We start from the raw sequence: 57,671 nt of genomic DNA on the forward strand, positions 1-57,671 counted from the left end.
ACGCCCGTCAAGCTCAAGATCTTCGTCGACTGGCTCACGAGCCTGTTCGCGCAGATTCCGACGCTGCAGGGCCAGCGCGGCTGAACGCCGCCACCGTCGGCCCTGCCCGGACCCCGCGTCCCGACCGTTTTCACGCCCCTGACACCGCGAGCGCTGCGCGCCTTTGCGCGGCACGCAATGCTCGATTGCGCGACGGACGTATTCCGTTGTCATCGCTCGATCAATAGTCTTGACGGCAATGCGGCGTGCATCGCTCGCCGCTTGCGAAATTGCACTGCGCCGCCCGGCAAACGGGCGTCCGACATCTCGTTCAAGGAGTCGACCATGTCAATGGAATCCCCCGCCCTCGCGGCCCCCGGGCAGGCGCCCAGGCTCACGCAGGGCCTCATCCTGCTGTTCGCGTTCAGTTGCGGCGCGATCGTCGCGAACCTGTACTACGCACAACCGATCACCGAGCTCATCGCGCCGGGGCTGCACATGTCCGGCGGGATGGCGAGCCTCATCGTGTCGCTGACGCAGATCGGCTACGCGCTCGGCCTGTTCTTCATCGTGCCGCTCGGCGACCTGCTCGAGAACCGCAAGCTGATGATCGTCACGGCCGTGATCTCGATCGCGAGCCTCGCCGCGGCCGCGGTCACGCGGACGCCCGGCCTGTTCCTCGCGATTTCGCTGCTGATCGGCTTCAGCTCGGTCGCCGTCCAGATCCTCGTCCCGCTCGCCGCGCACCTCGCGCCGGATCATTCGCGCGGCCGGGTGGTCGGCACGATCATGAGCGGGCTGCTGCTCGGCATCCTGCTCGCGCGCCCGCTGTCGAGCGTGGTGGCCGACGCGTTCGGCTGGCGCTTCGTGTTCGCCGCCGCCGCGGGGGTGATGACGCTCGTGACGGTCGTGCTCGCGCTGACGATTCCGTCGCGCCAGCCCGATCATCGCGCGACCTATTTCGACCTGATCGGCTCGCTGCTGCATCTGGTGCGCACGATGCCGGTGCTGCGCCATCGCGCGTTCTACCAGGGCCTGATGTTCGCGTCGTTCAGCCTGTTCTGGACTGCCGTGCCGGTCGAGCTGACGCGGCACTACGGGTTGTCGCAATCCGCCATCGGCCTGTTCGCGCTCGTCGGCGCGATCGGCGCGACGTCGGCGCCGGTCGCCGGCCGCCTCGCGGATGCCGGCCATACCGTGCGGGCGACGCTGATCGCGCTGGTCGCCGGCGCACTGTCGTATGCGGTCGCGCTGCTTCACGGCGTCGGCCTGTACGGCCTCGTCGTCACGGGCATCGTGCTCGATTTCGCGGTGCAGATGAACATGGTGCTCGGCCAGCGCGAGATCTATGCGCTGGATGCGACGAGCCGCAACCGTCTGAACGCGCTGTACATGACCAGCATCTTCGTCGGCGGCGCCATCGGCTCCGCGCTCGCGAGCCCGCTGTACGAGCACGGCGGCTGGCCGCTCGTCGCCGCGGTCGCCGGCGCCTTCCCGATCGTCGCGCTCGCGCACTACCTCGCGATCGGCCGGCCGTACGCGCAACGCCACGCACGCACCTGAACCGGCGCCGGCCGCGGGTCGCGCGCACGCATGCCGACCGGCACGTGCGCGCCGGAACGCCGCCGGCATGTCACTCCGACTTTCCACCGGGGCCGCTGTTTCGCCGTCCCACCGCTTGCGGCGGTGCGATGTGCGACGCCCCTGCTCAACGCACAAGGAGTCCACCATGTCTTCCCTGCTCAGCACCTACGATCTGCGCGGCCTGCCGCTGCCCAACCGAGTCGTGATGGGGCCGATGACGCGCTCGCGCGCACCCTCGCGCGGCCAGCCGACCGCGCTCATGGCCGAGTATTACGCGCAGCGCGCGTCCGCCGGCCTGATCGTCACCGAGGCGACCAACGTCAGCCATACGTCCGCCGCGTTCGAACTGACGCCCGGGCTCGTCACCGACGAGCAGGCGGCCGGCTGGAAGCAGGTCACAGACGCAGTCCATGCGAACGGCGGCCGCATCTTCGCGCAGTTGTGGCACGGCGGTCGCGTCAGCTCGCTGACGCTGCTCGGCGGCGACGCGCCGCTGTCGCCGTCCGGCGTCAACGACGATCTCGAGCAATTGCAGGTGTGGGCCCGGTTGCAGAACGGCTATTACACGAAGATTCATGCGACGCCGTCGCGCGCGATGACGACGGACGAAGTCGCCGCAACGGTCGATGACTTCGGCCGCGCGGCCGCCCGCGCGATGGCGGCCGGCTTCGACGGCGTCGAGATCCACGCGGCCAACGGCTACCTGCCGCACCAGTTCCTGTCGTCGACGCTGAACCGCCGCGACGACCGCTACGGCGGCTCGGTCGCGAACCGCGCGCGCTTTCTCGAGGAGATCGTCGACGCGATCGGCGGCGTGATGCCGCTCAGCCGCGTCGGCGTGCGCATCTCGCCGTACGCGCAATACAACAACGTGCGGGACGCGGATCCGGATGCGACGTACGCATACGTCGGCCGCATGCTCGACGAAGCGGGCGTCGCCTACCTGCACGCGGCCGATACCAACGGCTGGAGCGGCGAGCCCGACCTGCCGCGCATCATCGAGCACACGCGCAAGACCTTCGGCGGCACGCTGATCGTCAACGGCGGCATCACGCCGGACGCCGCGAATGCGCTGATCGATGCGGGCGACGCCGATCTCATCGCGTTCGCGCGTGCGTACATCGCGAACCCGGATCTCGTCGAACGCATCGCCACGCATGCGCCGCTCGCCGTGCCGAAGTCGATCGGCTGGTACGGCGGCGAGCGTGCGGGATACGTCGACTATGCGCGGCACGATGCGGCGGCGCCGACCGCCTGAGCCGCGTCACACGGCAGCGCCATGACCGGCGGGCCACGCGGCCCGTCGCTTTGAAAAGGTTCCGTCAGGCATCCTTCCAATGCGCACCCAGCACGCGCCCGCAGAAATTCGGCCGGTGAAAATCCGGATCGGCCCGCTCGAGCACGTCGGCGCTCCAGGTGCCGAACGTCGATGCCGGCCGGTGCGCGACCCCGTGGGCGACCGCGTCGAGGAACGCGTCGCCGAACCCGTCGCCGCGCGGATAAGCGGCGAGCAGCGCGCGGCGCTCGTCGGCCGAATACGCGTCGGCGTCGGTGGCCATCAGGTCCGTCGATACCGCGCTCGACAGCGCGCGCGCCAGCGGCGACACGCGGGCGGCCACGCCGGGCGTCGTATGCAGCGCGATCGCGCGCCATACGTCGTCGCATATCGGCTGGGGCGTGCGGTGCCGCGACAGGAATGCGTGCGCGGCATCGGCGCTGTCGAGCTCGTAGCGCGCGCTCGAGCGGCAATACGCGGCACTCAGGCCCATGTTCGCGTACAGGGCGGCCACGTACAGCGCGTCGGCATCGCACGTGTCGCCGGCGCGGCGCGCGGCGAGCGACGCGAGGACGAATACCCGGCAAGCGTGGTCGGTGATCACGCGCGGCAGCGACGCGCGCGCGGCCTCGGCGGCCTCGATCGCGATCGGCGTGCGCGGAATGCGAACGCCGGCGACTTCGTCATTCGCCGATGCGCACGTGTGCGCAGAATTCATGTCGTCTCCTTCTGCCCCGTGCCGGGGTCGAAAAATTGCTTGTTCTTCGCGGCGCGCGCGCCGGCTCCCGTCGCCTAAAACGCGGCGCCGAGGCAACCGAACGCGCTGCACGGCTCGGCGAGTTCCGTTGCGGCCGCATCCATGCGCTGCGCGAAACGACGTCCGTAGTCACGCGCGAACCCGGCATCGCGGCCGCCGTCGGCCGCGGCTCGCGGCTGCGCGGACGCGACCGGGCGCCACCGGCCCATGCCGCCGAACTCGGCCACGGGCGACCACGCGGGGCTCACCGGCAGCGGCGGCGGCGCCAGCGGCGCGAATTCGTCGTCCGCGTGCACGACCTTGCCGTCGACGATCGTCAGGACCGACGACAGGTGCTTGATGCGCGACTCGTCGATCGTGAAGTAGTCGTCGGTCAGCACCGCGAAATCGGCGTACCGGCCGGGCAACAGCGCGCCCTTGCGATCGTCTTCGTTCGAGAACCACGCGCTGCCGACCGTATAGCGGCGCAGCGCCTCCATCCGGCTGAGCCGGTTGCGCTCCGGATAGAGCACCGTGCCGCCGACCGTGCGCCCGGACACCATCCAGTACAGCGACACGAACGGGTTGTAGCTCGCGATGCGCGTCGCATCGGAGCCGGCGCCGACCGGCAGCCCGGCCGCCAGCATCGCGCGGATCGGCGGCGTGCGCGTGGCGGCTTGCGCGCCGTAGCGCGCAATGAAGTACTCGCCCTGAAACGCCATCCGGTGCTGCACCGTCACGCCACCGCCGAGCGCCGCGATGCGCGCGATGTTCGCATCCGAAATCGTCTCGCAATGATCGAAGAACCAGCGCAGGCCGTCGAACGGGACGTCACGATTCACGGCTTCGAGCACGTTCAGGAAGCGGCCGATCGATTCGTCGTACGTCGCGTGCAGCCTGAACGGCCAGCGCTGGCTGACCAGCAGCCGGACGACCGCGGTCAGTTCCGCCTCGAGCTCGTCGGGCAGGTCCGGGCGCGGTTCGAGGAAATTGCCGAAATCGGCCGCGGAATACACCAGCAGTTCGCCGACGCCATTCAGCCGCAGGAACGCGTCGCCGTCGCCGGGCTTGGCCAGCGTCATCCAGCGCGCGCAGTCGTCGATTTCGCGTCCCGCATGCTGGACGAACAGGCTGTACGCGATGCGCACCGTCATTTCGCCGCGCTTCGCGAGCGCCATGAGCGCGGCGTAATCGTCCGGATAGGCCTGAAAATCGCCGCCGGCGTCGATCGCGCTGGTCACGCCGAGGCGGTTCAGCTCGCGCATGAAGTGCCGCATCGAATTCATCTGGTCGTCGAAGCCGAGCCTGGGGCCCTTCTCCAGCGCCGCATGCAGCACGGCCACGTCCGGACGCGCGAGCAGCATCCCGGTCGGTCGGCCGGCGCGGTCGCGCTGGATCTCGCCGCCGGGCGGATCGCACGTGTCGCGGCCATAGCCGATCGCGCGCAGCGCGGCCGCGTTCAGGAGCGCGCTGTCGCCCAGGTGCATCACGAACACCGGCGTGTCGGGCGCGATCGCGTTGAGCTCGGCCACCGTCGGCCCGCGCTTTTCGGCGAACTGGAATTCGGTCCAGCCGCCGACCACGCGCACCCACTGCGGCGCGGGCGTGCGCAGCACCTGGCGACGCAGCATGCGCAGCGCCTCGGCCAGCGTCGACACGCCGTCCCAGCGCAGTTCCAGGTTGAAATTCAGGCCGCCGCGGATCACGTGCAGGTGCGAGTCGTTCAGCCCCGGGATCACGGTGCGGCCGTTCAGGTCGATATGAAGCGTGTCGCCGCGCGCATGGCGCATGACCTCGGCTGCGCTGCCGGCCGCGAGAATCCGGCCGTCCTTCACCGCGAGCGCGGTCACGAACGACTGCCTGTCGTCCTGCGTCGCGATCTTGCCGTTGAATACGATGAGATCCGCCGATTCCGCGGATTGCGTCGCCTTAAGCACCGTCAGCCTCCCCGCTTGCGCCGCAGGCCGGCAACCGGCCGCACGCGGCATGCCGGCGGTTTGACGTTACAAGCACCATCCACCCTCCGTTGAATATTGATCGACCGGACGGCCGGGCGCGTTGCGCGGGTGCGTCCTGAGCGTGCCACGCGCGCCATCACGCGGCCGATTGCATCGCATCGAGGGTCTCGTGGCGGAGGTGCGCATGACCGGTCGGCCGCGCCGTCTCCGAGCGGATGAAGCTCTGCACCCGCGCCAGGCGCCGCACGTCGACCGCGCGCGATTGCGGGTCGAAATGCCCCGACAGGTTCGCCACCAGCGACGATGCCTGCCCGATACGCCCGCGCTCGATCAGATGATCGGCGAGATCGAGCGTGCCGCGCAGCGCCCACATGGCCGCGCCCTGCCCGTCCGCCGCATGGATCGCCATCAGCAGATGCCGGTGCCCGTCCGCTTCGCAGGCGATCGCGCGCTCCGCGTCGGCGGTGCGGGCCTGTTCGAGCATCGCCAGACCTCGGGCACGCAGCAGCTCGGGCACGAACAGATGCTCGCCTTGCGCGCGGCAGCACGCGAGCGTCGCGTCGAGCTTCACGCGGGCCTCGGCCGCGCGGCCCGTGCGCGTGAGCCCTTCCGCATACGCGACCACCAGCGGCGCGAGCAGGCGCCGGAAGCCGCTCGCCTCGATGCGTCGCAGCGCGGGTTCGAGCCGCGCCAGCCCGGCGCCGGGATGGCCGGCCTGCATGTCGAACTGTCCCGCGAGACATTCCGCATGGTCGAGCCAGATATCGAAGCCGTTCGCCTCGGCGGCCGAGCGCAGCGTCGCGAGATAGTCGGAGATGATGTCGTGATCGCCATGGCGCAACGCGATCGGCACGGCCGCCGCGCCGAGCACGACGCACAACGCCAGCGCCGACCCGCTGCGGCGCGCGGATTCGACCGCCTGCGCGGCGAGCCGCATCGCATGGTCCACGTCGCCCTGCATCCAGACGAGCCGCGCCAGCACCGTGCGGCCGAGCGTCGCGACGTCGATGCCGAGCGCCGCTGCCGCGCAAGGCGGTTCGCCAGCCACGGCCAGCTCGGCCGTGGCCGCCTCCAGCCGCTCGCGCGCCTGCGCATGCTCGCCGAAGTAATGCAGCGACGTCGCGACCATCGCGTTCGCCAGCAGCCGTTGCGGCCGGTCGCCGCGCCGCTCGGCGGCCCGCTCGAAGCGCATCGCATAGCGCAGCGATTCGTGAATGTCGCCGTGCGACAGCGTCGCGTTCCAGAGCCCGACCATCGCGCTGGCGTCGAATGCGTCGTCGCCGACCCGCCCGGCGAGGCCGAGCGTGCGCTCCCACATCGCGGCGGCCGTCTGCGTATCGCCGTCCGTATATAGCAGCGCCGACGCATAGGCCGCGCGCAGCCGCATCTCGCTCGACGCGTCGACGGCCCCGAGCGCGCCGGCCTCGATCGCGTCGAGCGCGCGCCTCGCCGGGATCGAACAGTCGCGCATGCGCGCCGGCTCCCGCAATGCGAGCGCCAGCGCGTCGGCTTCCGCCACCGGCGGCTCGACCGCCGCGGGTTCGCGCTCGGCTTGCACGGGAGCCGGCAGCCGGGCCTCCGCCTGCGCGTGTTCATGGCGCGCATGACGCTCGGCGATGCGTTCGAACTCGCCCTCGTTATGCAGCTTCTCGAGCGCATACGCGCGCGTCGATTCGGTCAATCGGTAGCGTGCCTGCGCGCCGTTGAATTCGACGGTCACCAGCGACTTCGCGATCAGCTCGCCGAGCACGGCGATCATGTCGGCGGGCGACATGCCGGGATCCATTGCGACTTCGCGCGCCGCATCGAACGTGAACGGGCCGACGAAGCACGCCATCCGGCGAAACAGCGCACGCGCGGCCGCATCCAGCAGCACGTAGCTCCAGTCGAACGTCGCGCGCAGCGTCTGATGGCGCGGCAACGCGGAGCGCAGGCCGCCGGTGAGCAGGTTCAGCCGGTCGTCGAGACGCGACGCGACGACCTCCAGCCCGAGCGTCGCGACGCGCGCGGCAGCGAGTTCGATCGCGAGCGGAAGCCCGTCGAGCCGCCGGCAGATATCGCCGATCAGCCGGACACCGGCCGCGTCGATCACGCACTCGGGCGTGGCCGCGCGAACCCGCGCCAGAAACAACTCGACCGCCGAATGGCGCGCGATTTCGTCGACCGTTGCGGCGCCGTCGGGCACCGCCAGCGGACTCACGCGGAACACGGTTTCGACCGAGATATGAAGCGGTTCGCGACTCGTCACGAGCACCCGCAGCGGCGCGGCGCGCGCCGTCAGCGACTCGACGAGGTCGGCCACCAGATCGACGACGTGCTCCGCGTTGTCGAGCACGAGCAGGCTGCGCGACACGGCGAATGCGTCGCCGAGCCGGTCGACGGCCGGCACGCCATGCGTACCGAGCCCCAGTTCCGCGGCAATCGCGAGCAGCACGTCGTCGCGCGTCGTGGCTCGCGCCAGTTCGACGAACAGCGCGCGCTCGCCGACCCGGCCGCGCCACGTGTGCGCGACGCGGTCGGCCAGACTCGTCTTGCCGATGCCGCCCGCGCCGACGAGCGTGACGACCGGCGCACGGTCGATCATGTCGACGATCTGCTCGAGTTCGGCCCGGCGGCCGACGAGCGGGGCCTGATGGACGGCTTCGGCGCCTGGCGCCGCGGCAGCCGGGTGCGGCGCCACCGCGTGCAGGAGCGGCGGATTCGCGACCAGCAGGTAGCCGCGGCCCGGGACGGTCTTGATCAGGTCGCGGCTCGCGCCGAGCGCCTTGCGCAACGCCGCGACATGCACCTGCAGCCGGTTTTCCTCGACGATCAGGCCGGGCCAGACGGCATCCATGATGTCGTCCTTCGACACGACGGAACCGTTGGCGCGATGCAGTACTTCAAGTATGTCGAGCGCGCGCGCGCCAATACGCAGCGCCGCGCCGTGACGCCGAATGTCCCGCTGCTCGAAATCCACCGATAAAGCCCCGATCTGGATCATGGCCGCCTCCAGGTTCCCCACGATGACCGCCATGTGAACGGAGCAGGTCACGGGGGCGGGAGTCCGCACCCGGCCTGCCGTTCAGGGCGGGTTCAAAGTCTCGAAAATGTCGGGCCGAGTGTATACGCGGATTTCGTAAAAATCTTGAAGGAAAATGCGCTGATGCGCCGCGCCGGCGGCCGCCGCCCGGCGGGAATGCGGATCCGGCGATATCATTCGCCCCAGCGTGTTCGCGTGCTGGTCGCGCCCCGGCACCGCCCGAAACCGTCCGCGACAAGCATTTCGTCAAGCAGCGGACATTTGTTCAAGTTATCTTCGGCCTATCGGGCCCGCTGTATGTACCGGACGCCACGATGCTCGCCCGCCGTCCGACTCCGAAGGAATTTTCGCCATGGCAGATCCCCTCACCGCGCCCCCCGCGGCACCCCCGAAAGACACGCTCGGCTGCATCGCGAACCTGCTGTCCAAGGATATTGAAAGGTCCGCGGGCGGCCTGACGCTCCATCGCAAATGCATGCGCGACGAACAATTCGAGCGCATCGAGATGGCGGCCAGCGATCGCGGCTTCCTGATCGGCGTATCGCTGAACGCCGGCCACCGGCGCACGATCTACCGCGGGTCCGGCAAATCCGAGCGGCGGTTTCAGCACAACTCCATCTACATTCGCGACTTTTCGCGGAATTTCCGCGCCGACCTCTACGGCAAGTTCGACTTCGTCCTCGTCGAGCTGTCGCATCGCTATCTCGGCGACCTCGGCCGCGAGCACGACGGCCTGGAAATCGGCGGCCTGAGTTGCGCGCCCGACGTGCAGGACGCGGTGCTGGGCCACCTCGCGCAAGCGGTCGCCAACAGCCTCGACGGGTCCGGCGCGCTGAACGCGTTGTTCGTCGAGCAGATGGGGCTCGCGATCGGCACGCATCTGGCCTGCCGTTACGGCAATGCGCGGGCGCGCGATCTGGAGCGCAAGGGCACGCTGTCGCCGGTCAAGGTCGCGCTCGCCAAGGAGCTGCTGATGGAGAAGGCGGACCTCGGCGTGTCGATCGAGGAAGTCGCCAACGAATGCGATCTGTCGCGCGGCTATTTCATCCGCGCGTTCTCGCGGGCGACCGGACGCACACCGCATCAATGGCTGCTCGAACAGCGCGTGGTCCGCGCCCGGCACCTGATCGAGACGACCGACATGACGCTCGCGGAAATCGCGGCCGCCTGCGGCTTCGCGGACCAGAGCCATCTGAACCGCCTGTTCGCCCGCATCGTCGGCCATCCGCCCGGCGCATGGCGGCGCGGCATGGCGCGCTGAGCTGCCCCGTTCACGCCGGGCACGGGCTTGCGCCGGCCACCGGCCACGCCCGGCGCGACGAACGATTTTTTCCAACGGCGAAATCTGCGTGATTGGCGTGAACAGGCGCTATTTCAGCGGCGTCTCGTCGTAGTTCACCGGCACCCAGTCGTACCGCTCGCCGTCTTTCCGCAAATGCCCGAGCCCGGGAAACGCGATGTGCGCGGCACCGACCAGATAACGCTTGCCCGCCACGCGCGCGAGCGTGTCGCGCCGCGTGCGGCGAGCCGCATCGGCATCGGTGTCGTACTGGACAGTGGCGCCGGTGTCCTGCAACTGGATCGCCGCGACGTGCACGATGTCGCCCCACGCGAGCAACCCGGCGTTGCCGCTCTCGATCAGATAGGCCGTGTGGCCCGGCGTGTGGCCTGGCATCGGCACCGCGCGAATGCCGGGCGCGAGCGTCGCTTCGCCGCGAAACGTGCTGAAGCGCCCGGCCGCGACGTAAGGCGCGACGGATGCGGCCGCCGCATCGAAAAACGACGCGAGGAACGCCGGCGCCTGGGCCTTGCCGTCCGGATCGAGCCAGTATTTCGCGTCGATCTCGTTCACGCGGACGGTCGCATTCGGAAAGGTCATCCTGCCGTTCGAAACCAGACCGCCGACATGATCCTTGTGCAGATGCGTGAGCAGCACTTCGTCGATCTGCCCGGGCTCGTAGCCGGCCGCGCGCAGGTTGGCGAGCAGCTTGCCGCAGCAGTCGCCATAGAGCACGCCGGCGCCGGTGTCGACGAGGATCCGCTTCGACCCGGTGTCGATCAGGAACGCGTTGATCGACCCTTGAACCGGCGGCTCGAGAAATTCGCGATCGAGATCGCGCCGGATGGCCTCCTTCGACACATCGCGAAACACCGTGTCGATCGGAAACGGATGCGTCCCATCCGACAACGCGACGATCTGCAGGCTGCCGAGCTGCTGCCGATAGAATCCGGGCGGCTGGCGCCCGCCGCCCAGCTCGTCCGCGAACGCGGCCGACGCGACGATGCCGAGACACCCCACGACGAGCAGCATGCGGCCCGCGCGCGCCGCGCGTGTACACCAGTTCAGGTTCTTCTTCATGTGCGATCCAAGGTTTGCATACGGACGTGATGCCGTGACACCGAGCTTAACGGTCAGGACCGGGAATAATCCTGCGCGCCGCATGAATCGTTCTGAACGCGGGATGCGGCGCGATCCACGGCCGCCGGCCGGCGATAGAATGCGGACGGCATGCAACGCATCGTCGCGACAGCGACACGCACCCCGACGACGACATGGACAAATTCTCCGCGCTGCGCGCGTTCGTTGAAGTAGCGGAAGCCGGCGGCTTCTCCAGCGCAGGGCGCCGGCTCGATCTCGCCGCTTCGTCGGTGGTGCGCGCGGTGGACGCGCTCGAGGCATCGCTCGGCACCGTGCTGCTGAACCGCACCACGCGACAGGTCACGTTGTCCGATGCCGGCGCCGTCTACTATGCACGGGCGAAGCAGCTGCTCGAGGCGCTCGCGGAAGCCGATGCACTCGTCGCCGATCGCGGCGACGAACCGTCCGGACCGCTGCGGGTGTCCGTGCCGGTCGCATACGGCATGCACCGCATCGCACCGCACGTCGGCGCATTCCTCGCACGCTATCCCAGGCTCGATCTCGATCTGCAACTCACCGACGCACGCGTCGATCTCGTCACCAGCCGGATCGACGTCGCGATCCGGCTCGGCGAAGCCGCGCCGTCCGCGGAGGTCGTCGCGCGGCAGCTCGGCACGTTCCGGCGGTATGTCGTGGCGAGCCCCGACTATCTCGATGCGCACGGCACGCCATCGATGCCGGGTGAGCTGGTCGATCATGGATGCCTGCGCTTTCACTTCGGTGGCGATCAGCAAGCGTGGTCGTTCGTCGATGCGCACGGCGCGACGAAGGTGCTCGTCACGGGGCGACTGAAATCGAACCACAGCGAAGTGTTGCGCGCCGCCGCGCTCGATGGCGGCGGCATCGCGCTGCTGCCCGACTGGCTGGTCGATGCCGACGTCCGGGCGGGCCGCCTGCGCAGGCTCTTCGAACAGTACGACGTCGTGCCCGACGCGGCACGCTCGGTCGTCACCGCGCTCTACCTGCCGAATCAGCGCGGCTCGAAGCGCGTCACCGCGTTCATCGATTTTGTCGAGGCGCTGGCTCGCACGCCGTGCTGAATCGCACGGCATGCGGTGTTACCAGCCGAACTTCGCCTCCATGCCGACATAGTCGGCATTGCGCGCGCCGAGCGCGCGAATCGAATCGGCGACCTGGAAGTGCACGGCTTCGACGGCAAGCGCGACGTTTGCATTGACGAGCCAGTCCACGCGGGCCTGCGCATACATGCCGGTCCACGCACTGCCCTTGCCGGCCGTGCCGGGCACCGCCGACATCCCTTGCCCGTAGATCGCGTCGGCCGTCGTCGCGCGCCACTGGAAGCCGACCGCGGTCATGACCGTCACGTTGCTGGCCGGCTTGAACGTCAGCGACGGCTTCACGTGAATCAGGTTGCTGTAGCCGGTGTAGCCGGCGAGCGTGAAGTAATAGCCGTTCGGGAACAGCGGGTTGAAGGTGCCCATGCGCCCGTCGCCCGGATGCCTGTCGCCCGATGCGCCGTCGAATTGAATGCCGATGCGCGGCGTGCCGGCCGTTTTGAACGTGTAGCCTGCGAGCGTGCCGAAGGCCCACGCGCCGATCGTGTCAGGTCCGATGTGCCCCGTCTGGAGCATCGCCTCGGCGTCCCAGTCGAATTGCCCCGATTTGCCCGCGTAGCGCATGTCGAACACGTCGCGCCGTTCGGTGCCGGCGCCGGCGAGATAGCGCGCATTGTCGCGCGTATAGCGCGACCAGTACGCGGACAGGTCGCCCGGACCGGTGCCGCTGCGCTCGACGCGCACGCCGTCGAATCTCAGGTGCCGGTTTGACACGTCGTCGAACACCGCGTCGTTGCGGTATTGCACCGGGCGCGTCACGTAGCCGATCAGCCGCCATTTACCGATTTCGTAATTGGCCCACAGCGCGTCGAACGCCTGACGCACGTTCGGCCCGTCGCGCACCGACACGAACCGCTGCAAGTCGAATGCCATCTCCTGCCGGCCGATGCGCGTCTTGAAGGTGCCGCCGCCCAGCTGATCGACATACGCGACGAACGCCTGTTCGATGTCGAGCTGATCGCGATCGACCACCCCGACCGTATCCTTGCCGAACGGCCGGGAATCGACGAGCTGGAAGAACGCCTGGAAATGCCCGGCATAGCGCAGATCCGCGTGCACGTTCGCACGCTGGATCACGTAATTGTCGTCATGCGCGGCGCCCAGCCCGAACAGCGGCGCATTGTTCAGCTCGAAGCGCTCGCGCAGGTTCGCGCCGAGCGACAGGTAGGTCGACGGATCGCCGCCCAGCGGGATGTACTTCAACGCGTCGAGCGGCTTGCGCGGCACGCACGGATTCGCGAGTACCGACCAGTCTTCCTGCCAGCGATTGAACAGCACCGTGGGCCGCTTCGCGGTGCACGACGTGCCGGCGGCGGGGGCCGCGGCCGTGGCGGGGGCCGGGTCCGACGATGCGTCGGCCCCGGCCGCCGTACCGGCGTACGTCGCGGCGCCCGCCGCCAGCATGGCGGTCGGCAGGACGCCCCGCCACGCACGTTGCGTCGACCGATGTCCCATTACTTCGACCGCGCGTGGATCTCGGCGACATAGCCGCCGGGGAACTGCACGAGCGCCGCGTCGCGGCCGTCCGACGTAAATGTCGGCACCAGCACGGTCACGCCGGCCGCCTGCGCCTGCTTCAGCGTGGCGGCGAGATCGGTCACTTCGTAGCCCGTCATCTCGCGGCCGAACGGGTAAGGCAGGCGGCCATCCGTCGCGAGCACCGTCATCTTGCCGAAGCCCGATTCGATGCGGATGCGGCGGTACGTATCGTTCGGCCGGCCGATCTCGACGCCCGGCGCATGGCGCACGTCCGACACGACCTTGCCGCGCGAGAACGCGACGAAATCGCGCACCAGCTTGTTCGCGCTTTCCGGCGACACGTACACGCGGTTTTCCGGCACCGTCTGCAGCGCATCGTAATGCGGCGCTTCGGTATGCCAGTACAGTTGCATGTTCACACCGCCCGGCCAGCGGATGATCGCATCGCGGCCGATCGGGTCCGGGAACGTGTCGACGATCACGTCCGCGCCGTGCGCGCGCGCCGACTTCACCGCGACGTCCATGTCGGTGACGAGATAACCGGTGCGTTCCTCGCAGAACGGATACGGAATCGGCGTCTTGAAGCCGAACACCGACACCGTGCCGACCGGCGTGAGCACGAGCTGCGACATCGTCTGGCTCGGCGTCGGCGTGACCTGGAACACACCCTGCTTCGACTTCTTGCCGCCGAACGTCGCGACGAAGCTGTCGGTAAAGCGGTCGAAATCTTCCGGCGCGACGCACACGTGCGTGGTGTCGTACTGCGGGCCGACCGTGACGGCCGGTACACGCCCGGATGCGGACTCGACCAGACGGGTCGTATCGGCGTGGGCCGGCGCGTTCGCCAGCAAGGCGCCGAATACGGCCGTCGTCAGCAATACCTGTCGCAACTTCAGTGCAATCATCGAGTTCTCCTTGAGCTTGCCGACAGGCATGCTGCCCGTGTGGCGGTTCGAAACAGACTAGTGAAGGCGGGCCTGAATGTCATGGCGGCATCCTGAATTGTTCTGAATAGGCCGCGCGGGCTGCGCAACCTCCTCGATAACGCCCGCCGTCACGCCGGAACCGGCAAACCCAGCCGCCAGCTCAGATTGCCGCGCGCACGCGCCTCGCAGCGCGTGTAGAAGAAATCGGTCAGATAAATGCGCGGGCGTTCGAGCAGCCCGCGCAGGATCGCACGTTCAAGACGGTCGTAAGCGCGGTCGTCGAGATCCGGGCGCTCGGCGCGCAGGCGCCGCCCGTCTTCGCGAAACCGGCTGCGAGACGCACCGAGCACGGCCAGATCGATGTCGCACACGAAACGGGTATCCGGTTCCGCGGCAAGGCCTGCGTGGTTGGTCGCGCGAATCATCGCGCAGACGAGGTCGCACGCGCGGATGCGTCCATCCGCCTGGCGCCGGAACCAGTCGGCGCTACGCTGCTCGTTATCCTGCGCGCCAGGGACGAAGATCACGTCATGGAACCAGAGCGCGAGTTCGACCGCCTCCGGTTCGGGAATCGCGCCGCGCGCGAGGTCGAGATGGCGCAAGCAGCGCCGTACATGCAACAGCGTATGGTAATGGCGCGCCGGCTCCGCATAGCACCGCGCCAGCATGCGATAGACATCCTCGGCACGTGCGCCGCCGCAGCATGACCACAACGCAACGAATCGCGCCTGCGTCCGGTTCACGTTCGCTCCTTGGCGCGGGGCGCCCGCGCACGATCGCCCCAGGCCGACATTAGCGCGATGCGCTCAGAAAAATTCCCTGCGAATGTCGATGCTGGACCGCTGGCCGATGTTGCCGTAATGATGCGCGAGCCACGCGTCCGCTTCGCGCCGCCCGTGGTCGCGCAGCTCGCTCAGGAATCCCCAGTCCGCGTTGTACTTGCTCGAGACGCTCAATGCGCTCAGCGCATCGTCCGCGCGAATCGAATGGATCAGCATTTCCTTCATGTCGCCGCGCTTGACCGTGCCGTCCCGGATCAGGTCGGTGACGAACGCGATGGCGCGCATTTCGCGCATCAGCGACGAGTTGAAACTGATCTCGCTGATACGGTTGAGAATTTCCGCGGCCGTGATCGGTACACCGCGGCGCACGAGCGGATTGATGTGCACGATCACGACGTCGCGCGTCGCGCAGTTGTAGATCAGCGGATAGATGGCCGGATTGCCCATGTAGCCGCCATCCCAGTAGTACTCGCCATCGATCGACACCGCCTGGAACAGGGTCGGCACGCATGCCGACGCAAGCACTGCGTCGGCGCTGACATCCTCGCCCGTGAAGATGCGGATCTTCCCGGTCTCGACGTTGGTGGCGCTCAGGTACAACCGGATCGGACAGTGCTTGCGCAGCGCGTCGAAGTCGACCCGGCGCTCGAGCACCTCGCGCAGCGGATTCAGGTTGTTCGGATTGAACTGATAGGGCGAGAAAATGCGCAGCATCATGTCGGCGAACGCATAAATCGGCGAATGATCGAGCCCGAAGCTGTGCGTGCCCTTCAGCCACGGCGCCCAGCGCAGCGGGTTGTAGTGCTCCGCCGATTTCGCGACGGCCTCCCAGAAGTCGTGCAGCGCCTGACGCGCACCGTCCTCGCCGCCCTGCAGCAGTCCGTACGCGAGTACCGTGGCGTTCATCGCGCCGGCGCTGGTGGCGCTGACGCCCTCGATGTCGAGCCTGCCGTCTTCGATCAGCCGGTCGAGCACGCCCCACGTGAAGGCGCCGTGCATCCCGCCGCCCTGCAACGCCAGCGCGACCGGTTTGCGCGGGACATCGCGGTGACGTCTTGTATGCGTGATTGTCATGCCCGTCTCCTCAAGCAGCGGCGGGGCGCGCGCGGCACGCGGTCACACGATGCGTCGTCGTGCGCCGCGGCCCTGTTCATCCCGCGCGCGCGCCCAATGCATCCAGCAGCGTTTTGGCCTCTCGCAGGTCACTCGTGTCGAAGCCTTCCGTGAACCACGCGTACACCTCGGACAGCGCGTGCGTCGCCTCCACGGTCTTTCCCTGTCGTTGCAACAGCTTGGCGAGGTCGGACGCCGCCCGCAATTCCAGCGCCCTGGCACCCTGCTGGCGCGCCCGCGCGATCGCCTTGTGAAGGCAATCGATGGCTTCGTCGTCGCGTTCGGGTGCCGCGCCTTCGTTCCCCGCACCGTCCGCCAGATAGATTCCGGTGAGCCGGTACACCTCGGCCTCGTAGCAATGCTCGCCGGATTGCTCGACGATCGCCCTCGCCTCTTCGAGCATGCCCAGTGCCGAGCGCTTGTCGCCCGCGCGCCAGTAACTGTCGGCGAGCAACGCGAGCGAATAAGGACGCTGGTCCTCGCCGCCGGCTGCCCGCTGGGCGTCGAGGCCCTGCCGCATCTGCGCGATGCCGTCCGCGATGTTTCCCTGCGCGCTCATCGCCCAGCCTCGCAGCACCGTTCCCCATGCGAGCCAGTACGGCAACCCGTGCTCGGTCGATACGGCGATGACCGCGTCCGCGCGCTCGGCGGCCAGCAGCGGCTCGCGCCGCAGTTGGTGCAAGTGCGCGGTGTAGGTCAGGCTGAACGCGAGCGAAGGCCCGTAAGAAAGGCTCCGCGCGAGCGCCAGTGCCTCGACGCTGCAGTCGAGCGCCTGGTCGGGATACCCCTGAATCCACAGGGTCAGCACGAGGAAACTGAGCGCCCGGATGCCGGGATCCACGCCGTGCGCGAATACGTGCGCCTGATGCTGCTCCGGGTCGTAGATCGCCCGGGCCTGCTCCAGATGCGTGCGAGCCGCAGCGAATTCGCCCTGCAGAAAGAAGCACGACCCCAGCGCGCTATGTGCCTCGATGAGGAAGCCCGGATCGTTCGCGTCCCGGGCCGTTTCGAGCATCTGCTTGCCCAGCTCGGTCGCGAGCGCATACTCGCCGCGCACCACGTGATGCATCCGCAATCCCAGCTGCGTCGCGAAGCGCGGCGATGCCTCGCCGGTCCGCTCGCACAGCTCGAGCGCACGCGTATAGACTGCGCCCACCTCGGTCGCGCCATACCCGCGCACGTCCATCAGGACCGGCCCCAGCGAAAGCAGCAGCGTCAGTTCCCAATGCGCGCGCACGGGTGTGTCGGGCAAGCCCTTCAGCAACGCCAGCGCCGCGCCGAGATGATTCATTGCATCGTGATGGGCGGCATGGCGCAACGCCTGCTGGGCCGCGCGATGCAGGTATTCGACCGCCTTCGGAATGTTGCCGCTCTGGCTGTAGTGGTGCGCAAGCTCGCTGCAGTAATCGGCGATGCGCGTCGGGAACAGCATCTCGATCGCCTGCGCGGTGCGTTCGTGCAGCGTGGTCCGCCGCTCCGTGAGCAACGAGCGCCCGGCCACTTCCTGGGTCAGCGCGTGCTTGAACGAATAATTGACTTCGGGGAAGGCGGGACGCTCGTAGATGAACTCCGCCGCTTCCAGATGCGCGAGCAGGCGCCGCAGTTCGTCGTCCCGTGCCGGTGCCTCGCCGCAAATGCGCCGGATCAGGCTGAACGGAAACTCGTGGCCGATCACGGCGAGCGCCTGCAGCAGTTCCTTTTCGTCGAGCGGCAGCCGGTCGATCCGCGCAGCCAGCACGCCCTGCACGGTGGTCGGTATGTGCAGCGTCGCCGGTGTCTCATCGATCCGATAATGCCCGGCCTCGCCGAGCAGCGACTTCTCCTCGACGAGCGTCTGGACCACTTCCTCCATGAAGAACGGATTGCCCTCCGTCTTCTCCAGAATGAGCTGCTTCAGCGGCACGAGCGAGCGATCCTCGCCGAGCAGCGCCGTGAGCAGCCCCTGCGCATCCGACGGGCCCAGCGGTTCGAGCCGCAGCGTGCTCCAGTGCGCCGCGCCGGCCCACGCGGGCCGATACTCGGGCCGGTAGTTCACCAGCAGCAGGATGCGCGCGTCCGGCACGTGGTCGATCAGGTACGTGAGGAAGGCTTCCGTTTCGCGGTCGAGCCATTGCAGATCCTCGAACAGCAGATGGAGCGGCTGATTCCGGCTCTCGCGCACGAGCAGTTGCCTGATTGCGTCGAAGGTGCGCTCGCGCCGGATCTGCGGATCCATCTCGGCGAGCACCGGGCTGCCTTCGCCGATGCCCAGCAGATAGAGGACGTACGGCACGAGGTCCTCGAAACTGCGCTCGAGCGTAAGCGCCTTGCCGATGACCTTTTCCCGGCAGCGCCGCTCGTCGTCCTGGGTCGTGATCTGGAAATAATTCTTCAGGAGTTCGATGAGCGGCAGATTCGGAAACGCCTTGCCGTGCGATACCGAGAACGTCTCCAGCACCAGCGCGCCGCGCCGCGAACGCTCCTTGAACTCGTGGAACAGGCGCGACTTGCCGACGCCGGCTTCCCCCACCACGCCGACCACGCGTCCGTGCCCGGCCCGCATGGTGTCCAGCGCGCGGTTCAGGTGCTCCATTTCCGTTTCGCGGCCGACAAACCGCGCGAGGCCGCGGTGCGCCGCCAGTTGCAGGCGCGTGCGCAACGCGCCCAGGCCGAGCACCTCGTAGACGCACAGCGGCGCGGGAATGCCCTTGAGTTGCGTCGCGCCCAGCGCCTTGAATTCGAAATAGCCCTCGGCCAGCTTGTGGGTCGATTCGCTGACGAGAATCGACGTCGGCGCCGCGATGCCCTCGATCCGCGACGCGATGTGGATCGTATGCCCGAGCGGATCGTACTCGGTGTGCAAGTCGTCGGTGCGGATCGACCGGACGACGACCTCGCCCGTGTGAACGCCGACGCGAATCTGCAGAGGAATGCCTTCCTGCAGACGAATGCGGTCGCCATGCTGACGCATCGCCTGCTGCATGCGCAACGCGGCGAAGAGCGCGCGCTGCGCATGGTCTTCGTGGGCGATCGGTGCGCCGAACAGCGCGAGGATGCCGTCGCCGAGCGATTTCGCTACGTACCCTTCGTAGTAATGGACCGCCTCCATCATCAGCTCGACCACAGGGACGATCAGGCGATGCGCCACTTCGGGATCGAGGTCGTGGATCAACGCGGTCGATCCCGCCATGTCGGCAAACAGCGCGGTCACGGTCTTGCGCTCGCCGGCGGGCTCGCCGCGCGCTTCCATCGCCGCGTGTTCGGCACGGATCCGCTCGGCAAGATGATCCGGCGTGTAATGAACGGGGGTTGGCGGTGGCTCCGGCTGTGATGGCCGGGAAGGCGGCGGCGCCGCAGCGGTCGTCTCGAGCGACGCTCCGCAATTGCTGCAGAAGCGGGCCGCGGGATCGGCGTCATGTCCGCATTGCGGGCACGTGCGGGACAGCACGGCCTGACATTCCTGGCAGAACTTCGCACCGGGAGGATTCTCGGACCCGCATAGTGTGCAGCGCATAAAACCCTCTCTTCCTGCCAAGGGTCGACCTCAAAACATTATGCGCCACTCTCCGCGGGTATTCAGGGCCAACCGGCACCAGTTAACCCTACATCTTCCCCGCCAGATGGAACCGCGATGCCGGATGCCACAGCCTCACCGACGTGGCGACCTGCTCGCCGACCCACGTGCGACGCCGCAATAGCAGGCACGGTTCGCCGATCTCCATGACGAGATGCCGACGCACCTGCGCATTCGGCTTCTCCGCGTAGATCCGGAACTCCGCGCGCTGGATCGGCGCGAGCCGCACCATGTAGTGATTCGGCGTCTCGAGCGTGAAATCCTGCTCCAGGTAGTCGGGAAACAAGGCCGGGTTCACGTAGCGATCCTCGAACTGGATCGGCTCGTCCTCCTCGTAATGCACGATGCGCGAATGAAACACGGGCCCCGTGCGAAGCGCCAGCGCCTCGATCGCTTCCGGCTCGACGCTGCGCTCGAGCAGCAACACGCGCGCGCTGTGCCGATGACCGCGTTCCGCAATCTCGTCCGCGATGTTGCGGATCTCCAGCACCGTCGATTCGTAATGCCGGCGCTCGACGAACGTGCCGGCGCCCTGGATGCGCGTCAGCACGCGCTCGGTGGTCAGCTCGCGCAGCGCGCGCGACACCGTCATCCGTGCGACGCCGAACTCCTTGACCAGCTCGGCCTCGGTTGGAATCGCGCCGCCCGGCTTCCAGTCGCCCTTCGCGATCCGCTCGACGACGTAGCGCTTGATCTGCTGGTACGCCGGCAGCGCGCGTGCGGGCACGTCGTCGCCCGACGTGCCCGCCCGACGCGCCGGTGTGTATCGTTCCGTTTCGTTCATGCGCCCTCGACCGATTGAAGGTTGGATGCCCCGCCGCCCATCGCCCGTTACCCTCGCACCGCTACAGCACGGACGGCGGCACGCCCGCGACGATCCCGGCCGCGATCGCGATGTCGTCGGCAAGCGGCCGGTCGTCGTGATACGCGGGCACACGTTCGCGCACCTGTCGCCACAGCGCGTCGGTCGACGCGGCACGCGCCGCGCCGCTCGCCTGCAAATCGTAGGCCTGCGCGGCGGCCAGCAGCTCGATCGCGAGCACGCGCGTCGTATTCTCGATGATGTCGAGCGCCTTCAGCGCGGCAGGCGTCGCGTGGCACAGATGATCTTCCTGCAGCCCCGACGTAATGCCGCCGTCGAGGCTCGCCGGCGCCGCGAGTCGCTGATTCTGCGCGACCAGCGCGACCGCCGTGTACTGCGCGATCATGAAGCCCGAACACGTGCCGCCGGGCGCCGCGAGAAACGCCGGCAACCCGCTCACGAGCGGATTGACGAGGCGGTCCAGACGCCGCTCGGCAATGGCCGCCACCTGCGCCATCGCGGCCGCGAGGCTGTCCATCGCAAGCGCGATGCCCGCGCCGACCGCATGCGCCTGCGAATGAACGACCGGTGCGTCGCGCGTACCGGCGACGATCGGATTGTCGGTGACGGACGCGAGTTCGCGGTCGACGACTTCCGCCGTCACCGCGAACACGTCGCGCGCCGCGCCGTGCACGTGCGGAATCGTGCGCAGGCTGAGCGGATCCTGCGTATGCCGGCCGCTCGCCGCGCCGAGCATCGGGCTGTCGGCGAGCATCGCCCGCAGGCGCGCGCCGACGTGCCCGATGCCGGGCGAAATCCGCAGCGCGAGCGACGCCGGGTCGAACGCGGCGAGCTGTCCGCCGAGATTCTCGAAGCTCGCCGCCGCGATCCAGTCGGCCCAGTCGAGCAGCCGCTCCGCGCGCGCCAGCGCGAACGCGGCGAGCCCCGTCACGCACGGCGTGCCGTTGACCAGGCTCAGCCCTTCTTTCGCACCGAGCGCGAGCGGTTCGCGACCGATGCGGCGCAGTGCCTCGTCGCCGCGTATGCGCTCGCCGCGATGGCGCGCATGACCCTGCCCGATGCAGACGAGCGCGACGTGCGCCATGTGCGTCAGGTAGCCGACCGAACCGTGCGCCGGCACCTCGGGCAGGCAATCGTGTTCGAGCAGCGCGACGAGCTGTTCGACGACCTCGGCACGCACGCCGGAATGCCCATGCGCGAAGTTGTTGATCGCCGCCGCGATGATCGCGCGCGTTTCGGGCGCGCCGAGCGGCATGCCGACGCCGACCGCGTGGCTCATCAGGATGTTGCGCGACAGCGTGCTCTGCTGGGCCGGCGACACGATCACGTCGCACAGCGCGCCGACGCCGGTATTGACGCCGTACGCGCGAATCCCGCGCGCGACGATCTCGTCGACGAGATCGCGCGCCGCGGCGATCCGCCCGCGCGCATCGTCGGTCAACGCCAGCGGTTCGCCGGCCGCGACGGCCGCAATCTGCCGCCAGTCGAGCGGCCGTGCAGAACGGAATACGGTCATGACGTCCTCAATTCGCGGCGCGGTCGTGATGGCTCGACACGAACTGGCGGAAGCGTTCCGAACATTGGCCGCCGAACAGCGCGTCGGGCGGCCCGTCCGAATCGACCTCGCCCTGATGCAGGAACATCACGCGATTCGACACGTGCCGCGCGAAGCCCATCTCGTGCGTGACGACCAGCATGGTGCGCCCTTCCTCCGCGAGCGAGCGCATCACGCGCAGCACTTCGCCGACCAGCTCCGGGTCGAGCGCCGACGTCGGTTCGTCGAACAGCATCACCTTCGGATGCATCGCGAGCGCCCGGGCGATCGCGACGCGCTGCTGCTGGCCGCCCGACAGGTGCGCCGGATAGTAGCCGCGCTTGTCCGCGAGGCCGACGCGCGCGAGCAGCGCCTCGGCTTCCTCGACCGCTTCCGCGCGGCTGCGCTTGAGCACGCGCAGCGGCCCTTCGACGAGATTGTCGAGCACCGTCATGTGCGACCACAGGTTGAAGTTCTGGAACACCATCCCGAGCTGCGAGCGGATGCGATCGACCTGCCGCCGGTCGCCCGGCTGCAGCTTGCCGTCGCGTGCGCGCTTCATCTTCAGTTCTTCGCCGGCAAGCGCGACGGAGCCGTCGTCGGGCGTTTCGAGCAGGTTCAGGCAGCGCAGGAAAGTGCTCTTGCCCGAGCCGCTCGCGCCGAGGATCGAGATGACGTCGCCTTCGTGCGCGTCGAGCGAGATACCCTTCAGCACGTGATGATCGCCAAACGACTTGTGGATGTTCTTGACCGACAGCGCAACGGGAGCAGCGGTGTTCATCGGATTCTCCGGGAAAGGACGGGGATGCTCAGGACGCAACGCGCCGGGGATTGCGTGCCGCCGCGGCGGACGCACCGGATGGCTTCGGCGCACGCAGGTGGCCGGAGAGTCGCCATTCGAGCGCGCCGAGCAGGCGCACGACGATGAAGTTCAGGCCCAGGTAGATCAGCGCCGCGCACACGAACACCTCGGTCGTCCGGTAGGTCTGCTGGATGATCTGCTGCGCGACGCCCGTCACCTCCCACACGGTCACGAGGCTCGCGAGCGCGGTCGACTTGACCAGCAGCACGGCTTCGGTCGAATACGCGGGCAGGCACTGGCGCAATGCGATCGGGCCGATCACGCGGCGCAGCAGCGCGAAGCCCGACAGGCCGATCGAATAACCGGCCTCGATCTGCCCGACCGGCACGGCCATCAGCCCGCCACGCAGGATCTCGGCCGTGTAGCCCGCCGTGCACAGCGCGAGCGACAGCACCGCGCACACATAGGGCTCGCGCAGCAGCGGCCAGACGAAGCTTTCGCGGATCACGCCGAACTGGCCGAGCCCGTAATACACGAGGAACATCTGGATCAGCAGCGGCGAGCCGCGAAACACGAGGATGTACGCGCGCGCGAAGCGGTTCGGCAGCCAGTGCGGCGACACGCGCATCGTGACGATCACGAGCGACAGCAGGCCGCCGAGCACGAGCGACGCGAAGAACAGGCCCAGCGTGGTCGGCACGGCCGCGAGCAGCTGGCCCAGCGTGCCGAGGAGGAAATCGAAATCGAGTGACATGCGTGCTCTCCGTCAGTTGCGCGCGAAATTGCGGCGGAACGAGCGGCCGACGATCGCTTCGGCCCGGTTGAACACGCGGTTCGACAGGCCCGTCATCACCAGGTACAGCGCGCCGCCCGCGACGAAGAACACGAAGTACTGATGCGTCGAGCTCGCCGCGATCTGGCTCGTGCGCAGCAACTCCGCGAGGCCGGTGACCGAGATCAGCGCCGAATCCTTCAGGCTCAGTTGCCACACGTTGCCGATGCCGGGCAGCGCGAAACGCAGCACCTGCGGCACCAGGATGCGGCGCAGCACCATCGCGCGCGGCATGCCGATCGAGCGCGCCGCTTCGAGCTCGCCTTTCGACACCGCGAGCACCGCTGCGCGATACACCTCGGCCTGATAGGCGCCCGAGATCATCCCGACGGCGAGTGCGCCGATCACGAACGGCGGCACACCGATGAAGCCTTCCGCGCCGAACCACTGGCCGATGGTCGTGACGAGCGTCGAGCCGCCGAAGTAGAACAGATAGATGACGAGCAGTTCGGGCACGCCGCGAAACACCGTCGTGTACAGGTCGCCGAGCAGGCGAGCGCTGCGGTGGCGCGACAGCTTGGCCGCCGCGATCGCCGCGCCGATCACGGCGCCGACCGCGAGCGCGGCGAGCGTCAGCGCGACCGTCATCAGCGCGGCGAGCAACAGCACGCCGCCCCAGCCCTCGGTACCGAAGCCGAGCATTTCAAGAATCGCCATGCGTGCCTCCCGGCAAGTGTTGAATGAATCCGCAGGATGCGTGCCGCCGCGCGTCGGTCGAGCCGCTCACGCGGCGGCGGCCGGACACGCGCTTACGGCGTGACGTCGGTCTTGAACCACTTGTCGGCGAGTTTCTTCACGGTGCCGTCCGCGAGCGCCGCGCCGATCGCCGTGTCGAACTTCGTCTTCAGGTCGGCGTCCTGCTTGCGGAACGCGAGCCCTTCGCCCGGGCCCCAGATCGGGCCGCCGAGCTTCGGCCCCGCGAGCACGATCGACGCGTTGTCCTTCTTCGTGTTGTTCGCCGCGTAGTACGTGACGTCGTCGAACGACGCGTCGATGCGGCCCGCGACGAGGTCGAGATCGCGCTCAGGCGACGTCTTGTACACGCGGATCGACGCGATGTCCTTGAAGCTGTCGTTGATGAACTTCGTATAGACGGTGCCCGACTGGATGCCGATCGTCTTGCCCTTGAGCTGCTTGCGCAGCGCGTCGACGGTCGGCTTGTCGGCATTCGCGTCGCCGGTCAGCTTGACCATCGGCGCGCCGGGTGCGGCCTTCGGCAGGATCTTCGTATCGGTGACGGCGAAGGTCGCCGGCGTGGCCGCATACGGGCGCGAGAACAGCAGGATCTTCTCGCGCTCCGGCGTGATCGAGATCGCATCCATCAGGACATCGAACTTGCCGGCCTGCAGACCGGGAATCATCCCGTCCCAGTCCTGCGCGACCATGTTGCATTGCACCTTGATCCGCTCGCACACGTTGGCGAGCAGTTCCGGTTCGAAACCGCCGAGCTTGCCGCCCGGCAGCGTGAGGTTCCACGGTGCGTAGCCGCCTTCGAGCGCGACCGTCACCGTCTTCCATTCCTTTGCCTGCACCGGTGCGGCGAGCGTTGCCGCCGCGGCCGCGATGGCGCCGATCGTCCTGATTGCCCACTTGATGCGCTTGCCGTTCACGAGAGTTTCTCCTTGCGTTGAAGTTCGCCATCCCTTCGGTGCAGCAAGCCGCCTCAGGAATTTGTCTATACAAGCATGCAAGAAGAAAAACAGCGAGACAAGCAGCGATCAAAAAAAACCGCGTAAACGCGGGAAATCCCCTAATTTCAGGGCTCTGACGTGCGTCATCGAGGGGAATCCGGGCACGGATTTGGTGCAATTCCGGCGGTCCAATCGCCAGGATGACTAGACAAATTTTGAATTCGATCGGGAGCGAGGCTGAGACTCGGCACGGACGACCATCGCAATTCATCTGACGATGAATCGCGTCCGTGCCGATCCGGCCCCCAGCGGCGGGCGCTACTTCTGCCCGGTTTGCTCGCGGTCCAGCACCGCAAAAAGCTGATCGAAACGCGCTTTTGCATCTCGCGGTTGTGCAACGCTTCGGGCCGCGGCTTCGTTCGTCGGCTGTCCGACCACGATCAAGCCCACCATGCCCAACATGTGATGAGGAAGACAGCGATAGCCATAAACACCGGGCGTATCGAACTTCACGGTCAGATCCTCACTGATCTTTCCGGCAAACGACCGGGCTCCGTCCGGCGCCATCCCGGGAATGCTTTCGACGCTATGACCGCTGTCGGCGGCCACAAAATGGACGCTGTCGCCCGCGTTGATATGGACGAGGGCCGGCTCGAACCCGCGCTGGCCGTCCGATGCCTGATTCAGCATCCTGACTTCGATTTCAGCCGCGTAAGCACCGAGCGACCACAGCAATCCCATCCCGACGATCAACCGCGCCAATCCAGATTTCTTCATTTCGTTCTCCGACGGATTGGCCGCGGGATCGCTCCCCCGGCCAATCCGATCACGGTATCAGCTGCGCTTCAGATCGAAGCGATCGAGGTTCATCACTTTCGTCCACGCGTGGACAAAGTCGCGCACGAACTTCTCGTGCGCATCGTCCGACGCATAGACTTCGGCAACGGCCCGCAGCTCCGAACTGGAACCGAACACCAGATCGACCGGGCTTGCCGTCCACTTGAGCGCGCCCGTCTTGCGGTCACGCCCTTCGTAAGTCCCGTCTGCGCTTGAGGACTTCGTCCATTGGGTCGACATGTCGAGCAGATTCACGAAGAAGTCGTTGCTCAGCGTGCCGGGTCGATTGGTCAGGACACCCAGCCTTGAATGGCCCGCATTGGCGTCCAGCGCACGCAGCCCGCCCACGAGAACGGTCATCTCCGGAACGGTGAGATCCAGCTTGCTCGCGCGGTCGACCATCAACTCGGCCGGCGACCGCTCATTGCTCTTCTGATAGAAGTTGCGGAACCCGTCGGCGGTCGGCTCGAGAACGGCGAACGAAGCGACATCGGTCTGCGCCTGCGACGCATCGACGCGTCCCGGCGAGAACGGAACCTTGACGTCGTAGCCGGCCTTGCGGGCCGCATCCTCGACGGCCGCGCTGCCGCCCAGCACGATCAGGTCGGCCAGCGACACCTGCTTGCCATCCGTTCTGTTCCTGTTGAAGCCGGACTGAATGCCTTCCAGCGACTTCAGCACTTTCGACAGGCTCGCCGGGTCATTCACCGCCCAGGCGTTTTCCGGCGCGAGGCGAATGCGCGCGCCATTCGCGCCGCCTCGATAGTCGGTGGCGCGGAACGAGGCCGCGGACGCCCACGCGGTCTTGATCAGTTCCGACTTCGGCACCCCCGATGCGAGGATCCTGCGCTTCAGCTCCGCAATATCGGCGTCGCCGATCATCTGGTAGCCGGCAACGGGCAGCGGATCCTGCCAGATCAGATCGACCTTGGGCACATCCTTGCCCAGATAGCGCGCCTTCGGGCCCAGGTCCCGGTGCGTCAGCTTGAACCACGCCTTGGCGAACGCCAGCTTGAATTCCTCGGGATGCGCGTGAAAGCGCTTGGCGATCGCGCTGTACGCGGGATCGACCTTCAACGCGATATCGGTCGTAAACATCATCAGCGGATGTCGCTTCGACGGATCGTGTGCGTCCGGCACGATGTCCTGCGCGTCCTTCGGCATCCACTGATGAGCGCCTGCCGGGCTCTTCGTCAGCACCCAATCGTGTTCGAGCAGATTGTCGAGATACTGCATCGTGAAGTGAACGGGGTCGACCGACCATGCGCCTTCAAGGCCGCTCGTGATCGTGTCGGCGCCCTTCCCGGTACCACACTTGTTCGCCCAGCCCAGGCCTTGCGCTTCGACGCCCGCGCCCGCCGGTGCCGCGCCCACGCATTTGTCGGGCGACGCCGCGCCATGGGCCTTGCCGAAGGTGTGACCGCCCGCGATCAGCGCGAGGGTCTCCTCGTCATTCATCGCCATGCGGCCGAACGCGTCGCGAATGTCCTTTGCCGCGGCGACGGGATCGGGGTTGCCGTTCGGACCTTCCGGGTTCACGTAGATCAGCCCCATCTGGGTGGCCGCCAGCGGCTTCTCGAGCTTGCCGTTCTTGTCGCGGTTATCCGACATGAATTTCGTGCCGGCGCCCCAATAAACCAGATCCGATTGCCAGTCGTCTTCCCGGCCGCCGCCAAAGCCGAAGGTTTGAAAACCCATGGATTCAAGCGCGACATTGCCGGTGAGGACCATCAAATCGCCCCACGAAATATTCTCGCCATATTTCTTCTTGATCGGCCACAACAAACGGCGCGCCTTGTCGAGATTGGCGTTATCCGGCCAGCTGTTCAGCGGCTCGAATCGCTGCTGTGCGCCGCCGGCGCCGCCACGGCCATCGTACGTGCGATAGGTGCCCGCGCCGTGCCACGCCATCCGGATGAAGAACGGTCCATAGTTGCCGTAGTCTGCCGGCCACCAGTCCTGCGACGTCGTCAGGGTCGCGCGGATATCCTTCTTCACGGCCTCGATATCGAGCTTGTTGAATGCCTGCGCATAGTCGAAATCCTTTCCGTACGGATTCGACTCGACGTCGTGCTGACGCAGCGGCGAAAGATCGAGCCGCTCCGGCCACCAGAAGTCATTCGTGCGCGGCGCACCGTCGGCCCACGCGGCAACGGTGCCGGCACTCATCGCGATGATGGCGAGCGCGGCCACGACCGATTTTCCGATACGTTTTTTCTGCATATTGACCCCTCCGTAATTGGGCGTAATGTTGGAATGCCGGAGGATTGTGGTCTTTGATGGAATTCGTCGGCCAATCGGTAGTTTTTATTCGTCCGATTAATGCGGACTATGGGCGGGATCCGGATGCCACGCGTTCAGATGGCACCGGGCGCGAACGAAGGCGCTCATGCAGAAGGCGAACCGTCCGCGGTGAGGATGTAGCCAGGGCTACCGTGTCAGACCGCGCCGCGCGTAGATAGAAATAAGGTTGTCGCCGTTTTCAGCACCGCCTCCCTACCGCCCCAGAAACCGCTCCACCAACCGCACGAAATAACTCGCCCCCACCGGCAGCAACGCATCGTTGAAGTCGTAACTGGCGTTATGCAGCAGGCAAGGGCCGCCGCCATGCCCATGCACGCGGTGATCGCCCGCCCCGTTCCCGAGGAACGCATAACAACCCGGCTTCTCGCGCAGCATGAACGAGAAATCCTCCGCCGCCATGGTCGGATCGACGGCGGCGTTCACATGCGCGTCGCCGACCAGCTCGCGCATCACCGCCACCGCCATCGCGGTCTGCTCGGCGTCGTTCACGGTAGCCGGATACTGGCGCTGGAAATCCACCTCGCTCTCGCAATCGAAGGCCGTGGCCGTCGCGGCCACCACGGCGCGCATGCGCGTCTCGATCAGGTCGAGCGTCGCATCGGAGAAGGTCCGCACCGTGCCGCCGAGCCACGCATCGGTCGGCACCACGTTCATCGCCTCGCCCGCATGCACCTGCGTGACCGACAGCACCGCGCCGTCGATCGGATTTCGGTTGCGCGTGACGATCCCCTGCAGAGCACTCAGCACTTGCCCCGCCGCGAACACCGGATCGCGGCCCAGGTGCGGCATGGCCGCGTGGCAGCCGGCACCGCGCAAGTTGATCCGGAACAAGCTGGTCGAGGCCATCAGCGGCCCCGGCCGCACCGCGAAATCGCCGGCCGCGATGCCGGGCCAGTTGTGCAGCCCGAACACGGCATCCACCGGGAAACGCTCGAACAGGCCGTCCTCGATCATCGCGCGCGCGCCGCCGCCCGCCTCCTCGGCCGGCTGGAAGAACAGCTGCACGGTGCCGTCGAATTCGCCGTGCCGCGCCAGATGGCGCGCGGCCCCCAACAGCATGGTGGTGTGCCCGTCGTGGCCGCACGCATGCATCGCGCCGGGCACCGTCGAACGATGCGCGAAGGTGTTGGCCTCCTGCACGGGCAGCGCATCCATGTCGGCGCGCAGGCCGATCGCGCGCGCGCTGCCGCCGCGCTTCAAGGTGCCGACCACGCCGGTGCGGCCGACGCCGCGCGTGACGGCATAACCCCATTGCTCGAGCCGCTCGGCGACGAGTTCAGCGGTGCGGAACACGTCGTAGCCCACCTCGGGATGGGCATGGATATCGCGGCGTAGCGCCGTCAGTTCGTCGGCGTGCGCGACGATGGAATCGATCAGTGTCATGCGGATGGAAGCGCTCTTGTCGGTCGGCGCGGCACGGCGGCGGGCCAGCCCATGCCGCCCGCCGCCGTGCCGCGACGCATCAGATATGGAACAGCTGCGCCACCAGGGTCGCGCCGATGAAGGTGCCGGCATTGGCCACGAAGGACACCAGCACGATGCGCCAGCCGAGCCGGCGGAAGGCCGGAATGTCCTTGGCGATCGACAGCCCCGCGAACACCAGCATCGGCGTGGTCACCCCGAGGAAATCGTTGTGCGAGCTGAGCGCGGCGATCTGCGAAGCCCACGGGGACCACGGCGAGGTCAGGAACATCGCCACCACCGATACCCAGCAGACCGCCGGAATCCTGCGCCCCGTCACGCGCGCCAGCGCATCGCCGACGATCGTCGCGCACACCATGATCGCGATCCCCGGCAGCCCCGCCAGCGGTGTGGTGCCGTGCGCGATCCAGTCGCACACCAGCGCCATCGCAGCCGTCACGATCCAGGCCAGCAGCTTGCCGCCGTAGCCGAGCGCGGGCGCCTCGGTCCGCACGTCGCCCAGCGACGGGCTGGCCACTTCGGGCTGCGCCGATGCCTTGGTGGTGCGGCCGATCAGCGGCTCCAGCACGCGATAGCCCCAGACCGCGAGCGGCAGCGAGATGAACAGCGTGAAGTAGGTACCGATGGTGGTGGTGATCAGGTTGCTGGCCGCGGCGAAGGCAAGCACCGATTTCGCCGTCTCCGGGTCCTGCTGCGCGGCGATCGCGCCCGAGGCGGCCGCCATCATGCTGCCCGAGCCGACGCCCGAGCCCATCGCCAGCGCGAGTGGATCGAAGATGCCGAGGCTGCTCACGAAACCCGCGAACACGGCGATGAACACCGCACCGAACACGGTGCCGGTCAGGTACTCGGCCAGCACGCCGCGGCCCTCGGCCGAATCCATGCCGTACTTCTCGCCGATGATCGCGAGGCTCGGCTCGCGGCCCACCGAGAAGGTCGCGCCGATCGCCTCGCGCTTGATGCCGAGCAGCAACGCGAGCGGCAGGCCGAGCAGGATGGTGCCGACGAAGTGGCCGAATTCCTGGAAGGCCAGCGCCCAGCCCGCCGACGCCAGCTTGGGCAGCGCGCTGCCCACCATCAGCCCGAGCTTGGAGACGAACAGCAGCAGCGCCGGCTGCAGGATCGCGGCCGCGAAGAACTGGTCGGGCACGCTCAGGCGCGCGCTGCTGTTCCAGCGCGCGCTGGCCAGCCCCACCGCGGCGCCGAGCAGCAGTGCCCAGATCATCGGCAGCAGCACGACCTTGCCCGGTCCGAGCTTGAACGTGAACGAGCCGATCCATTCGGCGACCAGCAGGATGCCGGCCGCGTAAAGCAGGACCTTGGCGGTGGCCGCGCCGCCAAGCTCGCGGCGCTCGATACCCAGTGCGTGTTCCATGACGAATCTCCCCTTGAAGCCCGGCTGCCGTCGAATGCGGGCCGGTGGTTACAGATAACCGAACGCGGTGGGCGGCGCTTCGGCCGTCTCGACCCACACGCTCTTGGTCTGCGTGTATTCGTACAGCGCCTCGACCCCGCTCGAGCGGCCGTAGCCGCTCATGCCGTAGCCGCCGAACGGCGAGGCCACGTTGATGGTCTTGTAGCCGTTGACCCAGAAGGTGCCGGCATTCACCTGCGCGGCCACGCGATGCGCGCGCGCCACGTCGGTGGTCCAGGCCGCGCCGGCCAGGCCGAAGTCGGTGTCGTTGGCGATCGCGATCGCCTCGTCCTCGGTGTTGAACGGGATGGCCGCCACCACCGGCCCGAAGATCTCGGTGCGCGCGACCTCCATCGCGTTCGACACGCCGGTCAGCACGGTCGGCGCCACGAAGTAGCCGCCGCGGCCTTCCCCGACACGCTCGGCCGAGCCGCAGGCGAGCGTGGCACCAGCCGCCACGCCGCGCGCGATCATCGACATCACGTGGTCGTACTGCTTGCGGTTGTTGATCGGGCCCACCTCGGTCGCGTCGTCGAGCGGTGCACCGACGCGGATCTTTTGCGCCCCGGCAGCGACCATCGCGACGAATTCGTCGTAGACGGCGCGCTGCACCAGCAGACGCGAGCCGGCCACGCAGCTCTGGCCCGCGCCGGCGAAGATCGCCGCCTGGGCGGTCAGCGCGGCGCGCTTGAGGTCGGCGTCGGCGAACACGATATTGGCCGACTTGCCGCCCAGCTCCAGCACGCACGGCAGCACGCGGCGCGCGGCGGCCTCGGCGATGCGCGCGCCGGTGGCCGGCGAGCCGACGAACACCACCTTGCTCACCACGCGATGCGCGATCGCGGCCTGCCCGGCGGTGTGACCGAAGCCGGCCAGCACGTTGACCAGGCCGCGCGGCAGCCCGGCCCGCTCGCCGAGCCGGGCGACCGCCAGCGAGGTGAAGGGCGTCAGCTCCGAGGGCTTGAGCAGCACGCCGTTGCCCATCGCCACCGCGGGCGCCACCTGCCAGCCGCAGGTGAACACCGGCGCGTTCCAGGGCGTGATCTGCAGCACCACGCCGGCCGGCTCGCGGCGCGTGTAGTTGAGGTGCGAGGTCGGCACCGGAATCACGCTGCCGTAGAACTTGTCGGTCCAGCCCGCGTAGTACTCGAACATCTCGGCGACCTTGCCCACCTCGCCCCGGCAGTCGCGGATCGGCTTGCCCGAGCCCAGTGCCTCCAGCCGCGCGATCGCCTCGGCCTCGGCGCGGATCGCGCGCGCCACCTCCTGCATCACGCGGCCGCGAGCGGCATGCGTGAGCGCCCACCATTCGCGTTGCGCGCGGCGCGCGCTTTCGGCGGCATGGTCGATCACGGCTTCTCCGGCGTCGCGATAGGCGAGCGTGGCCTCGCCCGTCGCCGCATCGTAAAGCTGGATCGTATCGCCCTGGCCGGCGACGAGCTCGCCGTCGATATACGAGCCGATCGTGGCGGCGCCGGGGAAGAAATGCGCGAAGGCGGCGAGCAACTGGTCTGCGTGCTGGGTCATGTCAGGTTTCCGTATCGGTGGGTCGAGCGGGATCGTGGCGCGGGCTGCCGGCCTCAGGCGGGGTCGAGGAAGTCGACGATGCGGTTGAAGTCTTCGCCGTCGGCGACGGATACCTCGCTGGCGGCCCATACGCGCGCCGCCTCGCGCGCCACGGGAGCGACGCTGTCGAACTGATCGAGCAACCCGAGCGCGAGCCGCACGTCCTTGCGCATCAGCTTCATGGTGAAACCGGAATCGAACTTGCCGTTGAAGATCCAGGTCGGGTAGTTGGTCAGCGTCGCGCTGTTGCGGCCGGAGCCGCCGTTGAGCGCCTCGACCAGCTTTTCCGGATCGACGCCGGCCGCGCGCGCGGTGCGCACCGCCTCGCTGGCGGCCAGCAGGTGCACGCCGGTCAGCAGGTTGTTGAGCAGCTTGGTGACGTGGCCGGCACCCACCGGGCCCACATGCACGCGCTTGGCGCTGATCGCCGTGAGGATCGGCTCGATGGCCGCGATATCGCTGTCCGAGCCGCCCAGCACCATCGTCATGGTGGCGGTGGCCGCGCCCTTCGGGCCACCGCTCACCGGGCCATCGACGAAGCCGATGCCGCGCTCGGCCAGGGCCGCCGCCACGCGCCGCGTGCTGTCCGGATCGGCCGTGGTGGTGTCGATCACGATGCTGCCCGGCCTCGCGTTCTCGAGCACGCCGCCCGCGCCCAGCACCACCGCCTCGACCACCGCCGACGTCGGCAGCGACAGCAGCAGCACGTCGGCGTCGCGCGCGATCCCGGCCACCGAATCGCGCGCCGACAGCACCTCCTGTTCGGCCAGCGCGAGCGCCACGCCCGGCGCCGCGTCGTAGCCAAGCACCGTGTAGTCGCCGCGCCGCAGCGAACCTGCCATGCCGCGCCCCATGTTGCCCAGACCGATCACGCCCACCGTTTTCATCCGACGACTCCTGATAGCTGTTGGTTCGAGGCCGGCGCGCCAGCTTGCGCCCACCTTGCATGGCTACGATGTTCGGTCCGGCGATCCGTATAATCAATCAACGCCAATATTGAGATTGTTCTCTTTTTTAGAACACCGGGATCATGAGCGACACCCTTACCGACAGCCGGATCGTCTATTTCTACGAGGCCGTGCGCTGCGGCACGATCCGCGCCGCGGCCGACTGGCTCGACGTGGCGCCCTCGGCCGTGAGCCGCCAGATCGGGTTGCTGGAGAAGGAGCTCGACGCCACCCTGGTGGAGCGCCACGCGCGCGGCGTGACGCCCACCGACGCTGGACGCTGCGTGATCGAGTATTTCCGCGAGCAGCTCGCGCACCGCGACGACCTGATCTCGCGCCTGCAGGAGTTGCGCGGGCTCAAGACCGGCCAGGTCAGCCTGGTGCTCGGCGAGGGCTTCGTCTCGGATCTACTTGCCGGGCCGATGCAGCAGTTCTGCCGGCAGTTCCCCGGGATCCGTGTCAACCTCGACGTGGGCAGCACCAACGACGTGATCCGCAAAATCTCGAACGACGAGGGCGAGATCGGCCTGGTCTACAACCCGCCCGCGGAGCCCAAGCTGGTGTCGCGCGCGTCGAAGCGGCAGCCGATGATGGCGATCGTCGGCCCCGACTTCCCGCGCCGCAGCCACAAGGTGCTGACGGTGCAGCAGCTCGCCACCTACCCGCTGGCGGCCACCCATCCGTCCTACGGCACGCGGCAGATGATGGAGGCCGTGGAATACGCCGAGCGCGTACGGCTCGCGCCGATCATCACCACCAATTCCTTCGCGATCCTGAAGGAATTCGTGAAATCGGGGCTCGGCATCTCGGTGATGCCGGCTTTCGCGGTGGCGGCCGAACTGCAGAACAAGGAACTGTTCGCGATCGAGATCGCGCATCCGATTCTCGAGAACGCCGAGGCGCACATGGTCACGCGCGTGGGCCGCAAGCTCTCGGTGGCCGCCAACAAGATGCTGCAGATGATGACGGGGCAGATGCGGGCGTTCCGTTAGCGGCTCTGCGTTTTACGCGCGCTCCACGACGGGCGCCGCAAGCAAGGCGTGAGCGGTGCGCGTCGCCATGACATCGTCGGATCGGTAAGCCGCCGCATAGGCATAGGTGCGCCACGCCGCATCGCCAAGCGCATACAGGCAAACGGCCGCGAGCGCCATGCCGCGCGACGAAAGCACGCCGCCGCGCTCGACGCGGCGCAATTCGCTCAGCGCCTCGCCCCACGCACGCGCGCGCACATGCCACCACGCCAGCACCTCGCGCATCCCCCCGTTCCCGGGGCGCAGCACCACCATGGCGTCGAGCAGGTCCAGTACGTCGGACAACGTATCGAGCGCCGCACCAGCCCACAGCACGTGCATCATTCCCGTAGCGATCTGGTCGTCTTTCAACGTCTCGATCATATTCTTCTCCAAGCTGCTGCCCTTTCGGTGGCGCGCGCTTTATCTGCCGCCCGCGATCGCCCGTGCCTCGGCGGCCACGCCCACGAGCGAAAGCTGATCGCGCACCTGATCGATGAAGATGGCCGCCATCAGCGCAAGCATCAGAATCGTGAGCGCGCCTTTCACGGGCTGCGCGAGCGACGGCAGATCGAGCTTTTGCGATACCTTTCCCGTAAAGCCGAAGCCGATGTCGATCAACAGCAGCATCAGCATCATCGGCGTTGCCAGCTTCGCCACCGTTTCCATCAGCGAATCGGTCTTCGAAAGCACGAACGATTCGAGTACCGAGCCGCCCGCGGGCGCGAGGCTGCCGAGCGGCCACCAGGTGTACGACTCGTAAATCGCGCCGAGCAGAAACGTCATGCCGCCGAGACACCAGAACGCCGCAATCGCGAACTGGCTCAGGAGCGTCGACGTGAGCGACGTCTGCTGTCCCTGGCTCGGGTTCTGCATCTGCAGTTGATTGAAGCCGGTCAGATCGTCGACGTACGTGCCGACGCTTTCCGCGGCCCAGAACACCGTCGATGCCGCGAAGCCGAGCCCGACGCCGATCAGCGCCTCCTTCAAGCCGATACCGACGAGTATCGTCGCATCCCCCTGCTCGAGCAGGCCGCGCTGCCCGTATGCGACGAAGCTGCCCCACAGCAGCGCGAGCGCGGTGCGCACGCGGCCCTGCACGACGTTGTCGGACGTGGGCGGAAAGATCATCATCAGCACCATCAATCGCTCGCTGCAAAGGCCGAGCACGATCAGAAACCTGACCAGTTGGTGGCTCGATTCGATCGATGCAAAGGTGATCTCGCTCATGTCGGTCGTCTGTCGTTCAAAGGATGTTTGCCTGCGAGCAAGCTCGCTGCTTCAAAACGCCGGACTGGGCCGGCGGTTCTCCGATGTTTCCTCGTCCTGCGCGTCCTCGATCGCCAGCTCGATGGCCTTGACGAGCGCGTCGCGCCGCTTGCCGTAGATGTCGATGCGCGCGCGGTTGCGCAGAATGTCCGTGCGCATCGCGCCGATCTGCGCCTGCTTCGCCGCCAGCGCCTGCCCGGCCTGATCCGCCTGTGCTTCGAGCATCGCTTGCTGCTCGGCCGCATGCGAGCGGAATTCGCGCAGCTTCAGATACGCGTCCGCCCTGAACGATGCGCCGCCGAGCATCGTGTCGATCTTGCCGTCGTGCGCAGCCAGCTCGGCCGCATGCGCGCGCACCGCCGCCCGACACTCTTCCAATACGCCCGCGAGCGCCTGCAGCTCGCCGCGCAAAGCGCCGAGCGCCGCATTGAGCTTGCGATCGAGCTGGCGGCGGCGCGAGAGCACGCGCTCGAACGCGGCAACGCGGCGGTCTTTCATCGCTGGCCTCCGGCATCAGGACTGGACGATTTCGCCCAGGGCCGCGATTGTGTCGTCCGGATCGACGAGCAGATCGGTCGGCTGCCCGAGGAAATCCCGAATCGCGTCGATCTTTGCAATGGCTTCGTCGGCAAGCGCATCGGTGCCGCTCTGATACTCGCCCACCTGCAGCAGAAGTTCGACCTCCTTGTGCTTGGCCATCAGCCGCCGCACGTGCCCGGCCGCCGCCACGTGCTCGCGCGAAACGACCTGCGTCATCACGCGCGAGAGGCTGCCGAGCACGTCGATCGCCGGATAGCGGTTCTGTGCGGCGATCTCGCGCGACAGAATCATGTGGCCATCGAGAATCCCCCGCACTTCCTCGGCGATCGGGTCGCCGCCCGATTCGTCCTCGGCCAGCACCGTATAGAGCGCGGTGATCGAACCGAGCGCCGAGCGGCCCGCACGCTCGAGCAGCCGCGGCAGCTCCGCGAAGATCGACGGCGGAAAGCCGCGCCGTGTCGGCGGCTCGCCCATCGCGAGGCCGATTTCGCGCTGCGCGCGCGCAAAGCGCGTCAGCGAATCCATCATCAGCAGCACGCGCATGCCGCGGTCGCGGAAGTATTCGGCCACCGCCGTTGCCGCATAAGCGGCCTTCGCGCGCTCGATCGACGAGCGGTCCGAGGTGGCGCAGACCACCACGGAGCGGGCCATTCCGTCGGGCCCGAGAATGTGCTCGCAGAATTCGCGCACTTCGCGGCCCCGCTCCCCGATCAGCGCGATGACGTTGACGTCGCAGCGCGCACCGCGCGCGAACATGCCCATCAACGTGCTCTTGCCGACGCCCGCCGGTGCGAAGATGCCCATGCGCTGCCCCTCGGCCAGCGTCATCATGCCGTCGACGACGCGCACGCCCGTGGGCATCGGTGTGTCGACGACGGGCCGCGACATCGGATCGGGCGGATCGGCGATCACGGGCTGCCACTCGTCGCATTCGAGCGGCCCCTTGCCGTCGATCGGCTCGCCGAGGCTGTCGATCACGCGGCCGAGCAGGCGAGGGCCGATGCGCAGCGAAAGCGGCCGCCGAAGTCCCACCACGCGCGTGGCCCGCGACACGCTGCCGAGCCGGCCGAACGGCGAAAGCAGCGCGACGTCGCGCGAGAATCCGACCACTTCCGCACGCTGCAGCAATGCGCCTTCGGGCGAGCGCAGCTCGCACAGCTCGCCGAGCGTCGCGTCGAGGCCCGATACGCGTACCAGCGTGCCGATCACTTCCTGCACCTTGCCGCATGCCGCGGGTTGCGCGCGGGCACGCAGTTCGCGCTCCATCGCATCCGCCAGCGCCGAAAAACCGCGCACGGCATGGTGTTGCGCTTCCGGCGTCCCGCTCGCTTCGCCGGTTCGGAGATCGTCCGCGCTGTCGATCATGGCGCTTCCTTCGTTGTCATGTGCTCTTCCGTGTGCCGTGTGAAGCGCGCTCAGACGGACATCGCGTCGGCGTCTTCATGCGCGACGTCGGCCGAACCGTCGGCGGGCAGGTCGGCCGCCGTTTGCATGGCGCCACCGTCTTGCCAGCCTGCTTCGACGCCGATGTTCCCGCCCGCGTCGTCGCCAGCGTGTTCATCTGCTTCGTCGCGGCCCGCGCCAGCGCCGATGGCGTGCTCGCCCGTCAGCGTGTCGGCGTGCGCCGCGACATCCGCCAACGCGCCGAAATCGCGTTCGTCGGAGACTTCTGCATCATCCTCCGGCCGCGCATCGGGCGCGTCACACCCGGGTGCCGGCGCCACGCTGCGCACCGCGCGCGCCAGTGCGCCGCGCATCGCGGCCAGGTGCAACGACAGGCTCGCGTCGATCGCACCAAGATCGGTTTCGGCGATGCACGCGCCGGGCGCGAGCGCCGCATCGGCCACGGCGCGCAGCCGCACGGCGCGGCCGGCCTCGCGCCATGCCAACGCGGCTTCCTCGAACGCCGCGCTCGCCGCGGCCAGATCCGACGGATGAACGCGCAGATGAATCGGGCTGCCGTCCGCGACGATGCGCTCGACCGTCGCGGCCGCGCGCGCGAAGAGCGCCTTGGGATCCGTCGACGCAATGATCTGCTCCACCGCAAGCGTCACGAGTTCGGCCAGCCGGTTCTGCTGCCCGGGCTCGATCCGGCAGGCTTCGGCATGCGCCGCCGCCGCGCGTTCGTGCCAATCGGCCAGCCCTCGCCGCAAGCCGTCGTCGTAACCCCGCTCGGCCGCCTGCGCAAACTCGCGCATCGCTCGCTCGACGAGGTCGTCCGCGCGGGCCTGCGCATCGTCGAGCAGCATGCGCGCTCGGGCGCGCGCCGCGTCCAGCGCCTCGTCGCATTGGCGATGCATCTCGGCATACGCCGCATCGATCTCGACGATCGCCGCGAGATCGGCATGACGCAGCACGTCGCCTTCGACACCCACGCCGAGGCCCGTGCCTTCGGCCTGCGGATTACGTAACCAGATCACCATGACCACTCCGGAAACAAGTCGGGCAGTTGCGAGACGATCGAAAGGCTCGGGTTCGAGCCCTCCGAAGGCAGTAATGCAGGCGGCAACGAAGGTGGCGGCAGCGCCCCCGCGTCGTCGCGCGCCGGCATGGCCAACTGCATGATCGCGAGCGGGCCGCTCGGCGCCCACCGGCAGTCGCGCTCGAAGAGCCGAAAACCGAGCCAGGCGAGCGCATCGCCATCAACCGAGTCGAGCGACACGTGTATCGCCGATGACGTGCCATGCATACGCGCGGCACGCAAGCGGGCATCCCCGCCAAGGTCGCGCCCGCGCGCGAGGAGCAGCTTCACGCCGCGCGCCCCGATCCAGCTCGCCAATTTCTCGCGGCGCGGCCGGTCGATCCAGGTGCGCAACGCGTCGGCCTGCTCCACGAGCGCGCGCAAGCGGAACACGGTCACGCAATCCTGTGCCGGCAGCACGGTCAGTGCCGAGTCCGGCGCGTCGAACGCGGCGAGCGGCGGCACCGGCATGCCCCATTCGTCGAGCAGCGCGGCGGCAAGCGCCTCGACCTGCCCCGGGCCACATGCGTCGAGCAGGTCCGCGCAGGGCACCTGCGCGCGGCGCGCAGGATGCATCCAGTCGAATAGCGTGCGCCGGCGCCGATGATGGCTATCCAGCCGGGCCGCAACGGCCGCCGGCACCCCGACGCAGGCAAGCGCCGTCGCGCCGCTTGCCGCGGCGAGGCTGTCGTCGGTTGCGTCGTATGTGCTCATCGTGGGCTCACCCTGCTTGCCATGTCAGTCGTGCGATCGCGCGGGCCGACCATCATGCCGGCGCTTTCGCCGCGCGCCCTGTCCGGCGCGCGAGCAGGCCCGCCAGGCCGCCGCCGCCCTTGAGCAGGGTGCCGCGCAACAGCGCAAAGCCGCCGGCGATCATCAACAACAGCATGCCGAGCGCGCCGCCCGCATAAACGATCCACCCGCCCTGCCGGCGCGGGCGGGCAGGCGCATCGAGTGCATCGGCCGGCACGCTCGTCACGCTGACCTGATCGTAGGTCAGCCCCTCTATGCTGTGCACGACGAGGTTCTTGATCGCAGGGGTCATCCGCTCGAGATTCGCATCGGGCCGGTACTTGATGAAGACCGACGCGGACGACGGCTTGACCGACTGCGCCAGCGGATCGTTGTTCGGCAGCACGATCTGCACGCGCGCCACGACCACGCCGTCGATCTTCGACAAGGTATCGTCGAGCTCCTGCGACAGCCCGTAGATGAAGCGCACGCGCTCCTCGGTTGGCGTGGATACGAGCCCGTCCTTCTTAAAGAGCGAGCCGAGATCGTCGAACTTCTTGCGCGGAATGCCGCGTGCGCGCAGCACTTCCACGGCATGCACGATCTGCTTTTCGTCGACGCCGACCGACCAGGTCTTGCCGCCGTCCGGCGTGCTCTTTTGCGCATCGACGCCCGAGCTCAGCAGCGCGGCGACCATCTCGTTGCAGTCGCTTTCGCTCAACTGGCCGTACAGCTCCTGCTTGCAGGCCGCGAGCGACAGCACGAGCACAGCCGCCGCGACGAGCCGCCATGAAGCGCGCGGCCTTGAAGGCACGAGGTTCGATTTCATCAGAATTTGCTCCGAGAGACCCCGCCATTTCCCCCGAGGGGACTTCCTTCGGGGCGGATGGCGGGAAGGACTGTGGTGTCGAGCATGATCGAGATACCAACGCTGCGCTGAACATTCTCCGATGCGGACGTGCATCGCCAGGTGTGGGAATCACCTGCCTTTAGGCGGGTGAGGACGTCAAGTCATTGGTTCTTCATGAGCGTCTGCACAGCGTCCTTCGACGACTGGACGGTCGCCATCTTCACCTGCAGGTCGGCGTTCAGGCTCGCGATCTCGAGCTGGATCGTCATATCGGCGGCGGCGAGGCGCTCCATCGACAGCGCGCTCATGTGCTGGGTCATGTAGAGCACGTCGTTCGGCACCTGCCGGTAATAGTCGGCCTGCTCCTCGACCGCTTTCGTCACGAGGTCCGCGCGCTCGGTCGGGTGAACGGCTCCCGCGTGCGGCTGCGCCGAGGCCATCATCGCCTGGAATTTATCGACGAGTGGTTGCGACACGGCGTCCGCATTCGGCGCCGCGGACGACGTGCCGGTCACGCGGGCCAGTTCGTACTCGAGTTGCGATGCTGTCGTGATGCTCATTTCGTTTCTCCTGGTAACGGCAACAGGCTCAGACGCGCATGTACTGCATCGTCAGCAGCATGTCGCTGGATGAGGGCGACGGCGTCGCGTCCGCCACGCTGTCCTCGGCATGCGCTCCGTTCTCGAACGCGAGCGCGGAATCCGGCGCAACGAAGTGCCCCGTGCGCTTCGCCGTCGCGACCGCCTGCTTCAGTTCCTCGCTCGCGAGCAACACCTTGGCGAGCCGCTCGACGTCTTTGTTGCCGCCTTCCTCCAGCAGGGTCCGGGCCTCCTCCTGCCACCCGAACTCCTGGCGGGCCTTCAGGCACTGCAGCAACATTCCCTTGCTCGCCGGCACGCACACCGAACGCTCGACCAGGTCTCGAAAGAGCCATTCGGCTTCGCTCCATTCCTGGCGCACCATATGCAGCCAGCCGTCGAAAAACGCGAATTCGGCGGAATCAGGGCGCAGCAGATGCAGCCCTTCGACGAGGTGCTCCAGATCGTCGATGTCAACTTGCTCCGGCGTGCCGGCGCGGGCCAATGCGACCCTGACCAGGTCGACGATCGCGCCGACGACTCCCGACGGGCACTGCGGCCGATCCTTCAGAACGTCCATCCTTTCCCCCAAGGAAATCAGATTCGATCCGATGAGCCGCACCCGATGGGGGGCGGCCTTCCGTTGACGCTAAGTTACGCAACGCGACGCGGGTGCCGCGTGCCGCGCACGAAGTCGCACAACGAATTGCGAAGCTGCCGCAAGCGACAGGCGACGGCCAGCGTCGCTTTCGCTTCCGTCCGCGCTCACGCTGCGCCGCGTTGCACGTTGCCTCGTGCGTTGCCCGATTCGCGCAGTCCGCGCTTACCGTGAAGCGACCTTCCGTCACCTCGCTTCGCAGCCCTTGTCCTTGCTTCGCATCGTCATCGCGCCGGCCGCGGCGGCGCCGCTAACGTTGCATCGGGGCGCCCCATCCCGGGTGCCCGCCTGCGAACAGCAAAGGACAGTCCGTCATGAGCGACGAGAAAACCGAAGAGCCCACAGACAAGAAGCTGGACAAAGTCCGCGAGGAAGGCCAGGTCGCGAAGAGTTCCGACCTCGTCGAAGTCGCGTCGCTGGGCTCGATCGTGCTCGTGCTGACGGCGGGCCAGCACTACCTTGCCGATACGCTGCGCGCGGTCGTCAAGGAGGCGATCGATTTCACGCGCGGCCCGCGCGAGTTGCAGGACCTCTCGGTCGCGCTCGTTCATATGGGCCTGCAGGCGCTCGGCCTGCTGTGCGGGATCGCGGCCGTCGCGCTCGTCGCGGCCTTCCTCGCGCTTGCCCCGCAAACGGGGCTCAAGATCTCGCTGAAAGCCGTCATGCCGAAGCTCGCGTCGGTCAGCCCCGGGTCCGGCTTTCAGCGGATCTTCTCGATGAACTCGGCCATCGATCTCGTCAAGATGGTCGTCAAGGCCGCGATTCTCGTCGCCGTCATGTGGCAGACGATCAAAAGCGCGATGCCCGTCGTCGCGAGTGCGCTCGACCGGTCGGTACCCCAGTTGATCGCCGTGCTGTGGTCCGTGCTCATGCATGTCGTCGTCGTCGCGCTCGGCGTGTTCATCGCCATCGGCGCATTCGACTACAAGCTGCAGAAGTGGCTCTTCATCCGCAAGAACCGGATGTCGAAAGACGAGGTGAAGCGCGAGCACAAGGAAAGCGACGGCAACCCGGAAGTCAAGGGCGAACGCAAGCGCATGGCCAGGGAAATGTCGCAGGAAGGCCCGAAAGGCGGCGTATCGCGTGCGAACGTCGTGGTCGTCAACCCGGTTCACTACGCCGTCGCGCTGCGCTACGACCCGACGGAGTTTCCGCTGCCCGTCGTGCTCGCCAAGGGCCTCGACGAGCAGGCGCTGCGGCTGCGCCAGCAGGCGATGCACGCGCGCGTGCCCATCGTCGCGAACCCGCCCGTCGCGCGGATGCTGCACAAGGTACCGCTCAATCAGCCGATTCCCGAAGAACTGTTCGAAGTCGTCGCCGCGATTCTTCGCTGGGTGGACGGCCTCGCGCCTCAAACCGCCATCACGGAGTAGTGGACATGCTGAAGACCATCAAGCTGCCCGGCATCGGCGAGGCCGGCATCGCCATCCTGCTGATCGCGATCGTCTCGCTGATGATCCTGCCGCTGCCGCCCGCCATCATCGATGGTTTGCTCGCCATCAACATCGCGATCAGCATCACGCTGCTCATGGTGACGATGTACGTCGGCCATATCGCGACGCTGTCGGCGTTCCCGTCGGTACTGCTTTTCACGACGCTTTACCGGCTCTCGCTGAACATCGCGTCGACGAAGTCGATCCTGCTGCATGCCGATGCCGGCGAAATCATCGAGAGCTTCGGGCAGCTCGTCGTGGGCGGCAATCTCGTCGTCGGCCTCGTCGTGTTCGTCATCATTTCGGTCGTGCAGTTCATCGTCATCGCCAAAGGCTCGGAACGCGTCGCCGAAGTGGGGGCGCGCTTCACGCTCGATGCGCTGCCCGGCAAGCAGATGAGCATCGACGCCGATCTGCGCGCGAACATCCTGACACCGGAGGAGGCGCGCAGCAAACGCGCGCGGCTCGCTATCGAAAGCCAGCTGCACGGCGGCATGGACGGTGCGATGAAGTTCGTGAAAGGCGATGCGATCGCCGGCCTCATGATCACGATGATCAACATCGTCGCGGGCATTGCCGTGGGCGTCGCCTATCACGGCATGTCCGCCGGCGAGGCGGCCAACCGCTTCTCGGTCCTCTCGATCGGCGACGCCATGGTCTCGCAGATTCCGTCGCTGCTGATCTCGGTGGCCGCGGGCGTCATGATCACGCGCGTGGACGAAGGCGGCGAGCACGGCAACGCCTCGCTCGGCGAGGACATCCGGCGCCAGTTTACGAGCAGCTCGCGCGCGCTCTACTTCGCGTCGCTGCTGCTGCTCGGTTTCGCGGCCGTGCCCGGCTTTCCGGCGGCGCTCTTCGCGTTGCTCGCCGGGCTGCTCGGCTTCGTCGGCTACCGTCTGCAGAAAAAGCAGCACGGCACGTCCAAAGGCGGCGGCAAGCCCGTCGTCGCGCTGCAGCGTGCCGGCGCCAGGGGCGACGCGCCCTCGATCCTGCCGCGCCCGCCGCAGTTCACCTGCCCGCTCGGCGTGCGGCTCGCGCCCGACGTCAGCGCCCGGCTCGCTGCCGATGCCCTTGACCGCGCGTTCGATGCACAGCGCCATGCGCTGCAATCGGAAGTCGGTCTGCCGTTCCCGGGCATCATGATGTGGACCGACGGCACGCTGCCCGAGGACAGTTACGAAGTGCTCATCTTCGACGTGCCGCAAGGGCGCACCACGCTCGCCGAAACGGGCGCGGTACACGCGGCGGCCGACGGCGCCGCCGCGGGCGCGCCTGCCGCCGCGCCGACACCGGAAGCATTGATCGCTCGCCACACGATCGACCTGCTGCGGCGCAATGCCCATCTCTTTCTCGGCATTCAGGAAGCGCAGTGGATGCTCGATCAGCTCAACGAGGACTATCCAGGCCTCGTCGCCGAGGTGCAAAAGGCGCTGCCGCTGCAGAAGATGGCGGACGTGCTGCGCCGGCTGCTGGAGGAGGACGTGCCCGTGCGCAACATCCGCAGCATTACCGAAAGCCTGATCGTCTGGGGGCCGAAGGAGAAGGACATGCTGATGTTGACCGAGTACATCCGCATGGAGCTCGGCCGGCTCATCGCCTATCGCGCGACGGGCGGCCCACGGGATCTGCCCGTCCTGCTCGTGGACGTTCAGTTGGAGCAGCACATCCGGCAGTCGATCAAGCAGACGCCCACGGGCAACTTCCTCGCGCTGCCGCCCGACGAGATCGCCGGGCTCGTCGGCAAAATCGCGGAGCTCGTCGGCGACACGCCACGCCAGCCGCTCGCGCTCGTCGCGTCGATGGACATCCGGCGCTACATCAAGCGCATGATCGAGGCGCGGCTGCCCTGGCTGCCCGTCTACTCGTACCAGGAGCTCGGCGCTCACGTCGATCTCCAGCCCGTCGGCCGCCTGGCGATGTGATCGAGCGAGCCGCGCCATGCACACCTCCGCCCATCATCGCGCACGCATCATCGTCGCGCCGACGAAGCATGACGAGCCGGCACCCGACATGCCGGCCGCGCAATTGAGCCGCCAGGCCGCCCTGTTTCAGCGCCTGCGGGAAGGCGCCCGCGCCCACGCGTGGGAAACGCCCGGCGACGAGCAGCCCTGCGCCGCACCGGCCGAGCCGCCATTCGCCGAGCAAGCCGATCCGCTCTACCCGGTCGCCGGGTTCACCGCGGACGAACATCGCGACGATGCCGGCAGCGGCGAGCGCGACGACGACGCACCGGCCGGCTCCGGCGACGAACGCGATGACGCTACCGCGCACGCTCGATCGTCAGCGCCGGTGCCGGCTCCGGTACCTGCGATGATTCATCCGCCCATGCATTCGACGATGCATGAGCTCATGCATGTGCCGGCATATTCGACGATGCCCGCACCGACGCCGACGCCGATGCCGGCGCGCGGTGCGGCGCCGCTTTCCCCGCAGAGGCCGCCCAACGCCCAGCCATCGATGGCTGCGCCGGACATGCCGCGCGTACCAGCCACGCGCGAGCCGCAGCGCCCCGAAGCAGGCGGCGCGCACGCCGTGGTCGCCGTGCGGGCACCGGCGCGCACGGGCCACGACATGAACCGGTTCGTCGATTCGATCGTCGCCGAAGTGTCCGACTTCTGCGCGAACCCGATCGTCCTCGAAAGCGGCGACTGGCAACTGACGATTCCCATCGATCCGGCGCTGCTGCCGGGCTGTACGTTGAACCTCGCGCTTTCGCATTTCCAATTGACGCTTCGCTTCGACACCACGGACGAACGGTCGCGCGAACTAATCTCACAACATGCGACGACGTTGCGCGAAAGCCTCGAGGAAGTGATGCAAAGCCGCTTCGACGGCACGCGCAGCGTCGAAATCATCGTCACGTAAAGCCAATATGGACATCACTCGAACGCTACCGACCAACGACGTTCCCGCAGGCGGCCAACCGCACGCGGTTGCCGTTTCGCTCGATCCCGCACGGCTGCCCGCGCTTGCGGCCGCCACCGCGCGCCAGCATCGGCTCGCCGTCGACGAGCGCTTGAGCGCGCTACTCACGCACACGCTCGGCGTCTCTGCGTTCGGCGTCGGCGCGCGCGATCTCGTGGACCCGGCGCGCGCCGCCGTCGTGCGCCTGCGCTGGGGCATCGAAATGGCAGCGGTGCGCATCGACGTCGGACAGCACGCGGGGCTCGCAAGCGTGGTCGCATCGGACGAGCCCGCCAACGAGCCGCTGCGCCAGGCCGTGTGCGCCATTCTGCTCGAGCCGGTGCGACGCGCGCTGCAGACGCTCGGGTTCGACGGCGTGGAAGTGCTCTCACTCGAACGCGCCGCGTCGCAGACGCTGCATGCGCCTTGCTGCGCGTTCACGTTCCGCGTGGGCGACGCACGCTTCGACGCGGCCATCGAGCACATCGACGGTGGCTGGCTCGACGCACTCGAGTCACTCGTGGCCCGCCAATGCACGCCGTTCGCCACGCACGTCAGCGAGATCGCCGTTCCCGGCCGGCTGCAGATCGGCGAGAAAACGATGAACGTGACGACGCTCGATTCGCTGCGCACGGGGGACGTCATCTTGCGTGCCGTACCCGAAGCCACCCGCGCGCTCTTCGCGAGCGCGCGCCCATCCGCCCCGATGCAAGTTGTCTGGGGCCGCTACGGGACGCGGCAACTGCGCGCCGTGGCAGACGTCACCCACCATCTGATGACCTTGAGCGAGGACCCCACCATGAGCCATGACACGCAGTTCAACGCGCCGCTTACCGATTCGATCGACACGCCCGTCGAAATCAGCCAGCTGGACCTGCCGCTGAAGCTCGAGATCGACACGGTTTCGATGCCGGTTGCCCAGCTCTCGGCGCTGCGCGCGGGCTACGTGCTCGAGCTTCCCACCGCGCTGCCCGATGCGCGCGTGCGGCTCGTCACCTACGGGCAGACGATCGGCTTCGGCGAACTCGTGAGCGTCGGCGATCATCTCGGCGTGCGTCTCGTTCAGCTGTCGCGCGGCCATGGTTCAGTTTAGCGATCTCACCGGGCTGCTGATCACCGTCGTCGCGATCAGCCTGATCCCGTTCGTCGCCATGGTCGCGACCTCGTACGCGAAGATCGTGGTCGTGCTCGGGCTGTTGCGCAACGCGCTCGGCGTGCAGCAGGTGCCGCCGAACATGGTGCTCAACGGCATCGCGGTCCTCGTCTCCGCTTACGTGATGGCGCCGATCGGCATGCAGGCCATGCAAACCATGCAGACGATGCACCGTACCCCCGGCAGCGACACGTCGCTCGTCGTGCTCGATGCCTTCGATGCGGCAAAGGAGCCGTTTCGCGCCTTTCTGAAGAAGCACGCGCACGAGCGCGAAAAGCGGTTCTTCGTGCGCTCGGCCACCGTGGTCTGGCCGAAGGACATGGCGGCGAAGATCCGTGAGGACGACCTGATCGTCCTCGCCCCGGCCTTCACGCTGACCGAGATGGCCGACGCCTTCAAGATCGGCTTCCTGCTGTACATCGCATTCATCGTCGTCGATCTCGTCATCGCCAACGTGCTGATGGCGATGGGCCTGAATCAGGTCCAGCCGACGAACGTCGCGATTCCGTTCAAGCTGCTCTTGTTCGTCGTCATGAGCGGCTGGTCCACATTGATTCACGGTCTTGTCATGACCTATCGCTGAGGCGCGCGCCATGGAAACCGATACGCTCGTTCGCATCACCTCGCAGGGCCTGCTGCTCTGCCTGTCCGTCTCGATGCCGGTGGTGGCCGTCGCCGCGCTCTCCGGCCTCGCGATTTCGTTCGTGCAGGCCATCACGTCGATGCAGGACCAAAGCATCTCGTACGCGGTGAAGCTCGTGGCCGTCGTGGCCACCGTGCTCATCACCGGCGCCTGGGGCGCCGCCGCGATCCTGCGCTTCGCCAATCAGATCATCACGCTCGCGGTGCCATCATGAATTCGCCGATCCGCAACAACCACGGCCACCACGCCGCCGATCTCGCGCAGCAGGCGCAGGCCGGCGCCGAGCACATGGGGCAGCTGACCCAAGCGCGCGGCTTCACGGGCGTGAAGGTGCAGCACACGAAGATGCAGCGCGCGCGCATGCAGCACAACAAGATGCTCGCCGCCGCTTTCTACCGCGGCAAGCGTTTTGCCGAGGGCATGCACAAGCCGCCGCCCCCTTCCGCGCAAAAGCTGATGCGCCAGCTCGGCCAACGGCCGCGGCCGGCGGGCTCGGCCAAGGCGCAAGGCAAAGAGGCATCGGCTCGCGAACGGCCGGACGGCCAGCACGTGCTCGAGCCCAGGCACGAGCATGAGCACGAACACCCGCACGAGCGCGAACGCGAGCACGAGCACGAGCAGGGTCGGCAGCAAAAGCGCGAGCGCGATCAGCAACACGGCGACGGGCAGCAACAGCATCGCAACGGCCATGGGCACGATCGCGGCTCGAATCCGCAGGGCGAAGAGCACGGACAGGGGCAGGGGCAGCCGCAGCAGAATGCGCCGCGCGACGGGCAGCCTCGGCGCGACGGCCGTCAGTCCGGCGAAGGCCGCGACAAACCGCGCAAGTTCGCGATCGGCAAGGCGGGCCGGGCCAAGGCCGCCGCGCGCAGCCAGCCGCTCGCGGCCACGATGCAGCTGCTCGCGAGGCAAAGGCTCGGTGCGCCGGACTTGCCGGCCGAACTCGCGGCGGCGTGCGCGAAGGAGGTGCTGCGGCTTGCCGCGCAGATCGAGCTGGGGCCCTTGCTGGCGGTGCCGATGCTGCTCGCGATGCGCTCGCCGATGGCGCTCCGGCGCAATGCTGCCCGGCTTCACGCGCACCGCCATGCGGCACTGATGCAAAGCGCCGCGACCCCGGGCAAGGCCGCCGCGGTGGCGGGGCTTCTCGGCGTATCGCTCGACAACACGCTCGCGCGCCAGAGCGCGGGCATCGAATACTCGTACGACGATCAATCGATCGCGGCAGTGAAGCAACGCATTCTCGACACGCAAGCCGCGCTGCCGGCCGGCGCGGCACAAGCCGGTGCCGCCGTCACGGGCGGCGCGATCGGTGGTCAAGCCGCCGCCGCGCGGCAAGGGGCGGCCAAGCCCACGGTCGGCGCTTCGGATAAGACGTTCGAAGTTCGCATGGCGCCGGCTGCGCCAACGGCAAAGCCCTAAACTGATTTTGACGGTCAAGGCCCGGCGGCCCGATGCGCGAAGCAGCGCAGCAGCGAAACGCCGGAGCGGCGACCAGCAAGAGCAACCGCATGACCCACGGCACGACCCACGTCGGATACACGGATACCACGATCATGAAAGCGCTTCGAGTACTGACCGGCACCCACGCCGGAGCCCAGGTCCGGCTCACGAGCGGCACCTACCGGATCGGCGCGACCGAGCACTCGGATGTCTGCATCAGCGACTGGACGGTCGAGGACATCGAGCTTTGCGTGGGCGAGGACGGTGTGGCGCGGATCCGCTCGGCGAACGGCGATGAGGTGCTCGTGGCGGACTTCGTGGCCGTGCCGTTCGGCGATGTCGTGTTGTGCGTGGGCCCCGATGGCGAAGACTGGCCGCGCGATCTCAATTTGCTGGCGGGCCTCTGGAAGACGGCCGAGCCGCCTGCCGCCGACACCGCGGCGGAGGCCGACGCGGATGGAGACGCGCCGGATCGGGACCCGGCCCATGCGGACGAACCCGGCACCGGCCATGCGCCGGCCGCTTCGCCCAAGGTGCCCTGGCGCACGGCCGTGCTGGCGCTCGCCTGCACCGCTGCGATCGGCGGCATCGCCGTGACCGGTGTGATGTTCGCGGGCACGCAGTCGAGCGAAGCGGCGAGCGTGAGGTTCGACGCCGACGCGCTCGCACGGCAGTTGCAGGAGGCCCTGCACCGCGAAGGCCTCGGCGATCTACAGGCAATCGCACGCAAGGACAGTGTGGCGGTGCGCGGCATCGTGACGAGCGCCGACGAAAGCGCGAAGGCACAGCGGATCATGGACAGCCTCGCGCGCGGCAAGGTGCGGCGCGAATACGACGTTGCGCAGCAAGACGTGGACAACATCCAGCAGTCGCTCGCCGGCACGGGCGCGGCGGTGAGTTACCAAGGCCACGGCATCTTCCGCGTGAGCGGCAGCGTGCAGTCGATGGCGACCTTCCGCACGCTGATAGCAGGTGTCAGGGCCGACCTCGGCGACAACGTCAAGCGCGTCGACGTCGATGTCAAGGAAGCGCAGGCGCTCGCGCCCGATGTCGAGTACACGGCGGTGATCGCCACGGGCGGGCTGCGTTACATCGAGACGCCCGACGGCACGAAACATCTGTTCGCGGGCAGCAAGGACGAAGCAAACAATTGACCTCGACCACCAAAGGAACCGACATGTACGACGCATTGCTTCCCATCGCGCAGGATCTGAACGCGCTGGATGCCACGCTCTCGGCGCCCGACGGCGCGCAACGGGTCGCGCGCATCGCGGCGGCCTTCGACGAAACCGCGCGCCGGATCAGTACGGCCACGCAGTCCGCGGCCGACGAGCGCGAGCGGCTCGATCTGCAAAAGCTCTATCGCGGGATGATCGCGGCGCGCCGCATCGTGCTCACGCTGCAGGAGCGCCACAGCGCCCGTGGCGCGGCGCTTTGACGGCATCCGCGGCGATACGGAAGACGGTTAAACAGTTTGCAGTTGCAGCATCCGGCTGCGCGTCAGCCGGTCCGGACCGGCGGCCACCACGGCCAAGGGCCTTTTACCGAAGCATCAGGCATCAACCAACAGCAGTGCTTTTTCCATCACTTTCTTGTTAAGGGGAATACATCATGTCTTCATCGATCGGAAGCTCGGGCGTCTCGCAAGCTGGTGCACAAAACGCCGACATGGTCGGCCAGATGCAGGCCATGGCCAACCAGAACAACGCCATGACGATGGCCGCCATGCAGATCAACATGCAGCAGCAGGAAACGTCGGCACTCGCGTCCGTCGGCAACAACGGCGCGAAGAACATCGCCGACGCCGCGAAGGGCCAGTAAGCCACTCGCCTTGCCGCAGTCCGTTTGCGCGAGGGGCACGAAAGCGGAAAGCCCGGCTTTCCGGCTACGTGCCCCCGCTTTTTTGCAACCGGGCCGCCATACTTTCGCCGGAGATTGCCGCCCATGAGCAGGGAACGTTTCGTCGAGTTGATTCACGAGGTTTGCGCGGTGGTCGGGCTGCCCGACGCCGAGTATGTCGTCGAGACGCAAACGCTCGAGATCGAAGGGTTCGACGTCCATCTCGACCACCACGAGACCGATCCCGATTCGGTCTATGTCAGCTTTCATTACGGCGCCGTCACGCCCGGCCGGTCGCTCGTCGTTTTCCGGCTCATGCTCGAGGCCAACCTGCTCGTCTACGCGCACGACCAGGCGCAACTGTGCCTCGAATCCGATACGGGCAACGTCGTGCTGCTCGTCCATCTGCCGATGGGCCCGACGATCACCGGCGATTATCTCGCCGATCTCTTCTCGCACTACGCCGAACACGGCCGCTACTGGCAAAACAACATCCTCGAATCGCCCGACGAAATGTTCGAGGGCATCGCGTCGGGCAATTTCATGTGGCTACGGGCGTAAGCCCGGTGAACGCAAGCGCGCGTCAGGCAACGGGCGCATCCGCGCGCATCGATGCCTGACCAGCCGTCGCATCCGTTCGTACACGGCACGTCGCTTCACACTCGCGCCATCGCGGGCGCTCGCCCGATCGGCGCTATGCCGCCACGCGCGGTATCAGCAAGACGAGGCGGCGGCGCATGCCGCCCTCTCCCGCACCGCCGGCATCGGTATCGTCCGCGCGACGCGCGACATCGCCGCTGTGCCGCGCCGGTCCCTCGATGACGAGGCACTCGCCCGGCGCCAGGCTTTCGTCGACGGCCCGATAGCCGCGCGCATCGCGGGGGCGCCCCAGTTCCACGCGCAAGCCGATACGCGACATCGACGCGGCGCCTTCGACCGTCGGTGCAATCGACAGCCAGAGATCGCGGGCGCCGTCGTCGGGCAGGCCATCCTCATCGCGGCGTGCGAGACGTGCCTCGTGGCGGTCGATGACGGCCGGCGAGCGGTCGTGCGTCAGCGCCGTTTGCGACACCTGGATTTCGGCGCGGCCGCTCCTGGCCAATGCCTTTAGCTGCGCGAGCAGCGCGCGGCCGCCGTCGGGCGCGATACCTGCATCGCGGTGCTCGCGCGCGTCCGCCGTCGCCTGCGCCGCGCCTGCCCCGTCGGCCATGTCCGGCGGCAGCGCGGGCCGCAACGCGTCGAGCGCGTCGCCGTCGACATCCACCACCCACGTTTGGACCGATACGAGCTGCGCACGCACGTCCAGGCTGGCGACGAGCGCGCCGTCGGCGTCGATGCGCTCGGCCCGATCGCGTATCAGGATGGAATTCGTGGTCGCATCCGCTTCGATCGCCGGCAACGCCGCATCGAACTCGACGATCCGCGGTGCATCGGAAACGGCGGTCCCGCTCGCGACGGCGGGGTGCTCGAAACGGCGCCGCAAGAGCGTGGCCACGCCGGGCACGACGAGCGTGCGGCCATCGACCACGCGCGTTTCGTCGGCGGCATTCGCGGCACTCAGGCGAAACACCCGCACGGACAAACGCACGCGCTTTTGCGCGTCGCGCTCGAAGCGCTCGGCCGCGGCACGAATACGCTCCACGTAGGTCGCTGGACCGCGCACGTTCACCGTTTGCGCGGCGGCATCCACCGCCAACGGGAAGTGCGTATCGGCAAGACCTGCCTGCTCGAGCGACGCACGCAGCGCTTTCGCGGAAAGGAAGTGAGGCCGGATGGCGACATGCGCCTGCTCGTTCGCGGGCGACACATGCAGGACCGCACCGTCGTAGTACCAGACGAATCCGTACGAACGGCTCATGACATCGAGAAAGCGCTGCGGCGGCATGGCGAAGCGGCCGCTCACGACACCCTCCACTTGACCGTCGATGCGCAGGGCAACGTGCTGCCCCGCTGCGAACGCATTCAGGACCTCCGCGAGGCCCGCGCCGTTCGTCACGTAGACGAAGCGGGCGCCGGGGCCGCCGGCCCACTCGATGCTCGCCGCCTGCGCATGCACGGCGGACACGCAGGCGAAGGCAGCGACGGCGCCGCGCGCGAGCGCTCGCATGCGTGCCGCGCTCATGCGGCGCTTTCCGGCGACGCACCGGCGCCCGACGCATCGGCGCCCGACGCACCGGCGCCCGACGCATCGGCGCCCGACTGATCCACATCCGGCTTGAGGGTCAGGCGGTAACCCGTCGCATAGACCGATTGCACGGTCCAGCCGACGCCGGCCGCCTTCAGGCTCGCACGCAGGCGGCTCACGTACATGTCGACGGAGCGGCTTTGCACGGCCGCATCCCAGCCCCAGACCACGCTCATCAGATCCTGCCTCAGCACGACGGCGCCCGTGTGCCGGGCGAGATGCCAGAGAATGTCGAACTCCTTGGTGCCGAGCTTGTGCGCGACGCCCGCCACCACGAGCGAGCGCGCCTGCTGATCGAGCGCGCATTCGTCGTCGACGAACATCTTGCGGCCCTGCACGTTCATCGGCGCGAAGCGCCGCAGCAGGGCGCGCATGCGCGCGAGCAGCACCTGCCTGTCGTAGGGCTTCACGAGATAGTCGTCGGCACCCGCATCGAGTATGCGCACGATGTCGGACTCCGCCGAGTGCACGGTCTGAAAAATCACGGGCATGATCGATTGCGAGCGGCTGCGGATCTTTTGCAGCAGCTTGTCGCCGGAAACGCCCGGGAGGTCCCAGTCGAGAATCGCGAGATCGGCCCACTGCTCCGAGAGAAATTGCTGCGCGTCGAGCCCGCTGTGAAAAGCGTCGATGTGGTAGCCCTCGCTCTTGAGCCAGGAATGGATGAGCGCGTGATGCGCGACGTCGTCCTCGACGAACAGAATGCGTACGGGTTTGCCTGCAAGCGATTTCATGTGAACCTTTGGTTCTGACGGCCGCGCGGGAGCCGGCGCCCGCTCCGCGCAACGCGTGCCAAACGAATACGGGCCGCGCTCTGACGCCTCACTCGCGGCCCGCCGCGCGCAACGCGCGGTCGGCATCGACGAGCGATGTCGCGTGCGGCTTCGCGGCGACAGGATTCAGGCACGGCAGACGCAGCACGAACATGGTACCGCCTTGTCCGTTGAGCTCGGCGTAAAGCGCGCCGCCGTGCATGCTGACGATCTGCACGGCGAGCTTGAGCCCGAGACCGAAGCCCGTTGCCGTCCGCTTGCCGAGCTTCTCGAAGTCGGTCAGCCGATCGCCCTCGACGAGACCCGGCAGCCCGCCCGCGCGATCGTGGACAACCACCTCGGCGAAACCGTCGGCCTGCCGGACCGACACCGTCACCGCCTCGCCGCGCGGCGACGCGCGAACGGCATTGTCGATGACGTTCTGGACGGCGCGCGCCACGAAGTTGCGCATGCCGCTCACCCAGAGCGGCGCGCTGTCGGGCAGCCACAAGTGTAGCGCGACGCCGCAATAGACGGCGGTGACCTCCAGCTGCGAGATGATCTGGCGCAGCGTCGCGCGCAGATCGAACCGTTTGAAGTCGCGCGCCTGCAAATGCTCGGTCACCGACGAGAAGATGAACTGCTCGCCGAGCGAGAGCACGTACTGCGCGAGCGAGGTGATCTGCTGCATGCCGCCGCAGCGCTCGAACGCGTCGGGGTCGCTCGCATCGAGCTGCGTGAGCGCGCTGATCGAATTGAGCGGCGAGCGCAGATCGTGCAGCAAAAAGCGCAGCGACATGGCCCGCTCGTCGAGCGAGCGCGCGAACGGCGTCACGTCCGTCACGGCGATGACGGATTCGCCCGCCCCCGCACCGGCGCACGCACCGGCGGGGCCCGCCTGAATCCAGAAGGTCGAATCGTCCACGCGTACCTCGCGGCCCGCTTCGAAATCGCGCAGCCGCGGCACGTCCGTCATCTCGAAGCGCTCGCTCAGCGCCACGCTGAAATCGACGCCCGCGGGCAGCGTCATCGCCAGCATCTCGAGCGCGCGCGCGTTCGCGTGAACGACCGCGCCCGCCCGATCGAGCACGATCACCCCGCACGGCAGCCCGTGGAGCGTGCCGCGCAGGCGGCGCGCGTCGTCGTCGGACAGGCGGCGATCGGCGGCGCCCTCGCCGCATGCGTCGGCGGGCAAGCCCGATTGAGTGGGCCGCGGCTCGGACTGCTGCCCGGGCTGCGCGCCGGGCAGCGAATGCGGCTGAGTATGGGATTCGTTCACATGGCCTCCTGCATTCCCCGGTGCGGGCGGTTGCGGTGAATCACGGCGAGATGACGCGCGGCGACAGCAGGAAGAGCCGCTCCATGTGGCTCTTCTGGCGGCTGTCGGTCCTGAAGAGCGCGCCGATCAACGGAATCTTCGAGAGCCCGGGCACCCCGGTCACGCCCATCGTCGCGGTGTCGGCGCGATAGCCGGCGATGAGCAGCGCCTGCCCCTCCTCGATGAACGCCTGCGTGTTGATCGTGCTGTTCTGGATCACCGGCAGGTTGCTGACCGTCCGATCGGTGAGCTGGCCGTCCTGAATCGCCACGTCGAGCTTGATACGCGTGCGCCCATCCTCCTCCACGACCATCGGCAGCACACGCAGCGAGATGCCCGTCGACACGCTGTAGAGGTCGCCCGACGTGTATCCCGACACCGGCACGAAAAACTGCGTCTGGTTGTCCATCACGGCCTCGATGTTGTTGAGCGTGACGACCTTCGGGCTCGCGTCGATCTTGGCGGCCTTCGTCTCCTGCAGCGCCGAGATGCGTGCCATCAGATAGCGGCCGGCGTCGCCGAGCACCGCGGCCACCGATGCGCCCACGGGCGTTGCCGCCGCGAGCACGTTGCCCGCCAGCGCCGTCTGGCCGAAGTTCTGCGAGAGCGTGCCGTTGTAGGTGCTCTGTCCGAGCGTGCCGGTACCGGTCTGCACGTCGATGTGGCTGTTGTGCGCGGTCCAGTCGACGCCGAGCTGACGCAGCGCGTCGTCGTCGATCTCGATGATGTGCGCCTCGATCTCGATCAGTTGCGGTTTGACGTCGAGGCGATCGATCAGTTTGCCGTACTGATCCATCCGGTCGGCCGTATCGCGAATCACGACGGAGTTCGTGCGCTGGTCCGCGACGATGACGGGCAGTTGATCGTCGCTCGCCGGCGCCGTGCTCGTGTTCTGCGGCGGCGGCGGCGGCTCGCCCACCGCCGCCGCCACGGCCGGCGAAGGCTGCCCGGTGAGCCCGGCGAACATGCCCTTGCCGGCCGCGCCCGACGGCACCGGCGGCGGAATGTACGGGCCGTTGTAGGCATTGCCGTTCACGTCGTTGATCGGCGTGTTGCGCTTCACGCCGCCCGCCGGGCGGCCGCCCTCGCCCTCGCCGCGCTTGTCGGCGGCCTTGGCCGCGTGCGGGTGGTAGATGCCGTTGAGTACGGCCACCACGCCCTGCAGCGTGACCTGCCGGCCGTCGATTGGCACCGTGCGGTCGTGCGCCCACGCGTGAAAGAGCGGAAAGACGCGTACCTGCGTGCCGCTTCGATGCGCCGCGTTGTTGTCGAGCCGCGAGGCCACGTTCGTCACCATCTGCACGTAGCGAGGCGGCCCGCTCACGAGCGCCGTGCCCTGCGCGCTGTCGTAGACGATCGGAAAGCGCTCGTCGGAGATGCGCAGGCGCTCGAGCGCATCGCGCAGCGCGCCCGTATCGGCCGAATCGAGCTTCACGAGCGTGCTCTGCAGTTCGGCGGCCGTCGTGATGTCGAGCACTTCGCCGTCGTAGTACCACACGAAGCCGAACGACGACGCGAGCGTATCGAGAAAGCGCCGCGGCGGCAGATGGAACTTGCCGCTCACGGTGCCGCTCACATCGGCGGCGATGCGCGTGGGGATGCCCTGGCTCGCGCCGAAGTCGCGCAGCACATCCTTGATGTCCTTGCCCTGCGCTTCGTAATCGACGATCGACGCCTTCCAGCGCACGGCCGCCGCCTCGGCGACGGGGGCCGTCGCCCCGAATGCGAGCGCGGCGGCGAGGGCCACGGTGCCCAGTCGGCGAGCCCAGTTCATGACGCGCTGCCTGCGATGAAACGTACGCGGCGCCGCCCGGTGCTTCTCCGACACATAGACAAAGTTTTCATGTAAGTTCCGACTATCTTTCATAGGAAGGGCATTGACGATGAACGT

At 67.8% G+C, this 57,671-nt stretch carries 53 protein-coding genes (2 of these 53 cut by a window edge); 18 read left to right on the top strand and 35 right to left on the bottom strand.

Annotated elements, in window-relative coordinates:
- The 3 genes from SB771_RS21575 to SB771_RS21585 all read left to right on the top strand — a co-directional run.
- On the top strand, window positions 1-84 hold the final stretch of the coding sequence (locus SB771_RS21575; protein ID WP_175662459.1) for a LysR family transcriptional regulator. Its footprint begins 834 nt before the window's first position; the window shows 84 of its 918 coding nt (coding positions 835-918); the start codon falls outside the window, past its left edge; it ends in the stop codon at window positions 82-84.
- 240 nt (window positions 85-324) lie between these two features.
- Complete coding sequence (locus SB771_RS21580) at window positions 325-1,542, top strand: MFS transporter (RefSeq protein ID WP_175662458.1); 1,218 nt, start codon at window positions 325-327, stop codon at window positions 1,540-1,542.
- Between the two features lie 166 nt (window positions 1,543-1,708).
- Complete coding sequence (locus SB771_RS21585) at window positions 1,709-2,821, top strand: alkene reductase (RefSeq protein ID WP_175662457.1); 1,113 nt, start codon at window positions 1,709-1,711, stop codon at window positions 2,819-2,821.
- 64 nt (window positions 2,822-2,885) lie between these two features.
- Here the strand turns inward: SB771_RS21585 and SB771_RS21590 are convergent, their stop codons facing one another.
- The 3 genes from SB771_RS21590 to SB771_RS21600 form a co-directional block, all read right to left on the bottom strand.
- The gene (locus tag SB771_RS21590) at window positions 2,886-3,557 is read right to left on the bottom strand and encodes a phosphohydrolase (protein WP_175662456.1); all 672 of its coding nucleotides are present in this window, start codon (window positions 3,555-3,557) and stop codon (window positions 2,886-2,888) included.
- Between the two features lie 74 nt (window positions 3,558-3,631).
- Window positions 3,632-5,512, bottom strand: coding sequence for an amidohydrolase (locus SB771_RS21595; RefSeq protein WP_175662455.1), 1,881 nt, complete (start codon window positions 5,510-5,512; stop codon window positions 3,632-3,634).
- 157 nt (window positions 5,513-5,669) lie between these two features.
- Entirely contained in the window at window positions 5,670-8,516 is a 2,847-nt protein-coding gene (locus SB771_RS21600; RefSeq protein ID WP_175662454.1) for an ATP-binding protein, read from the bottom strand.
- A gap of 391 nt (window positions 8,517-8,907) precedes the next feature.
- Here SB771_RS21600 and SB771_RS21605 point away from each other — a divergent pair, with 391 nt between their 5' ends.
- Complete coding sequence (locus tag SB771_RS21605; protein ID WP_175662476.1) at window positions 8,908-9,816, top strand: helix-turn-helix domain-containing protein; 909 nt, start codon at window positions 8,908-8,910, stop codon at window positions 9,814-9,816.
- Window positions 9,817-9,924: 108 nt separating this feature from the next.
- Here SB771_RS21605 and SB771_RS21610 read toward each other — a convergent pair whose 3' ends face one another.
- On the bottom strand, window positions 9,925-10,866 hold the full coding sequence (locus tag SB771_RS21610) for an MBL fold metallo-hydrolase (RefSeq protein ID WP_175662475.1): 942 nt from the start codon (window positions 10,864-10,866) through the stop codon (window positions 9,925-9,927).
- 242 nt (window positions 10,867-11,108) lie between these two features.
- On the opposite strand from SB771_RS21610, the gene SB771_RS21615 reads away from it, so the two are divergent.
- Window positions 11,109-12,014, top strand: coding sequence for a LysR family transcriptional regulator (locus tag SB771_RS21615; RefSeq protein ID WP_175662453.1), 906 nt, complete (start codon window positions 11,109-11,111; stop codon window positions 12,012-12,014).
- 18 nt (window positions 12,015-12,032) lie between these two features.
- Here the strand turns inward: SB771_RS21615 and SB771_RS21620 are convergent, their stop codons facing one another.
- From SB771_RS21620 to SB771_RS21700, 17 genes are all read right to left on the bottom strand, one after another.
- The gene (locus SB771_RS21620; RefSeq protein ID WP_175662452.1) at window positions 12,033-13,505 is read right to left on the bottom strand and encodes an alginate export family protein; all 1,473 of its coding nucleotides are present in this window, start codon (window positions 13,503-13,505) and stop codon (window positions 12,033-12,035) included.
- Window positions 13,505-14,434 (bottom strand): glyoxalase, encoded by a 930-nt coding sequence (locus SB771_RS21625; RefSeq protein ID WP_175662451.1) that lies wholly within the window; start codon window positions 14,432-14,434, stop codon window positions 13,505-13,507. Before SB771_RS21625 ends, SB771_RS21620 begins: the two co-directional genes overlap by 1 nt.
- A 149-nt stretch (window positions 14,435-14,583) precedes the next feature.
- Window positions 14,584-15,123 (bottom strand): hypothetical protein, encoded by a 540-nt coding sequence (locus SB771_RS21630; RefSeq protein ID WP_175662474.1) that lies wholly within the window; start codon window positions 15,121-15,123, stop codon window positions 14,584-14,586.
- Window positions 15,124-15,261: 138 nt separating this feature from the next.
- On the bottom strand, window positions 15,262-16,311 hold the full coding sequence (locus SB771_RS21635; protein ID WP_011660726.1) for a patatin-like phospholipase family protein: 1,050 nt from the start codon (window positions 16,309-16,311) through the stop codon (window positions 15,262-15,264).
- A 76-nt stretch (window positions 16,312-16,387) separates the two neighbouring features.
- Complete coding sequence (locus tag SB771_RS21640) at window positions 16,388-19,843, bottom strand: adenylate/guanylate cyclase domain-containing protein (protein WP_175662450.1); 3,456 nt, start codon at window positions 19,841-19,843, stop codon at window positions 16,388-16,390.
- Window positions 19,844-19,931: 88 nt separating this feature from the next.
- On the bottom strand, window positions 19,932-20,687 hold the full coding sequence (gene hutC, locus SB771_RS21645) for a histidine utilization repressor (protein WP_011660728.1): 756 nt from the start codon (window positions 20,685-20,687) through the stop codon (window positions 19,932-19,934).
- 61 nt (window positions 20,688-20,748) lie between these two features.
- The gene (hutH, locus tag SB771_RS21650) at window positions 20,749-22,242 is read right to left on the bottom strand and encodes a histidine ammonia-lyase (RefSeq protein WP_175662449.1); all 1,494 of its coding nucleotides are present in this window, start codon (window positions 22,240-22,242) and stop codon (window positions 20,749-20,751) included.
- A 7-nt stretch (window positions 22,243-22,249) separates the two neighbouring features.
- Window positions 22,250-23,041 carry an ABC transporter ATP-binding protein gene (locus tag SB771_RS21655; protein WP_011660730.1) on the bottom strand — a complete coding sequence of 264 codons (792 nt, stop codon included), beginning with the start codon at window positions 23,039-23,041 and terminating at the stop codon, window positions 22,250-22,252.
- Between the two features lie 28 nt (window positions 23,042-23,069).
- Window positions 23,070-23,816, bottom strand: a complete 747-nt coding sequence (locus SB771_RS21660) for an ABC transporter permease (RefSeq protein ID WP_175662448.1) — start codon at window positions 23,814-23,816, stop codon at window positions 23,070-23,072.
- Between the two features lie 12 nt (window positions 23,817-23,828).
- On the bottom strand, window positions 23,829-24,551 hold the full coding sequence (locus SB771_RS21665; protein WP_175662447.1) for an ABC transporter permease: 723 nt from the start codon (window positions 24,549-24,551) through the stop codon (window positions 23,829-23,831).
- Window positions 24,552-24,643: 92 nt separating this feature from the next.
- Window positions 24,644-25,504 carry a transporter substrate-binding domain-containing protein gene (locus SB771_RS21670; RefSeq protein WP_175662446.1) on the bottom strand — a complete coding sequence of 287 codons (861 nt, stop codon included), beginning with the start codon at window positions 25,502-25,504 and terminating at the stop codon, window positions 24,644-24,646.
- A 339-nt stretch (window positions 25,505-25,843) separates the two neighbouring features.
- Window positions 25,844-26,302 carry a pseudoazurin gene (locus SB771_RS21675; RefSeq protein ID WP_175662445.1) on the bottom strand — a complete coding sequence of 153 codons (459 nt, stop codon included), beginning with the start codon at window positions 26,300-26,302 and terminating at the stop codon, window positions 25,844-25,846.
- 57 nt (window positions 26,303-26,359) lie between these two features.
- A complete protein-coding gene (gene katG, locus SB771_RS21680) occupies window positions 26,360-28,531 on the bottom strand; it encodes a catalase/peroxidase HPI (protein ID WP_175662473.1) in 2,172 nt (723 codons plus the stop codon).
- Window positions 28,532-28,858: 327 nt separating this feature from the next.
- The gene (locus tag SB771_RS21685; protein ID WP_175662444.1) at window positions 28,859-30,049 is read right to left on the bottom strand and encodes a M20 aminoacylase family protein; all 1,191 of its coding nucleotides are present in this window, start codon (window positions 30,047-30,049) and stop codon (window positions 28,859-28,861) included.
- Window positions 30,050-30,128: 79 nt separating this feature from the next.
- Window positions 30,129-31,463, bottom strand: a complete 1,335-nt coding sequence (locus SB771_RS21690) for a DUF3100 domain-containing protein (RefSeq protein WP_175662443.1) — start codon at window positions 31,461-31,463, stop codon at window positions 30,129-30,131.
- Window positions 31,464-31,511: 48 nt separating this feature from the next.
- Complete coding sequence (locus SB771_RS21695) at window positions 31,512-33,029, bottom strand: aldehyde dehydrogenase family protein (protein WP_175662442.1); 1,518 nt, start codon at window positions 33,027-33,029, stop codon at window positions 31,512-31,514.
- Window positions 33,030-33,082: 53 nt separating this feature from the next.
- Window positions 33,083-33,970, bottom strand: a complete 888-nt coding sequence (locus SB771_RS21700; RefSeq protein ID WP_279607335.1) for an NAD(P)-dependent oxidoreductase — start codon at window positions 33,968-33,970, stop codon at window positions 33,083-33,085.
- Between the two features lie 128 nt (window positions 33,971-34,098).
- On the opposite strand from SB771_RS21700, the gene SB771_RS21705 reads away from it, so the two are divergent.
- Window positions 34,099-35,007, top strand: a complete 909-nt coding sequence (locus SB771_RS21705; RefSeq protein ID WP_105830933.1) for a LysR family transcriptional regulator — start codon at window positions 34,099-34,101, stop codon at window positions 35,005-35,007.
- Window positions 35,008-35,019: 12 nt separating this feature from the next.
- Here the strand turns inward: SB771_RS21705 and SB771_RS21710 are convergent, their stop codons facing one another.
- The 9 genes from SB771_RS21710 to SB771_RS21750 form a co-directional block, all read right to left on the bottom strand.
- A complete protein-coding gene (locus tag SB771_RS21710; RefSeq protein ID WP_175662441.1) occupies window positions 35,020-35,409 on the bottom strand; it encodes an HrpB1 family type III secretion system apparatus protein in 390 nt (129 codons plus the stop codon).
- A gap of 39 nt (window positions 35,410-35,448) precedes the next feature.
- Entirely contained in the window at window positions 35,449-36,255 is an 807-nt protein-coding gene (gene sctT, locus SB771_RS21715; protein ID WP_175662440.1) for a type III secretion system export apparatus subunit SctT, read from the bottom strand.
- A 51-nt stretch (window positions 36,256-36,306) separates the two neighbouring features.
- On the bottom strand, window positions 36,307-36,792 hold the full coding sequence (locus SB771_RS21720; protein WP_175662439.1) for a type III secretion system protein: 486 nt from the start codon (window positions 36,790-36,792) through the stop codon (window positions 36,307-36,309).
- A 15-nt stretch (window positions 36,793-36,807) separates the two neighbouring features.
- Entirely contained in the window at window positions 36,808-38,199 is a 1,392-nt protein-coding gene (gene sctN, locus SB771_RS21725; protein WP_012372014.1) for a type III secretion system ATPase SctN, read from the bottom strand.
- 50 nt (window positions 38,200-38,249) lie between these two features.
- Window positions 38,250-39,257, bottom strand: a complete 1,008-nt coding sequence (sctL, locus tag SB771_RS21730; protein ID WP_175662471.1) for a type III secretion system stator protein SctL — start codon at window positions 39,255-39,257, stop codon at window positions 38,250-38,252.
- The gene (locus SB771_RS21735) at window positions 39,251-39,937 is read right to left on the bottom strand and encodes a type III secretion protein HrpB4 (protein ID WP_244097811.1); all 687 of its coding nucleotides are present in this window, start codon (window positions 39,935-39,937) and stop codon (window positions 39,251-39,253) included. The genes sctL and SB771_RS21735 overlap by 7 nt, the downstream gene beginning before the upstream one ends.
- A 124-nt stretch (window positions 39,938-40,061) precedes the next feature.
- Complete coding sequence (gene sctJ, locus SB771_RS21740) at window positions 40,062-40,856, bottom strand: type III secretion system inner membrane ring lipoprotein SctJ (protein ID WP_175662437.1); 795 nt, start codon at window positions 40,854-40,856, stop codon at window positions 40,062-40,064.
- Between the two features lie 182 nt (window positions 40,857-41,038).
- Window positions 41,039-41,437: an HPr kinase gene (locus SB771_RS21745; RefSeq protein WP_011660748.1), complete on the bottom strand. Its 399-nt coding sequence runs from the start codon at window positions 41,435-41,437 to the stop codon at window positions 41,039-41,041.
- Window positions 41,438-41,465: 28 nt separating this feature from the next.
- A complete protein-coding gene (locus SB771_RS21750) occupies window positions 41,466-42,077 on the bottom strand; it encodes an HrpB1 family type III secretion system apparatus protein (protein WP_241244714.1) in 612 nt (203 codons plus the stop codon).
- A 350-nt stretch (window positions 42,078-42,427) separates the two neighbouring features.
- Here SB771_RS21750 and sctU point away from each other — a divergent pair, with 350 nt between their 5' ends.
- The 6 genes from sctU to sctS are packed head-to-tail and all read left to right on the top strand — an operon-like array spanning window position 42,428 to window position 48,460.
- The gene (sctU, locus tag SB771_RS21755; RefSeq protein WP_175662436.1) at window positions 42,428-43,486 is read left to right on the top strand and encodes a type III secretion system export apparatus subunit SctU; all 1,059 of its coding nucleotides are present in this window, start codon (window positions 42,428-42,430) and stop codon (window positions 43,484-43,486) included.
- 5 nt (window positions 43,487-43,491) lie between these two features.
- Complete coding sequence (locus SB771_RS21760) at window positions 43,492-45,468, top strand: FHIPEP family type III secretion protein (protein ID WP_175662435.1); 1,977 nt, start codon at window positions 43,492-43,494, stop codon at window positions 45,466-45,468.
- A gap of 16 nt (window positions 45,469-45,484) precedes the next feature.
- On the top strand, window positions 45,485-46,411 hold the full coding sequence (sctP, locus tag SB771_RS21765; protein ID WP_175662434.1) for a type III secretion system protein SctP: 927 nt from the start codon (window positions 45,485-45,487) through the stop codon (window positions 46,409-46,411).
- A gap of 7 nt (window positions 46,412-46,418) precedes the next feature.
- Window positions 46,419-47,543, top strand: coding sequence for a type III secretion system cytoplasmic ring protein SctQ (sctQ, locus tag SB771_RS21770; RefSeq protein ID WP_175662433.1), 1,125 nt, complete (start codon window positions 46,419-46,421; stop codon window positions 47,541-47,543).
- Window positions 47,530-48,186 (top strand): type III secretion system export apparatus subunit SctR, encoded by a 657-nt coding sequence (gene sctR / locus SB771_RS21775; protein WP_006750699.1) that lies wholly within the window; start codon window positions 47,530-47,532, stop codon window positions 48,184-48,186. The genes sctQ and sctR overlap by 14 nt, the downstream gene beginning before the upstream one ends.
- 10 nt (window positions 48,187-48,196) lie before the next feature.
- Entirely contained in the window at window positions 48,197-48,460 is a 264-nt protein-coding gene (sctS, locus tag SB771_RS21780; RefSeq protein ID WP_011660754.1) for a type III secretion system export apparatus subunit SctS, read from the top strand.
- Here the strand turns inward: sctS and SB771_RS21785 are convergent.
- Window positions 48,430-49,158, bottom strand: a complete 729-nt coding sequence (locus tag SB771_RS21785) for a hypothetical protein (protein ID WP_244102873.1) — start codon at window positions 49,156-49,158, stop codon at window positions 48,430-48,432. The two genes, sctS and SB771_RS21785, sit on opposite strands and share 31 nt — an antisense overlap.
- Between SB771_RS21785 and SB771_RS21790 the strand changes: the two genes are divergently transcribed.
- From SB771_RS21790 to SB771_RS21810, 5 genes are all read left to right on the top strand, one after another.
- Entirely contained in the window at window positions 49,138-49,665 is a 528-nt protein-coding gene (locus SB771_RS21790) for a hypothetical protein (RefSeq protein WP_244102874.1), read from the top strand. The genes SB771_RS21785 and SB771_RS21790 overlap by 21 nt on opposite strands.
- Window positions 49,666-49,697: 32 nt before the next feature.
- A complete protein-coding gene (gene hrpD5, locus SB771_RS21795) occupies window positions 49,698-50,840 on the top strand; it encodes an HrpD5 family protein (RefSeq protein WP_244096873.1) in 1,143 nt (380 codons plus the stop codon).
- Between the two features lie 23 nt (window positions 50,841-50,863).
- Entirely contained in the window at window positions 50,864-51,124 is a 261-nt protein-coding gene (locus tag SB771_RS21800) for a hypothetical protein (protein ID WP_011660757.1), read from the top strand.
- Window positions 51,125-51,297: 173 nt separating this feature from the next.
- A complete protein-coding gene (locus SB771_RS21805; protein WP_011660758.1) occupies window positions 51,298-51,507 on the top strand; it encodes a hypothetical protein in 210 nt (69 codons plus the stop codon).
- A gap of 123 nt (window positions 51,508-51,630) precedes the next feature.
- Entirely contained in the window at window positions 51,631-52,086 is a 456-nt protein-coding gene (locus SB771_RS21810) for a CesT family type III secretion system chaperone (protein ID WP_011660759.1), read from the top strand.
- 133 nt (window positions 52,087-52,219) lie between these two features.
- On the opposite strand, the gene SB771_RS21815 is transcribed toward SB771_RS21810, so the two are convergent.
- The 4 genes from SB771_RS21815 to sctC form a co-directional block, all read right to left on the bottom strand.
- Complete coding sequence (locus SB771_RS21815) at window positions 52,220-53,647, bottom strand: secretin N-terminal domain-containing protein (RefSeq protein WP_175662431.1); 1,428 nt, start codon at window positions 53,645-53,647, stop codon at window positions 52,220-52,222.
- The gene (locus tag SB771_RS21820) at window positions 53,644-54,444 is read right to left on the bottom strand and encodes a response regulator transcription factor (RefSeq protein WP_175662430.1); all 801 of its coding nucleotides are present in this window, start codon (window positions 54,442-54,444) and stop codon (window positions 53,644-53,646) included. The genes SB771_RS21815 and SB771_RS21820 overlap by 4 nt, the downstream gene beginning before the upstream one ends.
- Window positions 54,445-54,532: 88 nt before the next feature.
- Window positions 54,533-55,741 carry a PAS domain-containing sensor histidine kinase gene (locus SB771_RS21825; RefSeq protein WP_175662429.1) on the bottom strand — a complete coding sequence of 403 codons (1,209 nt, stop codon included), beginning with the start codon at window positions 55,739-55,741 and terminating at the stop codon, window positions 54,533-54,535.
- A 40-nt stretch (window positions 55,742-55,781) separates the two neighbouring features.
- Window positions 55,782-57,554, bottom strand: coding sequence for a type III secretion system outer membrane ring subunit SctC (gene sctC / locus SB771_RS21830; protein ID WP_175662428.1), 1,773 nt, complete (start codon window positions 57,552-57,554; stop codon window positions 55,782-55,784).
- Between the two features lie 109 nt (window positions 57,555-57,663).
- On the opposite strand from sctC, the gene SB771_RS21835 reads away from it, so the two are divergent.
- Window positions 57,664-57,671 carry the 5' end (the start) of a type IV pilus twitching motility protein PilT gene (locus SB771_RS21835; protein ID WP_006750710.1) on the top strand. It continues 1,093 nt past the right edge of the window, so only the first 8 of its 1,101 coding nucleotides appear in the window; its start codon is at window positions 57,664-57,666; the stop codon falls past the right edge of the window.

The organism is Burkholderia sp. SIMBA_051 (genome assembly GCF_046534915.1).
GTDB lineage: Bacteria > Pseudomonadota > Gammaproteobacteria > Burkholderiales > Burkholderiaceae > Burkholderia > Burkholderia ambifaria.

Coding starts and splice junctions, on each gene's coding strand:
- sctN (WP_012372014.1), bottom strand. CDS start 38,199: ATGATCGACAGCGCGGACGATCTCCGAACCGGCGAAGCGAGCGGGACG.
- SB771_RS21635 (WP_011660726.1), bottom strand. CDS start 16,311: ATGACAATCACGCATACAAGACGTCACCGCGATGTCCCGCGCAAACCG.
- SB771_RS21620 (WP_175662452.1), bottom strand. CDS start 13,505: ATGGGACATCGGTCGACGCAACGTGCGTGGCGGGGCGTCCTGCCGACC.
- SB771_RS21685 (WP_175662444.1), bottom strand. CDS start 30,049: ATGACACTGATCGATTCCATCGTCGCGCACGCCGACGAACTGACGGCG.
- sctC (WP_175662428.1), bottom strand. CDS start 57,554: ATGAACTGGGCTCGCCGACTGGGCACCGTGGCCCTCGCCGCCGCGCTC.
- sctT (WP_175662440.1), bottom strand. CDS start 36,255: ATGAGCGAGATCACCTTTGCATCGATCGAATCGAGCCACCAACTGGTC.
- katG (WP_175662473.1), bottom strand. CDS start 28,531: ATGAGTGCCGGCACCGTTGCCGCGTGGGCCGACGGTGCGCCGCGCACG.
- sctP (WP_175662434.1), top strand. CDS start 45,485: ATGCACACCTCCGCCCATCATCGCGCACGCATCATCGTCGCGCCGACG.
- SB771_RS21745 (WP_011660748.1), bottom strand. CDS start 41,437: ATGAGCATCACGACAGCATCGCAACTCGAGTACGAACTGGCCCGCGTG.
- SB771_RS21760 (WP_175662435.1), top strand. CDS start 43,492: ATGCTGAAGACCATCAAGCTGCCCGGCATCGGCGAGGCCGGCATCGCC.
- SB771_RS21660 (WP_175662448.1), bottom strand. CDS start 23,816: ATGTCACTCGATTTCGATTTCCTCCTCGGCACGCTGGGCCAGCTGCTC.
- sctR (WP_006750699.1), top strand. CDS start 47,530: ATGGTTCAGTTTAGCGATCTCACCGGGCTGCTGATCACCGTCGTCGCG.
- sctL (WP_175662471.1), bottom strand. CDS start 39,257: ATGGTGATCTGGTTACGTAATCCGCAGGCCGAAGGCACGGGCCTCGGC.
- SB771_RS21665 (WP_175662447.1), bottom strand. CDS start 24,551: ATGGCGATTCTTGAAATGCTCGGCTTCGGTACCGAGGGCTGGGGCGGC.
- SB771_RS21625 (WP_175662451.1), bottom strand. CDS start 14,434: ATGATTGCACTGAAGTTGCGACAGGTATTGCTGACGACGGCCGTATTC.
- SB771_RS21720 (WP_175662439.1), bottom strand. CDS start 36,792: ATGAAAGACCGCCGCGTTGCCGCGTTCGAGCGCGTGCTCTCGCGCCGC.
- SB771_RS21630 (WP_175662474.1), bottom strand. CDS start 15,123: ATGCTGGCGCGGTGCTATGCGGAGCCGGCGCGCCATTACCATACGCTG.
- SB771_RS21690 (WP_175662443.1), bottom strand. CDS start 31,463: ATGGAACACGCACTGGGTATCGAGCGCCGCGAGCTTGGCGGCGCGGCC.
- SB771_RS21600 (WP_175662454.1), bottom strand. CDS start 8,516: ATGATCCAGATCGGGGCTTTATCGGTGGATTTCGAGCAGCGGGACATT.
- hrpD5 (WP_244096873.1), top strand. CDS start 49,698: ATGCGCGAAGCAGCGCAGCAGCGAAACGCCGGAGCGGCGACCAGCAAG.
- SB771_RS21615 (WP_175662453.1), top strand. CDS start 11,109: ATGGACAAATTCTCCGCGCTGCGCGCGTTCGTTGAAGTAGCGGAAGCC.
- SB771_RS21590 (WP_175662456.1), bottom strand. CDS start 3,557: ATGAATTCTGCGCACACGTGCGCATCGGCGAATGACGAAGTCGCCGGC.
- SB771_RS21710 (WP_175662441.1), bottom strand. CDS start 35,409: ATGATCGAGACGTTGAAAGACGACCAGATCGCTACGGGAATGATGCAC.
- SB771_RS21605 (WP_175662476.1), top strand. CDS start 8,908: ATGGCAGATCCCCTCACCGCGCCCCCCGCGGCACCCCCGAAAGACACG.
- SB771_RS21815 (WP_175662431.1), bottom strand. CDS start 53,647: ATGAGCGCGGCACGCATGCGAGCGCTCGCGCGCGGCGCCGTCGCTGCC.
- SB771_RS21675 (WP_175662445.1), bottom strand. CDS start 26,302: ATGAAGAAATCTGGATTGGCGCGGTTGATCGTCGGGATGGGATTGCTG.
- SB771_RS21655 (WP_011660730.1), bottom strand. CDS start 23,041: ATGAACACCGCTGCTCCCGTTGCGCTGTCGGTCAAGAACATCCACAAG.
- sctU (WP_175662436.1), top strand. CDS start 42,428: ATGAGCGACGAGAAAACCGAAGAGCCCACAGACAAGAAGCTGGACAAA.
- SB771_RS21640 (WP_175662450.1), bottom strand. CDS start 19,843: ATGCGCTGCACACTATGCGGGTCCGAGAATCCTCCCGGTGCGAAGTTC.
- sctJ (WP_175662437.1), bottom strand. CDS start 40,856: ATGAAATCGAACCTCGTGCCTTCAAGGCCGCGCGCTTCATGGCGGCTC.
- SB771_RS21695 (WP_175662442.1), bottom strand. CDS start 33,029: ATGACCCAGCACGCAGACCAGTTGCTCGCCGCCTTCGCGCATTTCTTC.
- SB771_RS21800 (WP_011660757.1), top strand. CDS start 50,864: ATGTACGACGCATTGCTTCCCATCGCGCAGGATCTGAACGCGCTGGAT.
- SB771_RS21580 (WP_175662458.1), top strand. CDS start 325: ATGTCAATGGAATCCCCCGCCCTCGCGGCCCCCGGGCAGGCGCCCAGG.
- SB771_RS21585 (WP_175662457.1), top strand. CDS start 1,709: ATGTCTTCCCTGCTCAGCACCTACGATCTGCGCGGCCTGCCGCTGCCC.
- hutC (WP_011660728.1), bottom strand. CDS start 20,687: ATGAACGAAACGGAACGATACACACCGGCGCGTCGGGCGGGCACGTCG.
- SB771_RS21805 (WP_011660758.1), top strand. CDS start 51,298: ATGTCTTCATCGATCGGAAGCTCGGGCGTCTCGCAAGCTGGTGCACAA.
- SB771_RS21810 (WP_011660759.1), top strand. CDS start 51,631: ATGAGCAGGGAACGTTTCGTCGAGTTGATTCACGAGGTTTGCGCGGTG.
- SB771_RS21790 (WP_244102874.1), top strand. CDS start 49,138: ATGCAGCTGCTCGCGAGGCAAAGGCTCGGTGCGCCGGACTTGCCGGCC.
- SB771_RS21610 (WP_175662475.1), bottom strand. CDS start 10,866: ATGCTGCTCGTCGTGGGGTGTCTCGGCATCGTCGCGTCGGCCGCGTTC.
- sctQ (WP_175662433.1), top strand. CDS start 46,419: ATGGACATCACTCGAACGCTACCGACCAACGACGTTCCCGCAGGCGGC.
- SB771_RS21820 (WP_175662430.1), bottom strand. CDS start 54,444: ATGAAATCGCTTGCAGGCAAACCCGTACGCATTCTGTTCGTCGAGGAC.
- SB771_RS21705 (WP_105830933.1), top strand. CDS start 34,099: ATGAGCGACACCCTTACCGACAGCCGGATCGTCTATTTCTACGAGGCC.
- sctS (WP_011660754.1), top strand. CDS start 48,197: ATGGAAACCGATACGCTCGTTCGCATCACCTCGCAGGGCCTGCTGCTC.
- hutH (WP_175662449.1), bottom strand. CDS start 22,242: ATGACCGTATTCCGTTCTGCACGGCCGCTCGACTGGCGGCAGATTGCG.